We start from the raw sequence: 56568 nt of genomic DNA on the forward strand, positions 1-56568 counted from the left end.
GGAGTCGAGGTCTTCGCGAAGAACAGCTTCCCGAGCGACCGGGTGTACGGCTCCAAGGGCACGGCGGAACTGCGGGTGATCACCTGCGGCGGCGGTTTCTCGAAGCAGAACGGCTACGACGGGAACGTCGTCGTGTTCGCCCGCCTGGCCTCGGTCGCGTGAGCCGTCGCGACCGGGCCGGCGAGCGCCAGGTCACGACGGACGGCGACGCGGCACGGTGAGCTGATAGCCGGAGTCGAGCAGATAGGGCAGGTATTCGCGGATCGCGTGGACGCTCTGCGACCGGTCGCCCCCGGCGTCGTGGGAGAGCACCACGACACCGGGGGCGGCACCGCTCTCCACCCGGTCGACGATGGTGCCCGTGCCGGGCGTCTCCCAGTCGGTGGTGTCGACGCTCCAGGCCATCGGTTCCATGCCCATGTCGGCGCCCAGTTGGAAAGCCGCCCGGTTCCAGGCGCCGTAGGGTGCGCGGAACCACTGGGGGCGCTCCCCGTAGGCGTCCTCGATGACGTCGCTGGTCCGCTCCATCTCCGAGCGGATCGCCCGGCGGTCGAGGGTGGTCAGCAGCGGGTGCGTGTAGGTGTGGTTGCCGACGACGTGCCCCTCGTCGGCCATCCGGGCCAGCAGTTCCTTGTTGGTGACGACCATCTCCCCGCACACGAAGAACATCGCCCGCACGCCGTACTTGGCGAGGGTGTCGAGAATGTGCGGGGTGTAGCGGGCGTCGGGTCCGTCGTCGAAGGTCAGCATCATCTGCCGGCCGCGTCCGGAGATCTGCAGGATGGGCTCGTGGCGTTCCTTGAGCTTGCGTGGCGCGGTGCGCGGCGGGCCGTATCCGGTGAGCGGCTGGAGGCGGTAGGCGGAGGGCTTGAGCGCCTGCAGGGCCGGTGGGCCGGCGACCGGTGCGGCGATGCGGGCCACCTCGTCGTCGCCTTCCGTCATGACGATTCCGGCGGTGCCCGCGGCTCCCAGAGCGACGGCTGAGGAGAGAAGCATCCGGCGCCGTGTGAACAAATGATCCTTCTGCATGACTCATCACTCGCCCCGCAGGCCTCCGGCGCACCACAGCGACACCGTTGCGGCGGCGGGATTCCACTCGGTCGGCGCAGCACCGGGCGGACTTGTGAACCGCCGACCGGGTTTCTGATAATCGCTCAGTCCGTCTGAAGGTGACCGGTGTTGCAGATGGAGGTCGAGCCGGGTTGGTCGTGCACGGGGGAACGAGTGGAGTGGCCCGCAGGCGATTGGCGGTGGTGCTGCTGGGCGCCGCCCAGGTACTGGTCGTCTTCGACACGACGGCCTTCGCGATGGCGCTGCCGTGGATTTCGGCCCGCGCGCGGATGTCCGTCGACGGGCTGACGTGGCTGATCACCACGTACAGCGTGTGTTTCGCCGCGCTGCCGGTGCTCGCGGTGGCTCTCGGCGAGGCCTTCGGGCAGCGGCGGGTGCTGATGGGCGGGCTCGTGCTGTCGAGTGCCGCCGCCGCGGCGTCCGGGGTGACGCAGGACGCCGGGGTGCTGCTGACCTCGCGGGCGGTACAGGGGGTGGCCGCGGCGGCGATCACGGCCGGTGCGGTGGCGCTGATCGAATCCACGCATCCGGAGGGCCGCAGCCGTGACCGGGCGCTGAGCGTGCACTTCGTGGTGGTCGCGGCGGCCGGACCGGCGGTGGTGCTGCCGTCCACCATGCTGCTGTCCACGATGGACTCGGGTGCGGCGGTCTTCTGGGCCCAGGCCGTCGTCGGTGCACTGCTCCTGCTGCTGGTTCCGGTGGCGCTCACGGAGTCCGCACCCGGCCCCGAGGCCCGGTCCCGGGTGGGCCGCGCCGCGGCGGCCGTCCTCCCGCTGGGCTTCCTCGCCTGGCTCGCCGACTGGCTCGGGGACCACAGCGTGTCCCCGACCACGATCACCGCCGTCGCGGTGGCCGGTGCGCTGACGCCGTCCTCGCTGAGCTGGCTCGGCCGGCGCGGGGATGAGCCGTCCCTGTTCACCCGGCTGTACCGGGAGCGGGCCGCGCTCGGCGCGTACACCGTGATGGCGCTGCTGGCGGCTTGTCTGGCCGGTGCCTCGCTGGTCCTCACGATCGCCCTGCAGATCCTGGGCGGCCTCTCCCCCGAGTCCGTGGGATGGGCCCTGTTGCCCGCCGTCGCCGGTCTGGTGCTGGGCTGGCTGACCCTGCCCGTGCTCGCCGCACGCGTCGGCCTCGCCGCCACGGTCGCGGTGGCCTGCGGTATGGCGGCGGCAGGGTTCGTCCTGTTGAGCCTCGGGGGTCGCTCGTACCACTTGGCCGACGTGCTGCCGCCGCTGCTGCTGCTCGCCTACGGCTGCGGTGTGCTCGCCCTGCCGGTGAGCTTCACGCGGTCCGGGAGCGGCGCGCTGCCCCGGGGGCTGAACTCCTCCCGGCAGCTGGGCGCCGGCCTCGGCGCGTCACTGTTCGTCGGCGTCCTCACGGTCGTCGAGCAGGGGACGTCCATGTCGTACAACGATCACAAGACCTACCAGGCAGTCCTCTCCGGCGCATTCCGGGACTGCTTCGAACTCGGCGTGGCTCTCGCCCTGGCCGCCGCTGCGGTCGCGCTGCTGACCCTGCCCTGGCAGGGCCTGCGGACCACCGCCCCGGATCCGGGCGTCAGCGACGGCGCACCAGCGGGAACGGCAGGGTCTCCCGGATCGTCAGGCCGGTGAGGAACATGACGAGCCGGTCGACGCCGATGCCGAGCCCGCCGGTCGGTGGCATCGCGTACTCGAGGGCGTCGAGGAACTCCTCGTCCAGTTCCATGGCCTCGGGGTCGCCGCCCGCGGCCAGCAGGGACTGTGCGGTGAGCCGGCGGCGCTGTTCGACGGGGTCCGTCAGCTCGGAGTAGGCGGTGCCGAGTTCGGTACCGAAGGCGACGAGGTCCCAGCGTTCGGCGAGCCGCGGGTCGGCGCGGTGCTGCCGGGTGAGCGGTGAGACCTCGGTCGGGAAGTCCTTGTAGAAGGTGGGAAGCTGGGTGCGTTCCTCGAGCAGCCGCTCGTACATCTCCAGGACCACGTCACCGGGGCCGTCGTCGGCGGTGTACGGCACACCGGTCCGGTCGCACAGCCGGTGCAGTCTGAGCAGTTCGGTGCCGGGGCCGATCTCCTCGTCCAGCACCTCGGACAGCGCCCCGTACACGGTCTTCACCGGCCACGGTCCCGAGATGTCGTACTCCCGGCCGTCCTTCCGGGCGACCGGGGAGCCGAAGGCGGCAGTGGCGGCGCCCTGGATCAGCTCGCGGGTCAGGTGGAGCATCACGTCGTAGTCGGCGTGCGCCTGGTAGGCCTCCAGCATCGTGAACTCGGGGTTGTGCTTGTAGGAGACGCCCTCGTTGCGGAAGGTGCGGCCCAGCTCGAAGACCTTCTCCAGACCGCCGACGCACAGTCGCTTCAGGTACAGCTCGGGGGCGATGCGCAGGTACAGGTCGAGGTCGTAGGCGTTGATGTGGGTGGTGAAGGGGCGGGCGTTGGCGCCGCCGTGGATCTGCTGCAGCATCGGGGTCTCGACCTCGAGGAAGCCGCGGTCCAGCAGGCCCTGGCGCAGGGCCTGTACGGCGGTGGAGCGGGCACGGATCACCTGGCGGGCGTCGGGGCTGGTGACCAGGTCGAGGTAGCGCCGGCGGACCTTGGCCTCGGGGTCGGCGAGCCCGCGGCGCTTGTCGGGCAGCGGGCGCAGGCACTTGCCGGTCAGCTGCCAGGAGGTGACGAAGACGGTGGGCTCGCCCTTGTCGCTGCGGCCCGCGCGGCCGGTGGCGGTGATGTGGTCGCCGATGTCGGTGTCGGTCCGGAAACGGTCCAGGGCGGCTCCGGAGCGGTCGCGGGTGAGGGCGAGTTGGTGGTCCCCCGACCAGTCGCGCAGGACGACGAAGACGATGCCGCCGAAGTCGCGGACCAGCATGACGCGTCCGGCCACGGTGACGTCCTCGCCCTGCCGGACCTCGGCGAGGGAGTGGGTGGGGGCGGGCACGCCGACCGGGTACGGGTCGGTGCCGGTGGCGCGCAGGCGGTCGAGCGTGCGGTGCCGGACGCGGACCTGGTCGGGCAGGCCCGCGTCCGGGGCGGCGGGCCCGGCCTCGTCCCCTCCTTCGAGGCCGAGCATCGCCAGGGGCGGCAGGCCCTCGGTGGTGGCGGGTCGCTGCCCCGTCTTCGGGTGCCCCTTTCCCCAGAGTTTGCGCAGGGACGGTACGGAGACGAAACCCTCGGCGATGCCGGAGGCGAGACCGATCCGGGCGAGGGAGGCGGTCTCGCCGTAGCAGATGAAGCGCGGGTACCACTCCGGCTGGAACTTGGCGTTGGAGCGGTAGAGGGCCTCCAGCTGCCACCAGCGGGAGAAGAACAGCAGCAGCCGGCGCCAGAGTCTGAGGACGGGGCCGGCGCCGATGCGGGCGCCCTCCTCGAAGACGGACCGGAAGACGGCGAAGTTCAGCGAGATCCGGTGCACGCCGAGTTTCGGGGCGGCCGCGCACAGTTCGGCGACCATGAACTCCATGACCCCGTTGGGGGCGGCGCGGTCACGGCGCATCAGGTCCAGGGAGACGCCTTCGCGGCCCCAGGGCACGAAGGAGAGCAGCGCGAGGAGCCTGCCGTCGTCGCTGAGGGCCTCCGCGAGGAGGCAGTCGCCGTCGGCGGGGTCGCCCAGCCGGTCCAGGGCCATGGAGAAGCCGCGTTCGGTCTCGGTGTCCCGCCAGGCGTCGGCCTTGTCGACGATCTCCACCATCTCGTGGTCGGTGAGGGTGGCGTGGCGGCGGATGCGGCAGGAGGCGCCGGTGCGGCGGACGCGGTGCACGGCCTGGCGGGTGACGCGCATGTCCCGGCCGTCCAGATCGAATCCGGGCACGTGCAGGATGGCCTCGTCGCCGAGCTGGAGGGCGCCGAGTCCGGCCCGGGCGTAGGCGCGGGCGCCGTCCTCGGATGCGCCCATCACGGCGGGTGCCCAGGCGTGCCGGCGGGCCACGTCCAGCCACGCCTCGATGGCGTGCGGCCAGGCCTCCGGGTCGCCGACGGGGTCGCCGCTGGCGAGACACACGCCGGCTTCGACGCGGTAGGTGACGGCGGCCTTGCCACTGGAGGAGAAGACGACGGCCTTGTCACGGCGGGTGGCGAAGTAGCCGAGCGAGTCCTGGTCGCCGTAGGCCCCGAGCAGGGCGCGGATGCGGGCCTCCTCGTCGCCGTGCAGGGCCGCCTCCAGGCGCTGTGAACGGAACAGCGCGGCGGCCGCGTTCAGCAGGGCGAGCGCGCCGAACAGGCCGAGCAGGAAGGTGACCTTGCGGGGCGGGCGGCCGTCGAAGGCGCTGTTGGACACCAGTCCGCCGCACACCCGGTCGGCGGCCCAGGCCAGGTGCTGGCTCTGCGGGAGGGTGCCCGGGAAGAGCGCGACCAGGCCCCAGCCGGCCAGGATCGCCACGGCGAGGCCGGCCAGCAGTACGCCGAGGGCCCGCCACACGGCACCGCGGCGGGAGGCGGCGTAGAACTCCTTGCGTGCCGTCACCAGCAGGAGCAGCAGCAGGCCGCACAGCACGAGGGACGGCACCGACTCGGTGTACTGGCCGAGGGCCACGCCGAGGATGTCGCCGACCACGACCAGGCCCAGATAGACGACGACCAGCCACCAGGCGACCTTCTTGCGGGCGCCGGTGGCGGCGGCCAGCAGGAACAGGAAGACGGCGTAGGCGAGGTTGGCGCTGATCGGGACCAGGAACAGGTCGAGGGTGCGGACGACCGGGCGCAGCAGGCGGCGCAGCGGGGCGAAGATCGCGAGCAGGGCGCACAGCAGGCCGAGCGCGGCGAAGAGGGCGGCGAAGGCCTCGGGCACCCGGCCGAGGCGTCCGGCGGCGGGCGGGCGTACCGGGCCCTTGGCATCCCTCCGTGCGGCCGGCCCGGCGGTGGCAGTCATGGTTCCGACTGTAGGAAGGGGCGGCGCGGCGCGCCCGTCGAGCAGGGCCCGGCCTCGGCGGGAAGCACTGGTTCCGATAGCCTCGGGATGTGACGGAGCAGCACGAACAGCACGCGCACCAGTTCGAGCGGGGCACGGACGGGCCCAAGGTCATCGTGGTCGGGGTGGACGGCTCCGACTCCTCGATGCGGGCCGCGGCCTACGCGGGCGGTCTGGCCCGGCGGCAGCACGCGCTGCTGGCGGTGGTGTACGTGCAGCCGGTGCTCGCGGCGGGGGCGGCGCTCGGGGCTCCGGTGGCGGAGACGACCGACGAGATCGCCGAGGACCTGATCGCCCAGATCCGGGAGGCGACGGAGCGCGTCAAGGGGATATTCGACGTGCGCTGGGAGTTCCACACCTTCCGTGGCGACGCCTACAACGGCCTGGTGAAGGCGGCGGACGAGCTGAAGGCCGACGCGGTCGTGGTGGGCGCCTCCGAGCAGGCGGGGCACCGGATCATCGGCTCGGTGGCGGTCCGGCTGGTGAAGGCGGGACGGTGGCCGGTGACGGTCGTACCGTAGTCGTCTCCTTCCGGAGCAGCGGCAGGGTCGCGAGGAGCAGGACTCCCGCCAGGGCGATGGCGGTGCGCGGGCCGGTGAGGCTCGCCAGCAGGCCCCACAGGGCGGTCAGCGCGGCCGTGGTGGCCTTGCCGGTGATGGACCAGGCGGACAGGGTGCGGGCGACCCGGTCGTTCGGGGTGCATTCCAGGCGGCGGGTGGCGTACACGGGGTTGTAGACGCCCGAGCTGGTGATCACCCCGAACTCCACGGCCATCACCAGCAGCAGGCCGGGCAGGCCGGGCCCGACGAAGGCCAGCCCGAGGGGCCAGACGGCACGCAGGGTGCCCGCGGTGCGCAGTACCCGCCGCCGGCCGTAGCGGGCGACCAGCGGGCGGGCCAGCCGGGAGCCGAGGAGTCCGCCGAGGCAGGGCACGGCGAAGGCGAGGCCGTACTGCCAGGGGGCGAAGCCGAGCGGGCCGAGCATGAGGACGGCCAGCGGTGGTACGGCGACCATGATCAGGGCGTTGACCGCGAGGTTGTTGAAGAACAGCGGCCGCAGGGCCGCACTGGTGAGGATGTACCGCCAGCCGTCGAGCAGGTCGGCGGCCCGCAGGCGCTCCACGCCGGTGCGCTCGGGGCGGGGCTCGCCGCCGCCCACGGCCCGGATGCCCAGCGCCGACAGCAGAAAGCTGACCGCGTTCGCCACGACCGTCGCGACCGGGCCGAACAGGCCGATCGCGGCGCCGCCGAGGGGCGGTCCGAGGATCAGGGCGGTCCAGTTCGTGGACTCGAACCGGGAGTTCGCCGTGAGCAGCCGGCCGGCCGGGACGAGCGTCTTCAGAAAGGCGCCGGAGGCCGCGTTGAAGGTGATGTCGGCCGCCGCGACGATGATCGACACCAGCAGCAGCTGCCCCAGGCCCAGGCCGCCGAGCGCGTAGGCGGCGGGGACGGTGAGCAGTGCGGCGAACCTGGCCAGGTCCATCGCCATCATCACCGGCCGCTTGCGCCGGAACTCCACCCACGGCCCGAGCGGCACCGCCGCCACGGCGCCCACGGCGGGCCCGGTCGCGGCGAGCAGTGCCACCTCGGCCGGTCCGGCGTGCAGCGCGAGGACCGCGATCACCGAGAACGCGTCGAAGGCGAGATACGTGCCGATCGCACTCGCCGAGTACGCGGCCCACAGCCACCCGAACCGCCGTCCCATGAACAACCTCCCCGTTGACCCGGGACATGAAATCGGGCAGGTGGCCGCCGAAGCAAACAACCTCCGGATCAGGCATCACAACCATCGGTTGTACGGTGGTGAAGTGGACCTCAAGGCAGTGCGCACCTTCGTCACCGTGGCCGACTCGGGACAGTTCCAGGAGGCCGCCGCCGTGCTGGCGGTCACCCAGCAGGCCGTCTCCAAGCGGATCGCCGCGCTGGAGAAGGAGCTCGGCGTCCGGCTGTTCACCCGTACCGCCCGGGGTGCCGCCCTGACCGTCGACGGTCGGGCCTTCCTGCCGCACGCCCACGAGCTGCTGCTGGCCGAGGAGCGGGCCACCGCCGCCGTACGGCCCGGGCGGCGCGCTCTGCGGGTCGATGTGATCGGCCCGCGGCTCGCCCCCGCGGCGCTGCTGCGCGACTTCCACGAGGCGCACCCGGAGGTGGCCCTGGACGTCGTCACGCTCTTCGACGTGGACTCGGCGCTCACCGCCCTGCGCTCCGGGACGGTCGACGCGTCCTTCCGTGCCGTCGCCATGCCCGGACGGCCGCTGCCCAGGGGCGTCGAGGCCGCACGTGTCCACGACGAACCGATCCAGCTGCTCACCGGCCCGCGGCACGCCCTGGCCGGACTCCGCTCGGTCTCGCCCGGGGACCTGGCCGGGCACCGGATCTGGATGCCGGGCATCGTGGACGGCACCGAGTGGGCCGCCTACTACGCCTCCCTCGCGGCCGAGTTCGGGCTCACCATCGACTCCTCGGGCCCCAACTTCACCGGGGCGGTGCAGGACGCGGTCGCCGAAGACAGCACCCTGGCGACCCTCGTCAGTGAGCAGACCCGGCTGGTGTGGCCGGCCGGCCACGATCTGCGCCGGATCCCGCTGCTCGACCCGACACCCGTCTACCCGCACTCCCTGTTGTGGGTCACCGCCAACCCGCACCCGGCGCTCGCCGCCCTGCGCGCCCACCTCGCCGGCCGCCGCCCCGCCCGGCCGCAGGGCCGCACCTGGACACCGGACTGGACCGAGCCCTCCGCGCCCGTGCGTGGCGTCTTCCGTACGCGTCTGCCCTGAGCCATCATGATCCGCCGTCAGCCGTTTGCCATCGGTGAAGAGGTGAGGCACATGGCCAAGCTCCGTATGGGTGAGGGAATTCTCCGCCGCAAACCCATCGAGCACATCGAGGACACCGAGATCAGCGAGGGGCCCCAGCTGGAGCGGTCGCTCGGGCTGTGGCAGCTCACGGCGATCGGTGTCGGCGGCATCATCGGGGCGGGCATCTTCACGCTGGCCGGCACGGTGGCCCACGAGACGGCCGGGCCCGCGGTGCTGGTGTCGTTCCTCATCGCGGGCGCGGCGAGCGCCTGCGCAGCGCTGTCGTACGCCGAGTTCGCCGGGCTGATCCCGAAGGCGGGGTCGGCGTACACGTACGGCTACGCGGTGCTCGGCGAGTTCGCGGGCTGGTTCATCGGCTGGGACCTGCTGCTGGAGTACACGGCGATCGTGGCCGTCGTCGCCATCGGCATCTCCGGATACTTCGGCTTCCTGGTCGAGGAGATGGGCGCGAACCTGCCCGCCTGGATGCTGGGCGCGCCCGGCACCGGGCACGGGCACCGGGTCGACCTGTTCGCGGCCGCGCTGTGTCTGCTGATCGCCTGGCTGCTCAACCTGGGCATCCGTACCGCGGCCCGCTTCGAGACGTTCGTGGTCGCTCTGAAGGTGCTGGTGGTGCTGGTGGTGATCGCGGTGGGCGTGTTCCACATCAACAGCGCGAACTACCACCCGTTCTTCCCGTTCGGCATCAGCGGGGCGTTCACCGGTGCAGCGACCGTGTTCTTCGCGGTGTTCGGCTACGACGCCATGTCGACCGCGGCGGAGGAGTCGAAGGACGCGCAGCGGCACATGCCGAAGGCGATCATCTACTCGCTGGCGATCTCGATGGTGCTGTACGTGGCGGCATGCCTGGTGCTGACGGGCATGCAGAACTACACGGAGATCGACCCGGAGAGCGGCTTCTCGTCGGCGTTCAAGTCCGTGGGGCTGAACAAGCTCGCCGACGTGATCGCGGTGGGCGCGATCATCGGCATCCTCACGGTGATGTTCACGTTCATGCTGGGCGTGACCCGGGTGTGGTTCAGCATGAGCCGGGACGGGCTGCTGCCGATCTGGTTCGCCAAGACGCACCCGACGCGGCACGTGCCGACCCGTGTGACGTGGATCGTCGGGGCGGCCTCGGCCGTCATCGCCGGGTTCCTGCCGATCGGCGAGGCGGCCGAGCTGACCAACATCGGCATCCTGCTGGCGTTCGTGGTGGTGTGCGCAGCGGTGATCGTGCTGCGCTACCGGCAGCCGGAGCTGCCGCGCACCTTCCGGACCCCGTGGATGCCGTTCCTGCCCGCGCTGGGTGTCGTCTTCTCGATCTGGCTGATCACCTTCCTGCAGTGGCAGACCTGGGTGCGGTTCGCGGTGTGGTTCGTGATCGGCTGCGTGGTCTACTTCGGCTACTCCTACCGCCGTTCCGCGCTGGCCCGGCCGCAGTCCGCCGAGTGATCACTCCCCCATGACCAGCCCGTCGTCGGCGGCCCCGCGGCTGAGGACGACCTCCCTGATCCGGTCGCGCACCCCTTCCAGCTCGGCGCCGTCGGAGATCGCCTGGTTGAGGTCGCGGACCCGGCCGGAGTCGAGGTCGTACATCTGCGGGATGAACTCGGCCCTGGTGACCTGCCAGCGCTCGCCGGGACGGGCGGGCGGCGCGAAGGTGAAGCGGCCGAGGGTGGAGTCGTTGCCGCGCGAGTCCTGCACGCCCGTGTCGTTGTACATCTCGCCGGCGATCTGGTCGCCCAGGCCGTAGATCACCCAGGTGCCGTTGACCTTCTCGTACGCCTGCGGGACATGGGCGTGGGTGCCGAGGATCAGGTCGATGTCCGGGCGGCCGTTCGTCCTCGAGGCCGTCAGCTGCCGGGCGAGGGTGAGCTGCAGCCGGTCGGGGTCGTCCTGCCACTCGGTGCCCCAGTGCACGGAGACGACGACCACGTCGGCGCCCGCCCTCCGGGCGGCCCGGGCGTCGGCGATCATCCGGTTCCGGTCGATCAGGTCGACGGCCCAGGGCTGTCCGGACGGCAGCGGCCGGTCGTCGGTGCCGTAGGTGTACGACAGGTGCGCGACCCGGGCCCCGCCCGCCCGGAGCATCGTGACCGAGCGGGCCTCGCCCTGGGTACGGGCGGTTCCGGCGTGCCGGAGGCCGGCCCGGTCCATGGCGTCCAGGGTGCGCCGCATGCCGGGGGCGCCGTCGTCCAGGGCGTGCTCGGAGGCGGTGGAGCAGCCGTCGTAGCCGGTCGCGGCGAGACCCTGGGCGATCTGCGGCGGGGACTTGAAGACGGGGTAGCCGCTGTAGTCGCCGTCCGCGCCGTACACGGTCCCCATGTGACACAGCGCCAGATCGGCGCCGCTGACCACGGGCTCGACGCCGGACAGCATCGGGCGGAAGTCGTAGCCGTCGCCGCCGGCGTCGTAGCGCGCCCGCTCGATGACGGAGGTGTGCGGCAGCACGTCGCCGGAGGCGACGAGGGTGAAGCCGCGGTCGGCGGACGGCGCCGGGCGGCCCGTGACCGCGGACTCCTGCCGCTCGTGGTTCTGACAGGCGGCAGCGGCGGCGAGGAGGGCGGTCAGGGCCAGCGCCACCTGCTTTCTGCGTCCGATCATCAGCTCACCCCGGGATCGTTGTATCCACAGACGTCGTATTTACAGACAAGGCATTTACGGGCATATGGGTATGAATCCGACCCATCACGCAAACAGTCCGGGCGCCTGAATTAGCCCATCCGGCGCCGCCCCGCGCGCTCACGGACCACCTCTCGCCCTACCGTTCATCGACACGATCGACCGTCCGTCGCAGAGCCGTGTGCGCCCGCTGTCCCCCGGCGGCACCTTGCGCTGCCATACGGCCATGACGGCCGGAACCTCACTCACCCACGGGACGACGACCGCCGAGCACGAGCTCGCCGCACTCCAGCGCGAGCACGGCGGTCCCCTGTTCGCGCTGCTGCTCAGGCTGAGCGACGGGGACCGGCAGCGTGCCGAGGACCTCGTGCAGGAGACCCTGCTGCGCGCCTGGCAGCACCCCGAGGCCCTGCACGCCGAGGACTTCGACTCGGTGCGGCCCTGGCTGCTGACCGTCGCCCGGCGGCTGGCGATCGACGCGCGGCGGGCCCGGCAGGCGCGGCCGCCCGAGGTCGGCGACGAGGTGCCCGAGAACGCGCGGGTGACCGCCGACCACGCCGAGCGGGCCGCCACGATGCTCGACGTCCGGGAGGCTGTGAAGACACTCACGCCGGAGCACCGTGACGTCCTGATACTCGTGTACTTCCGCGGGGCCAGTGTGGCGGAAGCGGCGCAAACCCTGGGAATTCCACCCGGTACCGTGAAGTCTCGCGCGTATTACGCGCTGCGCGCCCTGCGCCGGGTCCTTCCGGGTTATGCGGCCGACCTGCGGTGAAACCGAAGGCTGGGTCAAACCTCGGTAAAGCGCCTTGCTGCGACCCCCGTTCGGGCAATCAGCTGTCCTCATCCGTGTTCCGGACGGGGACCGCCCGCACTGGGTCCAGGGTCTCGGGCGACACGCACGCACCGGAGGAAGGCAGGAAGGGATGCTGCACAGAGGGCACGAGAGCACGGACGGCACCGACGGCGGTGAACTGGCCGTTCCCATGGCCTGGTTGTACGCCGAGTACATCGCCGACGAGCTGCTGCGCACCGGCGACCTGATGCCGCCGACGTCCTTCGAGTTCCGGGCCGGCCGGGACGCGCTGGCGCTGACCGTCTTCCTCTCCGACACCGACGGCGAGCTGTCCGGGATCCGGGTGATCTCGCAGCTGGAGACCTGGCTGTCACTGACGGCGTACGACCAGCCGTGGCAGGAATGGGTGCGCGAGCGGATGGCCCAGCTGGCCGGCGAGGAGGCCGGGGCCGCCGCGCCGTCGCCGGACCTGGCGCTGGCGGCCGAGGCCTGGCGCTGGCTGGAGGAGACCGAGCTGCTCGCGCCCGACCTGGACGCGGTGCCGGGCGGCGGCGCGGTGTTCGGCGAGGACGACGGGCCGAAGGTGTGGACCCCGGCCTGGCGGCTCGGACTGCCCCTCGGACACCTGGCGATCCATCTTTTCTGAGCCGTCTCGAATTCAGACCAATCCGCGGGCCGGGCGGCTCCGAATCTCTTGGTCACGATTCGGTGTGTGTCTTGAGTGATTCGGTTGTCCGCTGCGTACGGATGGGAGCAAGGAGTAACCCCACCCACACCCATAGGCACGAGGATTCGGCATGAGGTCCCTGGAAAGGCATCGCGACGTCGGCGCGTACGCGCTCGGCGTGCTGGACGAGGCGGAGGCCTTCCGCTTCGAGGACCACCTCATGGAGTGCCCTCAGTGCGCGGCACAGGTGACCGAATTCGGTCCCACGGCACGGCAGTTGATGCTGTACCGCCGCTCCACGCCGCGCTTCGTGCACCCCATGGCCCAGCCCGGTCCCCGACTGCTCGACCGGCTGATGGGCGAACTGGCACACCGGCACCGGGCACGGCGCCGCCACTTCCTGTACGGTCTGGCCGCCTCGGTGGTGCTGGCCGTGGCCGGGCCGGGCCTCATGGTCTACGCCGGGCACGAGGAGCCCGCCGCCCGGGTCACCGCGGCGACCGACCCGAAAACGGGCGTGTGGGCGCAGGTGACCACCGAGGACGGATACTCCGGCAGCCGGATGCGGCTGGAGGTGAAGGACGGCTCCGGACCGCACTCCTGCCGGCTGGTCGTCATCGGCAACGACGGCTCGGAGCAGGTCGTCAGCGGCTGGAAAGTGGACGCCCACGACACCGGGACGACCACGACCACGGCGGGCTCCACCATGCATCCCGACGAGATCGCCCGCTACGAGGTGCGCACTGCGGACGGGCAGCCGCTGGTGTCGCTCGACGCCGGCTGAGTACCTCATTGAAGCGTCAATCACGTTGTCCGGCAACGGATTTGCCACCTCACGGGCATGGGCGGAGACTGAAAACGAAGACGCGGAGCCACCGACGGTCCGCTCTGCGCCGCCCCTAGGAGTTCGCACGAAGGGGCTGAGCCGGTGGAGAACCAAGTGCTGATCTGCCTCTCCGAAGAGGGGGCGGAAGCCGAGCGTGTGGAGCAGCTGACCGGCTATCTGCGTCAGGAACTGCTCTCGGCCGGCGCGGCGGACGATGTCCGTGCGGTCCCCGCGGAAGAGACACCCCCCGGCGCACGATGTGTGGACGTCGCCCTGGTCGGCTCCCTGCTGGTGGGCCTGGGTAATTCCCTCACCGGGCTGGGCCAGGTGATGAATGTGCTCCGTGACTGGCTGGGCCGGTTCGGGGACACCCGCCCGTCGCTGACCCTGACGCTGGACGGGGACACCCTGGAGATCTCGGCGGCGACGGACGAGCAGGTGGCCGATGCGGTGAAGATCTTCCTTGAGAAGCACTCCGCAGTGGGGACCTAGACATGGGCGAGTCCCGGCACGCGCTGATCATCGCCAACGACGCGTACGAGGATCAGGGCCTCAAGAAACTGAGAGCGCCCGGACACGATGCGGACGCCCTCTCCGGAGTGCTGCGCGATCCGGAGATCGGCGACTTCGAGGTGGATGTCCTGCGGAACGGGTCCGCGCAGGACATGCGCACGCGGATCGAGGACTTCTTCAAGAAGCGCCGCCGTGACGACACCCTGGTGGTGCACCTCTCCTGCCACGGGATCAAGGACGAGTCCGGCGAACTCTACTTCGCCGCCCGCGACACCCGGCTCGGGCTGCTGGAGGCCACGACGACCCCGGCCTACTTCGTCCACCGGTGTATGTCCCGCACGCTCGCGGGCTGCACCGTGCTGTTCCTCGACTGCTGTTACGCGGGGGCCTTCTCCCGCGGAGCGTCCATGAAGGCCTCCCGGGACATACACATCCTCGACGCCTTCCCGGGCGAGAGGCAGAGCGGTGGGCGGGGCTGGGCCGTCATCACGGCGTCGAACTCCATGGAGTACGCCTTCGAGGGCACGGAACTCACCGATGACAACGCCGCGGGCCCGTCGGTGTTCACGCACGCGGTGGTGGAGGGCCTGGAGACCGGTGACGCCGACATCGACGCCGATGGTGAGATCTCCCTCGACGACCTGTACAAGTACGTCCACCAGCACGTGACGGACCAGAACCCGAACCAGACCCCCAGCAAGACCGCCGAAATGCAGGGAAGCATGCAGGTGGCGCACAGTCGCCACCGGCGCATCAAGATCGAGGCCGAACCCATCCCGCGTCCCGTGCAGGAGGCCCTCCGCAGCAGGAACGACTTCACCCGCCGCGGGGCCGTCCGGGAGCTGCGTGCCCGCATGAAGAGCCAGAATCTCTGCATCGCCGAGGGGGCTCGCCAGACCCTGGAAACCGTGGCCCGCGACGACACCGTCCAGGTCGCCTACGAGGCGCAGCACGCCTTGGACGACGCCCGCCTCACGCCCTCTCCGGCCCGCCTGGACTTCGGCCGGGTGGAGCGGGGGGCCGCCGTGCCGCAGCAGTCCGTGACCCTGCAGGGTGTACCCCTGGCCCGCCGCTGTGTGGCTCACGCCACGGGCAAGTGGCTGCGGGTCGAGGAGTCCGCCGACGGTCTGGCCGTCGGTGTCGACACGTCCACCGAAGGGCGTCTGAGCGGCGACATCGCGCTGAAAGGGGTCGCCGACGATGCCGTGGTCCACGTCGAGGCCGAGGTGGTGCCGCCACCGCCCGAGAAGCCGCCCGACAAGAAGCCCACGGGCAGCGAGGTGAAGGAGCCGGGCCTCACTCACCGGCCCGAGTCCAGACTCCTGCTCGCACCCGCGTTGGCGGCGGCAGCCCTGGCCCTCGCCGTCACCTCGGTGATCACTTGGATCGTGGCAGTCGTGGCGACGGTGTACGCCGAGGAAGGCCTCAGGGTGGGACCGGAAGAGACGTTCGCACAGTCCGCCCGCCACCACGGAGTGATCCCGGCCCTCATCACCGCCCTGATCACCGCGACGGCGGCGCTCGTCCTCGGTGCGTTCGCCCGGCGCGATCTCAGCGCGCGGCGCAAGCGCTACACCCCAGGGGCGAAGAGTGCCACGCGTTCCATGGCCTCGGCGGCGAAGCACTGCGCGGTGCCGGTCTTGGTCCTGACCGTGCTCATGAGCATCGCCTACAACATCGTGACCAAACACCTGTGAACGCGCCGGCTACTTCAGCAGCCGCGACATCCTGCGGTCCGCCAATGACTTGCCCCCCGTCTGGCAGGTCGGGCAGTACTGCAGCGAGGAGTCGCTGAAGGAGACCTCGCGGACGGTGTCGCCGCAGACCGGGCAGGGCTCGCCGGTGCGGCCGTGCACACGCAGGCCGCTCTTCTTCTCCGCCTTCAGGCGTCCCGCGGCGAGGCCCCGTGAGCGTTCGACCGCCTCGGTCAGGGTGCTGCGCAGCGCCACGTAGAGCCGCTCGGTCTCCTCCGCGGTCAGGGACGCGGCAAGTTTGAACGGGGACATCTTCGCTGCATGGAGGATCTCGTCGCTGTAGGCGTTGCCCACCCCGGCGATCAGGCTCTGGTCGCGCAGGGCGCCCTTGATCTGGCGCCGCTCGTCCTTCAGCAGGGCGGCGAGGCGGTCCTCGTCGAAGTCGGCGGCGAGCGGGTCCGGGCCGAGTCGGGCCACACCGGGCACCTCCTGCGGGTCACGGACGATGTACACGGCGAGCTTCTTCTGGGTGCCGGCCTCGGTGAGGTCGAAGCCGGCACCGGTCTCCAGGGCGGCGCGCAGGGCGAGGGGGCCCTTCCCGGGGCGCGGCGGCCCGTCCGGGAGCCGGTCCTTCCACTGCAGCCAGCCCGCGCGGGCCAGATGGGTGACGAAGTGCAGACCGGCGCCGCCCTCGATGTCGAGGAACTTCCCGTGCCGGTGCACGGCGGTGACCTCGCTGCCCTCGAACGCGCCGACGGGAGGGTCGTACGTCTTCAGGACGCTGATCGCGACGGGCAGCACCCGTACGACCTCGTGGCCGACCAGGTTCTCGGTCAGGAAGTCCTTGAGGGCTTCCACCTCGGGGAGTTCCGGCATAGGTCCAGAGTGCCATCCGGGGCCCCTGTGGTCAGGTGCGCTCGTACACCAGGAACTCGCACCACACACACTTGCCGCCGCCGCGCGCCTCCACGCCCCACACGTCGGCGAGCCGGTCGACGAGGAGCAGTCCGCGCCCGGAGACCCCGTCCACCCCGGCGTCGCGGCGGCGCGGCAGGGCGCTGGAGGAGTCCTCGACCTCGACGCGCAGCCGACGGCCGCTGCCTTCGAGGGCCCGCAGGGTGACGATCGCGGAGCCCTCGGTGTGCATCAGGACGTTGGTGATGAGTTCGTCGGCGACCAGCTCGATCTCGTCGGCCCGGTCCCGGGCGCCCCAGGAGCGGACCGCGGCGCAGATCATGTGCCGGGCCTGGATGAGGGCCTCGGGGTCACCGGGTGCCACGTGCTGCTGGAGCCGGCCACCGGGCCGCGGGGCCTCCGGGACGCGGCGGCGCAGCAGGAGCAGGGCCACGTCGTCGTCGCCGCCCCGCTCCTCGGCCACCTCGATCAGCCGGGTGGCGAGGTCGCGTACCTCGTCCGGACCCTTGGCGATGAGGTTCGTGAGGGCCTCCAGCCCGTCGTCGAGGTCGGTGCCGGGCTGCTCGACCAGCCCGTCGGTGCACAGCAGCAGGGTGTGGCCGGGGTCGAGCTCGAGGGTGGAGACGGGGTACTCCAGGCGGCCGAACTCGGCGGAGAGGCCGAGCGGCAGCCCGCCCTCGACCGGGACCCGGTGGCAGCTGCCGTCGGCGTGCCGGACCAGCGGGTCGATGTGCCCGGCACGGACCACCTGGACGACCCCGGTGGACAGATCCGCTTCCGCGTACAGGCAGGTGGCGAAGCGGTCGGTGTCGAGTTCGTGCAGGAACACGGAGGCGCGGGCCATCACGGTGGCCGGGGTGTGCCCCTCGGCGGCGTAGGCGCGCAGCACGATCCTCAGCTGGCCCATCACGGCCGCCGCGTGCGTGTCGTGGCCCTGTACGTCGCCGATGACCGCGCCGACCCGGCCGCCGGGCAGCGGGATCAGGTCGTACCAGTCGCCGCCGATGTCCCGGCCCAGGGTGCCCCCGGCGGTGGCGGCGCGGTAGCGGACGGCTACGTCGGCGCCGCGGACGCTCGGGATGGTGCGGGGCAGCATCGCCTGCTGGAGGCCCTGGGCGAGGTCCTTCTCCTGTTCGTAGAGCATGGCCCGCTGCAGGCTCTGCGCGATGCTGCTGCCGAGGGCGACGAGGACGTTGCGCTCTTCGTCCGAGAAGCCGCTGCGGTCGTTGTAGAGCAGGCCCATCGCGCCGATCGGGCGGGCCTGGGCGATCAGCGGCAGATAGGCGGCGGAGGTGATGTGCATGTCCGTGATGTGCGGCCACAGGATGGGAAAGCGCTCGGAGAACTCCTCGGCCGACTCGATGAAGCACGGGCTGAGGGTCCGCACCGCCTCGCCCATCGGGTAGGGCTCGTCGATCCGGGTGATGCGGGTACCGGGCACGTAGGTGCCCACGGGGCCCTCGGCGACCAGCCGGATGCGGCCGGCCTCGACCAGGCCGAGGACCAGGCTGGTGGAGCCGAGCAGGGTCAGGCCCTGGGCGTCCGTGACGACGTCGATGACGTCCTGGACGGTGCGGGCGTGGGCGAGGGCCGCCGTGGCGATCTGGACAACGTTTGTCTGGTCGCGCCGGGCGGCCGCCTGCGCGACCGCGCCCTTGCGGAACACGCGTTCGCTCAGCTCGTCGGTGGCGTCCCGGACGATCCCGATGATCCGACGCGGGCGGCCCGTCTCGTCGCGCCGTATGTAGCCCTGGGTATGGGTCCAGCGCAGGGTGCCGTCGCGGCGCCGGACGCGGAAGTACGCGCCGTAGTTCTCCCGGCCGTCCTTGATGGCCTGGGCCACCAGGAGGTCGAGGCGGTGGCCCTCCGCGGCGGGTACCCGTACGGACAGGTGCTCGGGGTGGCCGTCGTACTCGTCGGGGCGCAGGTCGAAGATCTCGTGCGCCTGGGCGTCCATGCTGAACAGACCGGTGTCCAGGTCCCAGTCGAAGCTGCCCATACGGTTGAGCGCCAGAATCGGATCCGGGTGGGCGGGCCAGTCCTCCGGGAGTGACAGGGCACTCGCTGCCCGATCAGCCATGGGGCCACCTTGCCAGGATTTGTCCGATTCTTCGACCGCTGGGTGCCGCCTGCGGCGGTTACGCACACGAAGACGCGCGGTACCTGGAGTGACGAGCACCGCTGGGACACCGTCGTCGCGGCGGCCACAATGGAGGCAGGAGCACACCGCCGTGGACTGGTTCACCGCACCCGAGTACTGGCTGAGCCGGCTGGTCTTCCAGCGGGCCCTGGCCGGTCTGTACCTCGTCGCGTTCCTGGCGGCCGCCCTGCAGTTCCGGGCCCTGCTGGGCGAGCGCGGCATGCTGCCGATCCCGCACTACACGGCGCGGATCCCCTTCAGACGCGCCCCGAGCCTGTTCCACCTGCACTACTCGGACCGCTTCTTCGCGGCGTGTGCCTGGGCGGGCTGCGCGGTGTCGGCGGCCCTGCTGGCCGGCGCGGACTCGCTGCTGCCGCTGTGGAGCGGCATCCTGCTGTGGCTGGTGCCGTGGGCGCTCTATCTGTCGATCGTCAACGTGGGCCAGACGTGGTACGCGTTCGGCTGGGAGTCGCTGCTGCTCGAGGTCGGCTTCCTGGCCGCCTTCCTGGGCAACGACGAGGTCGCTCCGCCGATCGTCGTCCTGTTCCTGCTGCGCTGGATCCTGTTCCGGGTCGAGTTCGGCGCCGGGCTGATCAAGCTCCGGGGCGACGCGTGCTGGCGGAAGCTGACGTGCCTGTACTACCACCACGAGACGCAGCCGATGCCGGGTCCGCTGAGCTGGTTCTTCCACCACCTGCCGAAGCCGTTGCACCGGGTGGAGGTCGCCGCGAACCACTTCACCCAGCTGGTCGTGCCCGTTCTGCTGTTCACCCCCCAGCCGATCGCCTCGGCCGCCGCCGCCCTGATGATCGTCACCCAGCTGTGGCTGGTGCTGTCGGGCAACTTCTCCTGGCTGAACTGGATCACCATCGTCGTGGCCCTGTCCGCGCTGCGGCTGCCCGCCACGGCATCGTCCGTGCCCGCGGCACCGCTCTGGTACGAGGTCGTGGTGCTCGCGGTCGCCGCGCTGCTGGTCTTCCTGAGCTACCACCCGGTGACGAACATGATCTCCCGGCGCCAGGTCATGAATCGCTCCTTCGACCCGCTGCACCTGGTGAACACCTACGGCGCGTTCGGCAGCGTCAGCCGGATCCGTCACGAGGTGGTGGTCGAGGGCACGCTGGACGACATGCCGCGGGAGGACTCGGAGTGGCGGGAGTACGAGTTCAAGGGGAAGCCCGGCGATCCCCGGCACTGGCCACGCCAGTTCGCGCCCTACCATCTGCGCCTGGACTGGCTGATGTGGTTCGCCGCACTGTCCCCCGCCTACGCCGGCGAATGGTTCGGCGGGCTGGTGGAACGGCTGCTGGAGAACGACCGCGACACCCTGAAGCTCCTGCGCCGCTCCCCCTTCCCGCCGGACACCCCGCCCCGATTCGTCCGCGCCCGCCTCTTCCGCTACCGCTACACCACCTGGCAGGAGCTGCGGGAGACAGGAGCGTGCTGGGAGCGGGTCTACGTGCGGGACTGGCTGCCGCCCACACGGCTGGCCCGGATGGCTCAGAGGTCGTAGACCCGGCTGGCGGTGCCCTCGTACAGGGCGGTGCGCTCGGCCGCACTGAGACCTGCCGTCAACTCCCCTGCCGCGTCGTGGACTTGTGCATAGGTGGCCGCGAGCGTGCACACCGGCCAGTCGGAGCCGAACATGAGGCGCTCGGGGCCGAAGGCCTCCAGGGCGGTGTCCGCGTACGGGCGCAGGTCCTCGGTCGTCCAGGAGTCGGGGTCAGCCTCCGTGACCAGGCCGGAGAGTTTGGCGACGGTGTTGGGGAGGGCGGCCAGGACACGCAGCTCCGCGGCCCACGGTTCGCGTTCGCCCGAGGCGATGGGCGGCTTGCCCAGGTGGTCGAGGACGAAGGTGAGTCGAGGCAGGTCTGCGGCCGCCTTGGCACAGGCCGGGAGCTGGTGGGGCAGGACCACGAGGTCGTAGACCAGGCCCGCTTCGGCGACGGCGGCCAAGCCGCGCCGTACGTCGGGCCGCAGCAGCCACTGCGGGTCGGGCTCGCCCTGGACCTGATGGCGGATGCCCTTCAGATAGGAGCCGCCGGGGAGTTCGCGCAGGCGGGCCAGTTCGTCGGCGAGGTCGGCACGGGTGAGGTCGGTCCAGCCGACCACGCCCGCGACGAGGTCGTGTCCGGCCGCCAGGGCCAGGAACTCGGGGGTCTCCTCGGGGACGGTGATCGTCTGGACGAGGACGGTGCGGTCCACTCCGGCCGCCAGGGCCTCGGGTTCCAGGTCGGCGAGGGTGAAGTTCCTTCTCAGCGGCTGGAGTCCGGGGCCTTGGATCCAGTCCTGGTCGCGGACCGACAGGTCCCAGACGTGATGGTGGGCGTCGACGGTCACGGCAGCTCCCAGACGACCGGCAGCCGGGCGTCGGCGCCGCCCTGCGAGTAGTCGTGCACCACGTCGAGCAGCTCGGCCATCCGGGCCTGCCAGGCGACGTTGACCGGCAGCTCCTCGAGTGCGGCGAGGAGCCGGCCGTAGTCCTCGCACTCCAGGAGGTGGAAGAGGTCGGTGCCGCTGCGCCAGATGGTCCAGGAGGTGGTTCCGGCGGCGCGGATGGCCTCGGTGAGTTCCTTCGGGACCTCACGGTGGGCCGCTTCGTAGTCTGCGATGCGGTGGGCGCGGACCTTGGTGTGCAGGGCGACTCTCATGACGGCTCCTCGGACGGCAGCAGACCGGTGTCGCGCAGTTCCTGCCAGAAGGCGGGCGGGACGGGGATGGCGAACTGCTCGGCGCAGTCGTGCACTTCGGCTGCGGAGCGGGCTCCGGCCAGGACGCTGGCGACGGCCGGATGCGCGGCGCAGAAGGCCAGGGCGGCGGTGCGCAGGGTGATCCCGTGCCGGGCGGCGACCGCCTTCAGACGCAGGGCGCGGTCCAGCAACTCCTGTGGTGCGCGGGTGTAGTTGTACGTCGACTCGGGATTCGGATCCGCCAGTAGGCCCGAGTTGAAGGCGCCGCCGATGACGACCGACACCCCCCTCGACGCGGCCTCGGGCAGCAGCTCGGCCGCCGCGCTCTGGTCGAGCAGGGTGTACCGGCCCGCGCAGAGCACCACGTCCACGTCCGTGTCGCGGACGAACCGGGTGAGCATCTCCGCCTGGTTCATGCCCGCGCCGATCGCGCCCACGACACCCTCCGAGCGGAGCTTCTCCAGGGCGGGATAGCCCTCGCGGAAGGCCTGCTCGGCGTGGTCGTCGGGGTCGTGGAGGTAGACGACGTCCACCCGGTCGTGGCCGAGCCGGTCCAGGCTCGCCTCCAGGGTGCGGCGGATGCCGTCGGCGCTGAAGTCCCAGACGCGGCGGCGGTCGGCGGGGACGGCGAAGCCGTTCGCCAGGTCGTCTCCGGTGCCGTCGGCAGCGGGTTCCAGGCGGCGGCCGACCTTCGTGGAGAGCGTGTACGCGGCGCGGCCGTACGCCCGCAGGGCCGCGCCCAGGCGCCGTTCGGACCGGCCGAGGCCGTAGTGGGGTGCGGTGTCGAAGTAGCGGATGCCCCGCTCCCAGGCGGCCCGTACGGCCTCGTACGCCTGTTCGTCGTCCATCGGGGTGTACAGGTTGCCGATCCCGGCGGCGCCGAAGCCCAGCGGGCTGACCTCGACGCCACTGCGGCCCAGCCGGTTCACCGGCCCGCCGGGCGCAGCCTGAGGCCCTGCATACCGCCGTCGACGGCGAGGGCGGTGCCGGTGGTGGCACCGGAGAGGGGGCTGGCCAAGTAGGCGATGGCGCCCGCGACCTCGGCCGCCGAGACGAGCCGGCCGGTGGGCTGACGGGCCTCCAGAGCGGCCCGTTCGGCGGCGGGGTCGGTGGCCGCGTCCAGCAGCCGTCCGACCCACGGGGTGTCCGCCGTACCGGGGTTGACGCAGTTCACCCGGATGCCCTCACGGACGTGGTCGGCGGCCATGGCCAGGGTCAGGGAGTACACCGCGCCCTTGGTGGCGCTGTAGAGGGCGCGCTGCGGCAGCCCCGCGGTGGCGGCGATGGAGCAGGTGTTGACGATCGCCGCGTGCCGGGAGCGGCGCAGATGCGGGAGGACGGCGCGGGCGGCACGGACCATGCCGAGGACGTTGACGTCGAAGACGCGCCGCCACTCCTCGTCGTCGTTGTCCTCGACGGTGCCCTGGGCGCCGATGCCGGCGTTGTTGACCAGGACGTCGAGACCGCCGAGGGCCTCGGCGGCCTGCTCGACGGCGGTACGCACCGAGGTGGCGTCGCTGACGTCCGCCCGGTAGGCGAGGAGGGGCTTGTCCACCGGGGACGGGTCCAGGTCGAGCACGGCGACCTGGGCGCCGCGTTCGGCGAGGAGGTCGGCCGTGGCCCGGCCGATCCCGGAGGCGCCGCCGGTGACCAGGGCCCTGAGGCCCGCGAAGTCGCTCATGCCGCCTGTCCCTTCTGCGTGTCGGGGTCGGCGGCCCAGAAGGTGCCGCCGGGGTAGGTGTACCGCGCGATCGACTCGGGGCGCATGGCCGCCGAGAAGCCGGGCGTGGTGGGGGCCGTGTAGTGGCCGTCGCGGATCACCACGGGGGTGAGGAAGTGCTCGTGGAGGTGGTCGACGTACTCGATGACCCGGTCCTCGGTGGTGCCGGAGACCGCCAGGTAGTCGAACATCGACAGGTGCTGGACGAGTTCGCACAGGCCGACCCCGCCGGCGTGCGGACAGACGGGGACGCCGAACTTGGCGGCGAGCAGCAGGATGGCGAGGTTCTCGTTGACCCCGCCGACGCGGGCCGCGTCGATCTGCACGATGTCGAGGGCGCCGGCCTGGAGCATCTGCTTGAACACGATGCGGTTGTGGACGTGCTCGCCGGTGGCGACCTTGACAGGTGTCACCGCGCGGCGGATGGCCGCGTGGCCGAGGACGTCGTCGGGGCTGGTGGGTTCCTCGATCCAGTACGGGGCGAACTCGGCGAGCGCCTTGGTCCAGGCGATCGCCTCGTCCACGTTCCAGCGCTGGTTGGCGTCGACGGCGAGGCGGACGTCCGGTCCGACCACGGCGCGGGCGACCCGGCAGCGCCGTACGTCGTCCGCCAGGTCGGCGCCCACCTTGAGCTTGATCTGCCGGAAGCCGTCGGCGACGGCCTGGGCGGCGAGCCGGGTGAGTTTTTCGTCGTCGTAGCCGAGCCAGCCGGGAGAGGTCGTGTACGCGGGGAAGCCGCGCTCCAGCAGCCGGGCCCGGCGGTCCGCGGTGCCCTCGCTACCACGTCTGAGCAGGTCGAGGGCCTCCTCGGGGGTGAGGGCGTCGGTGATGTAGCGGAAGTCGATCTGGCTGACCAGCCACTCCGGTTCGGCGTCGGCGAGCAGCTGCCACAGCGGCTTGCCGGCCCGGCGGGCGGCGAGGTCCCAGACGGCGTTGACGACGGCCCCGATCGCCATGTGCATCACGCCCTTCTCGGGGCCGAGCCAGCGCAGCTGGCTGTCGGCGATCAGGTCCCGGAAGAGCGAGCCGGGGTCGGCGCAGACCTCTTCGACCGGGCGGCCGAGCACATGGCCCCGCAGCGCGACGATCGCTGCGACCTGGACGTCATTGCCCCGCCCGATGGTGAAGGTGAACCCGTGCCCCTCGTGCCCGTCGACGGCGTCCGTGCGCAGGACGACGTAGGCCGCCGAGTAGTCGGGGTCCGGGTTCATCGCGTCGGAGCCGTCCAGCTCGCGCGAGGTGGGGAAACGGATGTCGTGGGTGTCGACCGCGGTGATGCGGGCGGGGGCCTCGGACACTGAAGTCCTTTCGGTCAGGGGACAGTTGTGGCGGAGTCAGTCCTGGGCCCGGCCCGTCGTCACGCGGGCGATCATGAGGGCGACGAGGATGATCCCGCCGTAGATGGCCTGGATCCAGAACGACGGCACCTGCGCGAGGGTCAGCAGGTTCTGTACGACGCCCAGCAGGAGGACACCGGTGAGGGCGCCGACCATGGTGCCCTTGCCGCCGTCCAGGCTGATGCCGCCGATCACCGCCGCCGCGAACACGGTGAAGATCATGTTGTTGCCCTGGTTGGCGCTGATGGCGCCGACGTACCCGGTCTGCAGGAGGCCGCCGACGGAGGCGAGGACACCGGCGACGACGAACACCCCGAGCATCACGCGCTCGACCCGGATACCGGCCGCGCGGGCCGCGTCCGCGTTGCCGCCGATGGCGTAGAGGGCGCGGCCGACGCGGTGGTAGCGCAGGAGGAACCCGGTGACCGCGAAGGCGAACGCCGCCAGCCACACGGACATCGGGACGCGCAGGAAGGTCGTGGTGGCGAGGGTGAAGAACGCGTCGGGCATCCCGAACAGCGTCTTGCCCTTGGTGGCGCCGACCAGCAGCCCGCGCAGGATGATCAGCATCGCCAGGGTGACGATGAAGGCGTTGAGCCGGAACTTCACCACGAGGATGCCGTTGAGGGCGCCGATCGCCGCGCCGACGACGAGGATCGCGACCAGGGCGAGCGCGGTGGGCCACTCGGTGCCCCAGCCGGACTGGGCCGAGGGCAGGACGAGCAGGGCGCCCACGGCGGGGGCGATACCGACCACCGATTCGAGCGACAGGTCGAACTTGCCGGTGATCAGGACGAGCGACTCGGCGAGCACCACCATGGCGAGGGCCGCGGAGGCGCCGAGGATCGAGATGATGTTGCGCTCGGTCAGGAAGGAGCCGTTGACGAACGCGCCCAGCACCATCAGCAGCAACAGGGCGGGAACCAGGGCGAGTTCGCGGGCGCGGCGAAGCAGGACGGCCTTGGCCGAGCGGGGGCCCTGGACCTTGACGGGCGTGAGCGGCGGGGCCTTGGTGTCAGCCATGGTCCACTCCTTCAGCCATGGTCGATCCGTCAGCCATGGTCCACTCCTTCGATGGAGGCGATCAGCTCGTGGTCGTGCCAGCCCGCCGGGTGCTCGGCGACGATCCGGCCGTGGAAGAGGACGAGGACGCGGTCGCAGCGCCGCAGGTCGTCGAGTTCGTCGGAGACGACGAGCACGGCGGTGCCGTCCTCGCGGGCGCTGTCCATCCGGGCCAGCAGGGACTCCTTGGACTTCACGTCGACACCCGCGGTGGGGTTGATGAGGACGAGCAGCCGCGGGTCGGACGCCAGGGCGCGGGCCATGACGACCTTCTGTGCGTTGCCGCCGGACAGGTCCGAGACGGGCTGGTCGGGGCCCTCGGCGTGGATGTCGAGGCGTTCGATCAGATCGGTGGCGACACCGCGTCTGCGCCGGGTGCCGACGAAGCCGTACCGGCCCAGGCGGCCGAGGACGCTCAGGGTGGCGTTGTCGCCGATGCTCATCCCGGTCACGAGTCCCTGTTCGTGCCGGTCCCGGGGTACGCAGCCGACACCGGCCCCGAGCGCGGCCTGGACGTCGCCGAACGGGAGTCGTCTGCCGTCGAGCCGAGCCGTACCGCCGGTCGGGGTGTGCAGTCCGGCGAGGGACTCGGCCAGCTCGATCTTCCCGCTGCCGCTGGAGCCGGCGAGTCCGACGACCTCGCCGTGCCGGACGGTGAGGTCGATGTCCCGGTACGCCTCCGACGACAGCCCGTGTGCTTCCAGGGCGACCGGCGCGTCGTCGGCCACCGTGTCCCGCACGGTCACCGCCCGCTCGACGACGGCCTCCCCGGCCATGGCCTCCACCAGCGCCGCGCGCGGCAGTTCGGCGACCGGGGCGGTGGTGATCCAGCGGGCGTCGCGCAGGACGGTCACCGTCCGGCAGACCTCGTACACCTCCTGGAGGTGGTGCGAGATGAACAGGAAGGTGACCCCGGAGTCCTGCAGGGCCCGCATCCGGCTGAACAGCCGCTCGATCTCCCGGCTGTCGAGCTGGGCGGTCGGCTCGTCCAGGACGATGAACCGCGCGCCGAAGCTCAACGCCCGGGCGATCTCCACCATTTGACGGTCCTCGACCCTGAGGTCGGCGGTGCGGGCCTCGGGGTCCACGCGCACGTCCCAGGTGGCGAGCAGATCGGCGGCCTCACGCCTGAGCCGACGCCAGCTGATGAAGCCCCGCTGGAGCGGCTGCCGGTTGATGAACAGGTTCTCGGCGACCGTCAACTCCGTTACGACCGTGGGCTTCTGGTACACGCAGGCGACCTTGCGGCGCCAGGCGTCCCGGTCGGCGAGCGCGGGTGCGGGCTCGCCGTCGAAGCGTACGGTGCCCTCGTCCGGCGCCTGGAGCCCGGTGAGGACGTTGACCAGCGTGGACTTGCCGGCGCCGTTGCGGCCGACCAGTGCGTGGGACTCGCCGGGGTGGACGGTGAGCCGGCCGTCGGCGAGGGCGACCGTGGGGCCGTACCGCTTGACGATGCCCTCGGCTTCAACGAGAGGTGCGCTCATTTGACCGTGTTGCCCCAGAGCTTGGGGTCGTCGACGTTCTCCTTGGTGACCAGGGGCGCGGGCAGTTGGTCCTCGAGGATGCCACTGGGCAGCTTCACGATGGTCGAGCCGTGGTCGGTGGGACCGGGCTCGAACGTCTTCCCCGCCATCGCCGCCTTGATGTAGTACATGCCGTACCGGGCGTAGGCGTCGGCGGGCTGGGAGACGGTGGCGTCGATCTGGCCCTTGCGGATGGCGTCGAACTCCTGCGGGATGCCGTCGTTGGAGACGATGACGATGTGGCCCTTCCGGCCGGCCGTCTTCAGCATGCTCTTCGACTTCAGGGTCTGCAGGGTCGGCGCGAGGTACACGCCACCGGCCTGCAGGTAGATGCCCTTGATGTCGGGGTTGGCGTTGAGCAGCGTGTCCAGCTTGGCGGCCGCGGTGTCGGACTCCCACTTGGCCGGTATCTCCAGCACCTTGAGCTTCGGGTACTTCTTCTTCACGCAGGCCCGGAAGGCCTCGGAGCGGTCGCGGCCGTTGACCGAGGCGAGGTCGCCCATGATCTGCACGACCTTGCCGCTGGTGACGTGCTGTCCGAGGTAGTCGCAGGCCTTGTTGCCGTAGGCGACGTTGTCGGCGCGCACCACCATGGCGACCTTGCCCTTGTCGGGCGCGACGTCCACGGCGACGACCGGCACGCCCTTGCGTTCGGCCTGGTCGAGTCCGGCCTGGATGGCGGCGCTGTCCAGGGGCGCGACCACCAGGCCCTTCACATCCTGGTTCAGCTCGTTGTTGATGTCGGTGATCTGCTGCGAGGGATCGCTGTTGGAGTTGACCGTCTTCAGCGCGTCGACACCCTCGGACTTGGCCATCTTCGGTACGTAGTCGTTGTACGACTGCCAGAACGGCGAGGTCAGCAGGGGCAGGATCACCCCGACCTTCCCGGAGCCGCCTCCGCCTCCCGCGCTGGACGCGCCGGTGTCCTTGGTGCTGCCGCACGCGGTGAGCAGCAGCGAGGCGCAGGCGGCCAGGGCCGCCACGCCGGTGATCCGTGACCTGTTCTGCTTCCTCGCTGTTCTGACGGGCATCTCGCGGCTCCTCGTCGAGGGTGTTCGAGCAGATGCCTGGATACTTATCAGACCACTCAGGCGCCGGAACACCCTCTGACGCCAATTTTTCCGCTCCTCGATGCGTAGTGGTCGGACCACTCTGCTGGTTAGACTGCGACGCACCCAGCGACGGGAGGAGCGGCGTGGACGGCGTGGACGAGGCAGCCCCGCAGAAGGGCACGGTGACCCAGCGCGCCATCGAGCAGATCAAGGCGATGATCGCCGAGGGCCGCCTGGAGCCGGGCCAGCGCCTGCCCACCGAGCGCGACCTGGCGGCCCGACTGGGCATCTCCCGCAGCTCGATGCGCGAGGCGATCCGCGCGCTGACGGTCATGGGCGTCCTGGAGGCCCGGCACGGTTCCGGCATCTACGTCACCGCGCTGGAGGCCGGCGACCTGCTGGAGACCTTCGGCGTGGTCGCGGACCTGTCTCGGGGCCCACGGCTGGTGGAACTCCTGGAGGTGCGCCGCATCCTCGAATCCACGGCGACCGCACTCGCCGCGGCCCGCATCACCGACGACCAGCTCGCCGAGGTGGAGAAACACCTGGCGGCGATGAACGCCACCGACGACCCCGAGGAGATCCTCGCCCACGACCTCGCCTTCCACCGCGAGATCGCGGCCGCCGCAGGCAACGACACGATGGCCGCCATCCTGGAGGGCCTGTCCTCCCGCACCTTCCGCGCCCGCGTCTGGCGCGGCTATCAGGAGGAGGGCGCCTTCACCCGGACCCGCCGCGAACACGCCGCCATCCACCGCGCCCTGGCGGCCCGCGACCCGGAGGCGGCGCGCGCGGCGGCGGCCGCGCACGTCGGTGAGGTGGAGGAGTGGTTGCGGGCGCAGATCAGTATGTGACCGGGTCCCGGACGAGCCGCCGGACGTGGCCTGCCACCGCGGCGGTCCGCTCGGCCGCCTCCTCCACGGCACGCACCTGCCAGGGCCCGGCGATCGAGCCGTCCGGTTCCCCGCCGAACCGGCGCAGCCGCAGGCTCTCGTCCACCCGGCCGGAGGTGTGCAGCAACTGGACCGTCCGGGGCCGGGCGAGCGGGTAGCCGCAGTCGGCGGCCTGTCGGTACCAGGTCACGGCCTCGTCGACGCGGTCGAGGTCCGGGAGCATTCCAGCGCCCTTCCAGAGTCGTCGGCCGCGATGTCCTCGACGATCTCGTCCAGGGTCGGAGCACCCGCCGCCGGGTACACCCGGTGGAGCAGGTCCTTCAGGTCCCTCAGCGGGCCCGGCCCCACCTGTGCGCGTTCCAGCCGCCGAGGCCGCCTCCTGGGCGCGCCCTCCCCGTCGCCGCTCATCGCACCAAGCTCTCGCACCGGGTCGGCCGCGCGTGGCCGACCGGCGCGAATGCCGCGTCCCGTCGGCGCCCGTCGCAACTCGGAGTCCGAGCAAGGGTCGGCCTCAGGCTCGTTCACGACCGGTCGTTCCGAGCCGGCCCGCGAACGCCCCTCATGGAGGAACCATGTCCCGTAGCCGCATGTCAGACAGCGACAGGTCCCGTGACCGCGTGTCCGACGACCACGCGCCCCGCGAACGGGCCGCGCGTGCACAACGGCGTACATGGGCACGGGCCCTGCTCGTGGCGGCGGTCACCGGACTGACCCGGGCGGTCACCAGCTGGCTGCTCGATCTGATCCGCTCGTGACCGGGGCGGATCCACCGGGAGGGGCCCGGACCGGCGCCCCAGCCCGAACGGCGGCCGCGGCTCAGGCCCTGCGCAGCCGCAGCGTCATCAGCTGGAACGGCCGCAGCCGTACGGCGATTCGCTCGCCGTCCCGCACCGGCGGCTCCCCCTCCCCGCCCGGCCGTTCCAGCAGGTCCGTCACGGTGAGGCCGGTGAACGGGAAGGCGGCGGTCAGGGTTGCCCGGGCCCGGGCTCCGTGAGCCTCGTGGAAGCGGATCACCACGTCGCCGGTACCGTCGTCGGCCAGCTTCACGGCAGTGACGACGACCGCCTCGTTGTCCACGGTGACCAGCGGGGCGACCTCACCGGCACCGGTCGTGCGCCGCCCGGGCAGGTTGATCCGCCAGCCCTCGCGGACCGCGTCGGCGATCCGGGCTCCGGGGATCAGGGCGTGCCGGAAGCGGTGGACGCCCTGGTCGGTCTCGGGGTCGGGGAAGCGCGGGGCGCGCAGGAGGGACACCCGAAGCGTGGTGACCGTGGTGGTCGTACCGCGGTCGGCGTCGGTGCGCACCGTGCGGGTCACGTCGTGGCCGTACGTGGAATCGTTGACGACGGCGACGCCCCAGTCCGGCTCCGTCAGATGGACGAAGCGGTGGTTGCAGGCCTCGAACTTGGCCGCTTCCCAGGAGGTGTTGGTGTGGGTCGGTCGATGGAAGTGCCCGAACTGTGTTTCCGACGCGTACCGTTCTGCGTGCAGGTCGAACGGGAAGGCCAGTTTCAGGAACTTCTCCGTCTCGTGCCAGTCGACCTCGGTGTCCAGCACCAGGCGCCGCTCCCCCGGCGACAGCGTGAGCACCTGGGTGACGCGGGAGGTTCCGAAGGAGCGGACGATCCGCACCGATTCGCCGTCCTCGCCCGCCGTGACCGAGTCGGCGTCCGTGAGGTCGGTGACGGTGTTGCGGTAGAACTCGTCCACGTCCCAGGCGTCCCACATGTTCGGGAAGTCGGGGTGGAGCTGGAGGAGGTTCGCGGCGGTGCCGGGGGCGACGGTCTCGCGGTCGGCCTCGATGTCGTACGCGGAGACGACGAGGCCCTGGCCGTCGATCCCGATCCGCAGCAGGCCGTTGTCCAGGACGTGGCCGCCCTCCGGGCGCGGCGTGAGCGTCGTCGCGCCGTCCGTCCGTGGCGTCGCCGCGCCTCCCGCCGGGATGCCGGCGCGAGGGTGCGGAGCGGCGTTGAACTCCAGGGGCGTCTCCCCCTCGCCCGCGAGTACGCGCTGGGCGGCGTCGATGATGCCGTTCAGCTCCGTGGCGACCCGCTCGTACGTCGCCCGGGCCTCGCGGTGCACCCAGGCGATGGACGAGCCGGGCAGGATGTCGTGGAACTGGTGCAGCAGGACCGTCTTCCAGATCCGGTCCAACTCCTCGTAGGGGTAGGGGAACCCGGTGCGTACGGCTGCTGTGGCGGCCCAGAGTTCGGCCTCGCGCAGGAGGTGCTCGCTGCGGCGGTTGCCCTGCTTGGTCCTGGCCTGGCTGGTGAGGGTGGCGCGGTGCAGTTCGAGGTACAGCTCGCCGACCCAGACGGGGGGTTCGGGGTATTCGGCCTCGGCCTTCTCGAAGAACGCCCGGGGTGTCTCCCAGACGACGGTAGCGGAGCCTTCCAGGTCGCGGAGCCGGGCCGCCTTGGCGACCATCTCGCGGGTCGTGCCGCCGCCTCCGTCGCCCCAGCCGCTGGGCGCGAGCGAGTGCCGGGCCCTGCCCTTGTCCTTGAAGTTCCGTGCCGCGTGGGCGATCTCGCTGCCCCTCATCGAGCAGTTGTAGGTGTCGACGGGCGGGAAGTGGGTGAAGATCCGGGTGCCGTCGATGCCCTCCCACTGGAAGGTGTGGTGGGGGAACTTGTTCGTCTGCGACCAGGAGATCTTCTGGGTGAGCAGCCACTTGGAGCCGGCCGCCCTGATGATCTGCGGGAGCCCGGCTGCGAAGCCGAAGGTGTCGGGCAACCAGGCCTCCTCGTTCTCGATGCCGAACTCGTCGAGGAAGAACCGCTTGCCGTGCACGAACTGACGGGCCATCGCCTCCGAGCCGGGCATGTTGGTGTCCGACTCCACCCACATCCCGCCGGCCGGCACGAACCTCCCCTCCGCCACGGCCTTCTTCACCCGCGCCCACACCTCGGGCCGGTGCTCCTTCACCCACGCCCACTGCTGCGCCTGCGACATGGCGAAGACGAACTCCGGCTCGTCCTCGATGAGCGCGGTCATGTTGGACGTCGTGCGGGCCACCTTGCGCACGGTCTCGCGCAGCGGCCACAGCCAGGCCGAGTCGATGTGCGCGTGCCCGACCGCGCTGATCCGGTGCGCGGACGGCACGGCGGGGGCGGCCAGCACCTCGGCGAGCCGGGCACGGGCCTCGGCCGCCGTGCCGCCCACGTCCTGCAGGTCGACGGCGTCGAGGGCCCGGTCGACGGCGCGCAGGACGTCCCAGCGGCGCGCCGAGTCCACCGGCAGCTCGGCCATCAGCTCGCCCAGCACCTCGAGGTCCAGCACCAGCTGCCATACGGTCTCGTCGAGGACGGCGAGGTCCATGCGGGTGAGCGTGTACTGCGGCTCGTGCCCGGCGGTGTCCTTGTCGCCGAGCAGGGTGGGCCGGAAGGGGTGGTAGTCGAGGATGACCGGGTTGGAGGCGGCCTCGATGTGCAGGCGCACCTCCTCCCCGCCCTCGACGGGCGCGCCGATGCGCACCCACTGGTTGCGCGGGTTGAGGCCCTTCACCGGGGTGCCGTCGGGCCGGTAGACCAGGCCCTCGCACTGGAAGCCGGGCATGTTCTCGTCGAAGCCCAGGTCGAGCAGGGCCTCGACGGTCCGGCCTGCCCAGGCCTCGGGCACGGTCCCGGTCACCCGGAACCAGCTGGTCCCCCACGGAGCACCCCACCGGGCGCCCACCTCGATCGGCACGGGCTCGGCCGCCAGTCCCTCCGCGACCGGCACGGGCTCGCCCGGCGCGTGCCAGACCGCGACCTGCAGCGGCACGGACTCGGGGTACACGGCGGGACGGATGCGTTCGTCGAGGACGCGCCGGAGGCGGGCTTCGACCAGGTTGCGGTCGTCATGCATGCGGGGTGCTCCCTGCTGGGTTCCGGGTGATTACCAGGTGTGGGTGACGGTCACGGGAGTCGAGGCGTTGTACAGCTCCCCCACCGAGCGCAGTTCGAATCGTGCGGCCGTCTCTCCCGGTGCGGGTTGCAGGCCGGCGACGAAGTAGGCGCGCTGGCAGGTACCGCCGAGGAAGCGGCGGGTGCCGTCGGGCAGGACGCGGTGGAGTTCGTAGTGGCGTACGGGGGCGGGGGCGGGGGCGGGCGCGGCGCTCCAGGCGAAGCGCAGGTCGCCTCCGGAGGCCGCGGTGATCCGCAGGTCGGCGGGGGCGGCCGGGGTCGGGGCGGTGTCGCGTACGGCCACGCCGCCCAGCCGCCAGCGCACGGTGCCGCCGTCGGGTGCGGTGAGGCGGACGCCGAGGGAGTGGATCGTGCCGGACAGGCCGGTGAGCCGTACGGTCGAGGTCTGCCAGGTGTTGACCGAGTTCACAGCCCGGCTTCCCTCGGTGTCGACCGAGTTCACGGGCAGATAGGTGTACGGCGGTGTCGCACCGGCGCCGCTCGGTTCGGCGGTGGCGACGGCCAGTTCGACGTTCACACTGCCGGCGTCGGTCCGATACGTCAGCTCGACAGCCGTGTCCACACCGATCGCCAGCCGGGTCGCGTACAGATCCACCACCACTGGTTGATCCGGTTCGCCGGCGACCAGCACGCTGCTCCCGCCCCGCCACGCGTCCGCGAAGTCGAAGGACACCGCCGGCCGCCGCCCCGCCGTCCGCACGACCCACCGCCGCGACGGCAGCCGGTCCTGCAGCCCGAGGTGGTTCCAGGGCGCGTCCGAGGTGACGGCCCCCTCCTCGTACCACCGCAGCCCGTGCCCGGTGTTGAACACGCTCGCGAACGGCATCGCCGACACCGTCGACCGGTCCGCCACCGACACCGCGGGCGCCCGCCACGGATCCGTCCCGTCCGGCCGCGCCGGATCGAGCGAGCGCCCGGTCCAGAACCGGTCGTCCGCCGCGTGGAAGTCCTCCGGGGCGCGCTGTCCTGAAGGCAGGTGGTTGCGGGTCCACTCGGGCCGGTAGAAGCCGATCGAGGTGACGTGCGCCTTCCCGGTCGGCACGATGGCGTCCCAGTTCACCGACGAGTCGGACCCGTTCGACTCGACGTCGACGCCCGCCCACAACTCGTAGCGACTGCGCCCCAGCTGCACCGCCTTGGTCCCCGAGGAGGCCAAGGTCGCCGCGCTCCACCGGAAGTCGACGAACATGTCGTCGGCGGCCTGGAAGAAGGCCTGGTTCTGGCTGTTCAGCGCGCCCTGCCAGCTGACCGTCCCGTTCACAGTCATCGCGTCGTACCAGGTCACCCGCTGTCCCTTGGCCGCCGCCAGCGCCTTCAGCTGCTTCACGAACCCGAGCATGGCGGTGCCGAGCGCGGTGTTCCCGCCGCCTGTCTCGGCGTTCACGAACCAGCCGTCGAAGCCGTAGGCGGCCGCCACCGCGACGAGTTGCGCGGCGAGCGGGTAGTGCCCCGAGGAGTCCTTCTGGACCAGGTCGCGGGTCCACTGGAGCTGACCGCCGTAGGCGGTGGGCGGCAGGAAGATGTTGCCGAGGACGGGCACACCGTGCCGGTGGGCCGCGTCCACGATCGGCGCGTTCGGCGCCAGGATCAGCCCCTCGCCCGCCGAGCCGCCCCAGAACACCAGCTCGTCGAGGTAGGCCCAGTGGGTGAGGGCGTAGTAGTCGGCGGTGGCCGAACCCTGCGAAGGGTTGCTGGAGGTCGGTCCGAAGGAGACCAGGGACTGGATGCGGGCCTGGCCCGAGCGGGCGGTGGTGTTGGCCGGGGTCGGGGTGAAGCGGGCGGCGAGCGGCACGGACGCGGCGTTGAAGGCGAGGTCGGGATCGTCGGCCGCGCGCCAGGCCTTCAGGCTGCGCCAGGTGATACCGGCGCCGGGGCTGCCGGAGGGCAGGGAGTCCGGGTACCAGTACGAGGCGTACGGCGGGGTGGCGGCCGCCTTGGGACGCGGGACCGCAAGGGCGGGCGTGGGCGACAGAGCCGCGGCGGCCCCGGCGATCAGGACGGTGCGTCTGGTGGGGTTCACGAGCAAGTTCCTCCTTGTGGGGTGGGGAGTACCTGGTCGGGAGTGACGACTTCGGTGATGCCCCGGGCGGCGAGGTGTTCCTTGTCGTCCGCGCGGGTGTCCAGGACGGTGGTGGGGCGGGCGCCGTCGGCGACGAGCCGGAAGAAGGCGTCGAAGACGGGTCCGCCGGGGGCGCAGCGGGAGCGGTGGGCCGGGTCGGCGGGCACGACGAGGGCGGTACCGCGCACGGCGGGGGGCTCATGGTGGGCACGTGCCGCGTCGGCCAGTACGCGCGCGGTGTCCTTGGGTCGCCGGTCGTCGGTGAACAGCCCCAGCCCGTACTCGAGTTCGGGGAAGTCGGCCAGTTCGCGGGAGACGTCGTACGAGCACCACCAGGTGACGCCCCACAGGTCGGGGCAGTCCAGAACGTTCTCCACGGTCGCCTCGGTGAAGGCGGCCGCGTGCTCGGCGGGGACGAGGGGCGCCGGTGCGCCGACCTCCTGGAGCCACACGGGCCGGTGCGGCTCCTCGGCCCAGGCCTTGCTCAGCTCGACCAGGTAGGCCGCGTGGTGCTCGGCCGGTACGGAGGTACGGCCGTGGCGCTGGGCGGTGCCGTTGAACACCCAGGAGTGCACGGCGGTGACGGCGCCGAGGCGGGCCGAGTGGCCGGGGGTGAAGGGCTGGTCGTCCTGGTACCAGGCGGCGTCGTACGAGGCGTGCAGGTGCGGCCGGTCCGGGGCGCCCTCGGCGCAGGCGGCGAGCAGCCGGGTCAGCCAGCGCTCGGCGTCCTCGGCCGTGATCCGGTCGGGGTCGGGGTGGGGTCCGGCGGCGAACTGGTTGACCTCGTTGCCGATGGTCATGCCGATGAAGTGGGGCCGGTCGGCGAGGGCGGCGGCGAGGGTGCGCAGGTAGGCGGCCTGGCCGTCGACGACGTCCGGGTCGGTGAAGAGGTTGCGCCGGTGCCAGGTGCGGGTCCAGGCGGGCAGGAAGTCGAAGCTGCTCAAGTGCCCTTGCAGCCCGTCCACGTTGACGTCCAGCCCGCGTTCGCCGGCCGCGTCGACCAGTCGTACCAGGTCCTCCACGGCACGCGGGCGGATCAGGGTGCGGTTCGGCTGGAAGTAGGGCCACAGCGGGAAGACGCGGATGTGGTCGAGGCCGAGGGCGGCGATCGCGTCGAGGTCGGCACGTACGGAGTCGAGGTCGAAGTCGAGCCAGTGATGGAACCACCCTTCGCTGGGCGTGTAGTTGACGCCGAAGCGCACGGCAGGAGGCATGCGGTGTGTCCTTGGGGGGGGTACGGGACTCGGCAGGGATACGGGACTCGGCCGCGTACGGCGCTCAGCCCTTGACGGCGCCCTCGCCGACCCCGCGGAAGAAGTACCGCTGAAGGCAGGCGAAGAGGGCGATGAGCGGGGCCACGGCGATGACGGTGCCGGCGGCGACCAGGCGCTCGTCGTTGGCGAAGGTGCCGTGCAGATAGTTGAGGCCGATGGTCAGGGTGAACTTGTCGGGGTCGCTGAGCACGATCAGCGGCCACAGGAAGTCGTCCCAGGCGCCCATGAAGGCGAAGATCGCGACAACGGCGAGCGTGCCCTTCACCGACGGCAGCGCGATGCGCCAGAACCGCTGCCAGACATCTGCGCCGTCGACGTAGGCGGCCTCCTCGATCTCGTACGGCAGGTTCCGGAAGGCGTTGCGCATCAGCAGCACGTTCATCGCGCCGATCGAGCCGGGCAGCACGACCCCGATGAGCGTGTTGTTCAGGCCGAGCTCCCGCATGGTCGTGAACTGGGCGATGATGATGCCCTCCACGGGCACGAGCATCGCCAGCACGAAGACCAGGGTGGCCACGCCCCGGCCGCGGTAGCGCAGCCGGGCCAGGGCGTAACCGGCGAGTGCCGAGCCCACGCAGTTGGTCACCACGCTCGCGCTCGCGACCTTCAGCGAGTTCAGGGCGTAGTCCCACACGGGGATGGTGCGGGAGACCCGCTCGTAGTTGTGCAGGGTGGGACGGCCGGGCAGGAACTTCGGCGGCGAGCTGAAGATGTCCTCGGTGGGGCCCTTGAGGGACGTGGACAGCTGCCACAGGAACGGGCCGACGGTGAGCGCCAGCACGGCGAGCAGCAGCGCGTAGCGCAGGACCAGTTCCCACACCCGGATGCGGCGGCCGTGCTCGTCGGTGACGCGCGGCTCGCGGACGGCGGGCTCCTGGCGGGGCCGTACCTTCTCCAGGACGCTCATGTCTCCTCCTTCCGGTCGGCGCGCAGGACGAGCAGCATCAGGGCGACCGTGACGACGAACACGACGACGGAGAGGGCGGAGGCGTAGCCGACGCGACCGGTCAGGCCGGTGCCGGTGCGCTGGACGAGCATGACGAGGGTGGTGTCCTCGCCGGCCGGGCCACCGCTCGGGCCGGCCATCAGGTACACCTCGGAGAACACCTTGAACGCGGCGACCGAGGAGAGTGCGGCGACCAGCACCATGGTGGAGCGCACGGCGGGCACGGTGACCGTGAGGAAGCGGCGGACCGGTCCGGCGCCGTCCACGGCGGCGGCCTCGTGCAGCTCCCGCGGTACGTTCGCCAGCGCGGCCAGATAGATGATCATGTAGTAGCCGAGGCCCTTCCACACCGTCACGGCCATGGCGCTCAGCAGGAGCAGCCACTGGTCGCTGAGGAAGCCGACCCGCCCGATCCCCACCGTCTCCAGCAGGGAGTTGACCAGGCCGCGTTCGTCCAGCAGCCACACCCAGATCAGCCCGACGACCACGATGGAGGCGACGACCGGCGTGTAGAAGGCGGACCGGAAGAAGGTGATGCCGGGGATGTTCTTCTGCACCAGGAGCGCGAGCAGCAGCGGCAGGATCACCAGGGCCGGTACGACCCCGACGACGTACAGCGTGCTGTTGCGCAGGCCGGTCCAGAACATGTCGTCGTGGAGGAGCTCGCGGAAGTTGGCGAGTCCGACGAAGCGGCCCGGGATCAGGGTGCGGCGGTCGGTGAAGGAGTTCACCACGGTGGACACGAACGGGTACAGCACGAAGGCACCCGTGACGAGCAGTCCCGGAGCGGCGAACAGCCAGGGGCTGATGGGCAGTTGCCGCCGCACCCGGGACGACACGGTGGGAGTGGCCATGCCGGTTCAGCCCTGCTGCTTCAGGAGCTGGTCACAGTCCTTGACAGCGTTGTCAAGAGCCGTCTTGGGGCTCTCCTTGCCCTGCAGGGCCTTGGCGACCTCGTTGCGCAGCGCGGTCTTCATCTGCTCGCTGAACAGCACGGGCGTGTAATTGACCGCGCTCTTCAGGGACTTGGCGGCGGCGATGCGGACACGCGTCTCGTCGGTGCCGTCCTCCTTGGTGAAGTACGGGTCGTCGAGGGAGCCCGCGGTGCTCGGGAAGATGGCGACCTTCTTGGCGAAGGACATCTGGTTCTGCGCGTCGGTGACGAAGTGCGCGAAGGCGACCGCGGCCGGGGTGTGCTTGGTGCGGGAGTTGACCATCACACCCATCACGTACATGTTGACGTGCCCGGTGCTGGTGATCTGGTCGGTGATGCCTATGTTCTTGTACAGGTTCGGCGCCTGCTTCTTGAAGTTGCCGAGGTCGAGCGCGCTGCCGGGGTTCATGGCGACGGCCTCGGTGAGGAACTTCTTGCCGGAGGACTCCGGAGTGGCGGTCAGGGCCTGCGGGTCGAGGGCCTTGGCGTCGTACAGCTCCTTGTACTTGGTGAGGAGTGCGACTCCCTTGGCGTCGTTGAAGGCGAACCCGGTCCCCTCCTTGTTCATCAACTGCACGCCGTACCGGCCGAAGTCCTCGACGGTGGGCACGTTGGCGAGCGTGGCGACCTTGCCGTCGCTCTTCTTCGCCATCTGCAGCGCGTCGGCGAAGAGCTCGTCGTACGTCTTGGGCGGGGTGCTGGGGTCGAGTCCCGCCTTCTTGAACAGGGACTTGTTGTAGAAGAGCGGGCCGGTGTTCAGGTACCACGGGAAGGCGTACGTGCCGTTCAGGCCCGGGACCTGGTGGCTGGCCCAGGCCCCGTCCAGGTATTCGGACCTGTACTTGCCCGCGGCCTTGTCGAGGTCGAGGGCGAGGCCTGCCTGGGCGAGCGGGGCGACCAGGTCCGGGGAGACGTTGACGACGTCGGGCAGGGTGCCGCCGGCCGCGTCGGCGCTGATCTTGTCGGCGTAGCCCTCGGCGGGCTGGTCGATCCACTTCACGTGGGTGCCGGGGTACTTCTTCTCGAAGTCCGCGATCAGGCCCTCGAAGTACGGCTTGAAGTTGGCGCGCAGGTTCCAGGTCTGGAAGGTGATGTCGCCCTCGACCTTGCCCGAGGCGTCGGTCGAGCCGCCGCCGTCCCCGCCCGAGCCGCAGGCGCTCAGCGGCAGGACGAGGGCGACGGCAGCGGCGGCGAAGGTTCTGCGGGAGATGCGCACAGCGGCTGGGCTCCTTTGCGGTGGGATGCAGCGGGATGCGGGGGATGCACGGGGGGTGGGGGCCGAAGGTGCCGGGCCAGACTGTGCCCAGCGATTCCGCGACGAGTCAATGGATTCGACCCAGCTAAAGACATTAGTGACTCAAAACCCCTGCTCACAGCGGTGCGTTGAACCTATTGCCGCCGATCGCTAATGCGCTTTAGGGTAAGTGGGCTCAAGCGCATTAGCAGTTGGCCGGAGTGGACCGCACGGAATGGAGGGCCCAGCGTTGCCGGAGAAGCGATCACCCGCGCGCCGACCGACGATGAAGGACATCGCGCGCCGCGCCGGGGTCTCCGAGAGCGCGGTCTCCTTCGCCCTCAACGGCCGCCCCGGTGTCTCCGAGGTCACCCGCGCCCGGGTCCACCGGGTCGCCGAGCAGCTCGGCTGGCGCCCGAGCACGGCGGCCCGCGCCCTCTCCGGCGAGGGAGCGGCCACGGTCGGCTTCGTCCTGGCCCGCCCGGCGGACACGCTGGGCGTCGACTCCTTCTTCCTCCAACTCGTCTCCGGCATCCAGGAAGTGCTCGCCGAGCGCCATCTGGGCCTGCTCTTCCAGGTGGCTCAGGACGTGGCCGACGAGTGCGCGGTCTACCGGCGCTGGTGGGCGGAGCACCGGGTGGACGGCGTCCTGGTGGTCGATCCGCGCGCCGAGGACCCGCGCCCCGACCTGCTGGACGAACTGGGCCTGCCCGCCGTGGTCATCGGCGGCGCACCCGACGTGCGTCACCCCGGCCTGTCCACCGTGTGGGCGGACGACGCCGGCGCGATGGCGTCCGTGGTCGACGAGCTGACGGCGCTCGGCCACCGGCGGATCGTCCACATCGCGGGCCTCCCCACCCTGGCGCACACCCAGCGCCGTATCGCCACGCTGCGCGCGGAGGCGGGGCGCCGCGGCCTCACCGAGGTCCGCTCGGTGACCACCGACTACTCCGACACGGAGGGCGCCGCCGTGACCCGCCGGGTGCTCGGCGGCTCCCCTCCCCCGACCGCGCTGATCTACGACAACGACGTGATGGCCGTGGCCGGTCTCGCGGCGGCCGCCGACCTCGGTTTCCGCGTCCCGCAGGACGTGTCGGTCGTGTCCTGGGAGGACTCGGCACTGTGCCGCATGGTCACACCCCGGTTGTCCGCCCTGTCCCGGGACAGCGCCGAGTTCGGGCGCACGGCGGCACGCGAGCTGGTGGGGCTGCTGGACGGGGAGGTGGCACGGGCGGTGGGAGTGCCGGTGCCGCGGCTCACGGGGCGGGGCAGTACGGGGCGTGCGCGGACGGCATGAGAGGTCGGTGCTTCATTGTTCAACCGCCCGGTTTCCTACGGTATCTAACTATTCGACACTTGCGGAACTCCGCGTTCGGAAAGATGCTGGAGATATCCAGGCCGGGCATTCCCCCAGGAACCGTAGCACCGTGGTGACGATCGGAGTCTTGCCGCCGACCTCCTTCTCCGCCCGGCCGCCGGCCGACGGCTGGGTGCGCGTTCGCCCTCGCGGTGACAGACACCCGCATGAAGGGGAGCCGTCATGAACGCGCCGTCCGCGAGCGGGACGATCACGCCCCGCTACTGCACCCAACCGCCCCAGACCCAGCCCGTGTTGCGCCCGGACCTCAGCCCGGGCCGGTCGAGGGCGATACTGCTGGTCCGCGCCAAGTGGGTCAACGGCACGGTCCTGCACTACGCCTTCCTCGACCAGGGCGGTGACATCGGAGGCCCGGAGCAACTGGAGGAGGTCCGGCACGCCTTCCGGGCCTGGAAGAACCTCGGGATCGGGCTGGAGTTCAAGGAAGTGACCGATCCCACCGAGTCCGAGATCCGCATCGCGTTCCGGGAGCGCGACGGCTCCGCGTCGTACGTCGGCCGGGACAATCTGCTCATCGGCACGAACGAAGCCACCATGACCTTCGGCTGGGACCTGACCACCCCGTACGGCAAGGCCACCGCGCTGCACGAGACCGGGCACGCGATCGGCTTCGCCCACGAGCACCAGAACCCGTTCGCGGGCATCGAGTGGAACGAGGCGAAGGTCTACGAGGACCTCGGCGGACCGCCCAACAACTGGCCCCACGAGGTCACGTTCGAGAACATCCTGCGCAAGCTGTCGAAGGACGAGGTCACGGGCTCCGAATGGGATGTCCACTCCATCATGGAGTACAGCTTCGGGCCCGGACTGATCGTGCGCCCGGAGGCCTACCGCAACGGCATCCCCGAGACACTGGGCCTGTCCGCGTCGGACAAGGAGCGCGTCCTGCAGTGGTACCCGCCGCTCGTCGCCCAGCCGGCCCGGCTCGAGGCGTTCCGGTCGACCCCGCTGCAGCTCGCCACCGGGGAGCAGGCCGACTTCGAGATCGCTCCACCGGAGACCCGGAGCTACGAGATCGGCACGTTCGGCAACAGCGACGTCGTCCTGGCCCTGTTCGAGCGCGTCGACGGCGAACTTCGGTTCGTCACCGCCGACGACGACAGCGGACAGGACCGCAACGGACGCCTCACGGTCAAACTCGTCAAGGACCACAGCTATGTGACCCGAGCCCGTCTGTACTCCACCTGGGGCAGCGGCTCGATCGCACTCATGTACTGGTGAGCGGCGACTCCCTCAGGGAGCGGCAGCCGGCGCTTGCGCTCTGTGTGGCGGTAGCGGATTGTCGACCAGCGCCGGCTGCGCGTGGAGTCCACAGCGCCGCTGATGCCCAGCACCAGCGCGCGGGCCCGTGGCGGTCAGCTGTCCGGCGAAGAAGGCCACCCGCCGCTCGATCTCGTGCCGTGCCTCGCAGGACGGGCTGACCTGGAGGTCCCGGGCGATCTCCTGCTGCACGGACGGGGACATGGGTGCCGGGCAGGGGGCGGCAGGTCAGGGCGTGTGGATCGCGGTCGGCAGCGGTGGCGTGCCGGTGACCGACATGACGAGGGAGTAGAGGGCGGTGTCGGCGGCGATGAACATGCGGTTCCGCTTGGCGCCGCCGAAGCGGATGTTGGCGACGACGTCGGGGACCAGCAGGCGGCCGAGCAGCGTGCCGTCCGGGTCGTAGCAGTGCACACCGCCGTCCATGGCGGCGGCCCAGAGCCGGCCCGCGTCGTCGAAGCGGATGTTGTCGAAGGTGCCGATCCTGCACTCGGCGAAGACCTCGCCCCCGGTGAGGGTGCCGTCGTCCTGGACGTCGAGGACGCGGATGTGGTTGGCCCTGCTGTCCGAGACGTACAGTCGGCGCTCGTCCGGCGAGAAGACGAGGCCGTTGGGGCCGCGGAAGCCGTCGGCGACCAGCCGTACCTCACCGCTGCCCGGGTCCACGCGGTAGACGTTGCAGGCGCCGATCTCGCTCTCGGCGCGGTGGCCCTCGTAGTCGCTGGTGATCCCGAAGTCGGGGTCGGAGAACCAGATCGAGCCGTCGGACCGCACGGCGGCGTCGTTCGGGCTGTTCAGCCTCCTGCCCTGGAAGCGGTCGGCGATCACGGTGACCGATCCGTCGTGCTCAGTGCGGGTGACGCGGCGGTTGCCCTGCTCACAGGTGATCAGGCGACCCTCGTTGTCCAAGGTGTTGCCGTTGGGGTGGCCGGCGGGTGAGCGGAAGACGCCGACCTTGCCGGTGGTCTCGTCCCAGCGCAGCAGGCGGTCGTTGGGGATGTCGCTCCACACCAGGTACCGCCCGGCCGGGACGTAGACGGGACCCTCGGCCCAGCGGCAGCCCTCGAAGAGGGTCTCCAGCTTCGAGTCGCCCGCCTGGCACCTGCCCGTGCGGAACCGGTCATCGAGGGTCTCGTACAACTGCGGTCGCTCGCCGGGCATGCCGTCATCCTCACCATCGGTCCGAATGTTGATCTGCAGAATCAGAACTATGCAGAATAAGATTCGGCAGATCAAGTTCTTCACCGAAGGAGATACCGTGGACGACGTCGATCGGCAGTTGCTCGTCCTCCTCCAGGAGGACGCCTCCAGGCCCTATGCGGCGCTGGGCGAGGCCGTCGGACTGTCCGCGGGGGCCACCCATGAACGCGTGCGCAAGCTCCGGGAGCGAGGGGTCATCCGCCGGACGGCTGCCGAGGTCGATCCCGCGGCGATCGGACGGAACGTGCTCGCCTTCGTCATGGTGGACTCGACCCGGTGGGTGGGCGACTCCGGCGACCGGTTCGCCGCCATTCCGGAGATAGAGGAAGCACATGTGATCGCCGGAAGCGCCTCGGTCCTGGTCAAGGTCAGGACCTCCACCACGCAGCAACTCCAGGACGTGCTGCGTCGTATCTACGAGATCGAGGGAGTCAGCGGCACACAGGCCACCGTGGTCCTCGAGACCTTCTTCGAGCGCCCGGTCACCCCGTGACGCGCCACTCCACCTTGAAGACCCACACGTACCGGCCCGCCTTCCGCGCCGCCTCCGGCACGTCGACGACCAGGGAGCCGCCCCTGACGGTCCAGGTCAGGGGGTGGTCGTGACCGAGCATGGTCACCTTGTCCCCGGCCCGCACGGGCACCGGCGCCGCCACGATCAGCTTGGCTCCCGGCTCTGCCAGGGAGTGGATGTAGAACGCCTCGTCCGGGCGGACCGTGAAGCGCAGGTCGTCCCCGAGCTGGGCCATCCGTGACCAGTACGTGGTGTCGTACACCGCCTCCCCGTTGACCCTCAGCCAGTCGCCCGTCTCGCGCAGCCGGGTCTGCATGATCTCCGGGATCGTGCCGTCGGCGCGCGGGCCGATGTCGAGCAGGAAGTTGCCGTTCTTCGAGACGATGTCGACGAGGCTGTGCACGACCTCCTCGGCGGTCATGTAGGCGGAGTCGGGCGTCGCCCGGTTGTAGCCGTAACTGAAGGGGTCGAGGCCCCGGCTGGACTCCCACTTGGCGACGACCGTGTTGTCGTACGTCGTGTACTCGGGGGTCGTGAAGTCGTGGACGTCGATGCCAGAGCGGTTGTTGACGGCGACGTCGATCGGGCGGGCGCGGTTCTTCGCATGGTTGAAGTACTCGGCGAGGACATGGAGGCTGTCGTTCGCGCCGCCGATGTCGCACCAGATGATCTCGGGGTCGTAGCCGTGGATCAGTTCGAGCATCTGCGGTGCCTGGTAGTCGTGGATGTAGTCCTTGCCGGCCGTGTAGCCGGTGTACGGGACCGGTTGGCCGGTGTACGGATTGCGCGGGGCGTGGCCCATCCACGGGTTGTCCGGGTTGAACCACTCGGGCATGGAGAAGTAGAGGCCGCGGTGGAGTTCGGGGGCGTGGCGTCGCGACGCCTCGAAGAGTTCCCCGACCAGGTCCCGCCTGGGCCCCATCTTCACCGCGTTGCGCTCCGAGACCTCGGTGTCCCACAGGGCGAAGCCCTCGTGGTGCTTGGAGGTCAGCACGTGGTACTGCGCGCCGGCGTCCCGGAACAGCTCCACCCAGGCCCGCGGGTCGAACTTCTCGGCGGTGAAGCGGGGGATGAAGTCGTCGTAGGCGAAGTCCTCGCCGTAGGTGTCCCGGTGGTAGGCGTACACCGCGTTGGCCGGGTCCTGCATGTGGTTCCAGTACCACTCCGCGTACTGCTTGCCGACCGGCGACCAGGCGGGCACCGAGTAGACGCCCCAGTGGATGAAGATGCCGAACTTGGCCGCCTGGAACCAGTACGGCGCCTGGTGGGCGGAGAGGGAGGTGCCGGTGGGTGCGTAGTCGGCGGTGCCGAGGGTCAGCGCCGCCTCGCCCTCGGCCGCCCGGGCGCCCCGGCCGGTGACCGTCACCGTGCCGTCCCGGCGGGTGCCCGGCGGTGTGCCCGGGCGGTTGCGGATGCCGATGCGGACGCGGGCCTGCTCACCGGGGTCGAGACGGCGGACGCGGGCGGGCTGGACCGTGCGGGCGCCCGGGACGTCGACCGCCACCGACACACCGTCCGCGGCCAGGACGGCCACGGTGCCGGCGTTGACGACGGTGGCCTCCACACTCTGCGCGCCGGACGGGTCGAGCAGGGAGGGCGTGGAGTGCGGGGCACGCAGGGCCAGTGCCCGTCCGGCGGCCACCGGCTGGAGGGTGAGGGCGAAGACGTGCAGGGAGGCCTTGTTCGCCTCGGCCGGGTTGGTGACGGGGAGGGTGACGGCCACCGCCTCCCGGCGCGGGTCGAGCCACACCTCCGCGACGCCGATGCCGACGCCGTGCTCGTCCCTGCCGCCGTCGGGCCGGTGGCGGTACGGCGCCGAGAGCGGACCGCCCGCCGCGTACCAGTCGGAACCTCCGAGGCCGGCGGTGGTGGTCGTGCCGTCGGCGTAGTGGACGGTGGCCCGGCCGGAGGCGTTGCCGTAGCTGGCGGCGGTGAGGAAGAAGGCCGACAGATAGCGCCCCTGGGGAAGGTCGAGGCGCTGACCGAGGGCGACGAGGTTGTTGCGGGCACCGGCGGTCGAGGCGGGGAAGAGGAAGGGCACGCCGTCGACCACGACGCGGCCGGCGGGCAGTTCCTCGCCGGGGAAGGTGTAGCCGGAGCCGTCGAAGTCGCCGCCGCGCGCGGAGGCGGTGTCTATGCCGTCGTTGTCGTAGAGGGCGTCCAGCGGGACGGGCACGGGGTCGGGGACGGCGGCCCACGGCTCCCGGCGTTCGGCGGCCCCTGCGGATGTGGCCATGGTGAGCGGAAGGGCGGCCGCGGCGGTCACGCCGGCCGCCGCGCCCAGGATTCGACGTCTGGGATACGTGCTCATGAGCGGCTCCCATACACTTCGATTCATCGGATGTCTGATGATTGTGCTGGGGTAGCGAACGTGTCAACGGGCCTGCGAACCCTATGACTTGACCCATTGATCGGATGACCACTCCGATGGCGGACTTCGCCCCCTCGACGCGCAGCCCCCGACCGTGCACAGTTCTCCGTACACACCCTGATCGATCCACGCACGCTGATCGATCCACGCACGCTGATTGATACCGACGAGTAGCCGAGGAGTGCCCGTGAGCAGCTGGGCCGGCCGGACCGCCGCCGAGATCGCCGCCGCCGTACGCGCGAAGGAGGTCACGCCACGGGAGGTGGTGGCGGAGCACCTCGCGCGAATCGAGCGACTGGACGGCCGGATCGGGGCGTTCCGGAAGGTACGGGCCGAGGCGGCGCTCGCGGAGGCGGACGCGCTGGCCTCCCGTGCCGATCTGGCCGAACTGCCGCTCGCCGGTGTGCCGGTGGCGGTGAAGGACAACCTGGCGGTGCGCGGCGAGTCCCACCGCGACGGCTCGGCCGCGACCCCGGACGACCCGGCCGCCGAGGACCATGTGACGGTGGCCCGGCTGCGGGCGGCCGGTGCGGTGGTCGTGGGTGTGACGAACGTGCCCGAGCTGTGCGTCTTCGCCACCACGGAGGGCGTGTTCGGCACCGCCCGCAATCCGTGGGACACCTCCCGCAACGCGGGCGGCTCGTCCGGCGGCAGCGCGGCCGCGGTGGCGGCGAGCCTGGTGCCGATCGCGCTCGGCAACGACGGGATGGGCTCGCTGCGCATCCCGGCGGCCAACTGCGGGCTGGTCACACTGAAGCCGGGGCACGGGGTGGTGCCGGCCGGGATCGGCAACGGCGACTGGTTCGGGATGTCGGAGAACGGTCCGCTGGCCACGACGGTCGAGGACGTGCGGCTGATGCTGTCGGTCCTCGCGGACGCCGAGTTCGTCAGGCGCGAGGAGCGGACGCCGCTCAGGATCGCCGTCGCCCTGCGCAGCCCGATCGCCGGCGTGAGCGTGAGCAAGCCGTATACGACCGCGGTCCGGCAGGCGGCCGGGGTGCTGGCCAAGGCCGGGCACCGGGTCCGGCGGGCCGAACCGCCCTACCCGCTCTCCCTCGGCATCACTTCGCTCCAGCACTGGACAGCGGGCACGGCGGTGGACGCGGAGGGCCTCGACCCGGCGCGGCTGGCCCGGCGCACCCGGGTGCACGCGGCCGTGGGCCGCCGTTTCCTCGCCTCGGTCCGCACCGGCGACCAGCGCGAACGCCTCCGCGCCCGGCTGACCCCGTTCTTCACCGAGCACGACGTCCTGCTCACCCCGGCCCTCGCCCGCCGCTCCCCCAAGGCCGCCCCCTGGCACAAGCGCGGCTGGCTGCGCAACATCGCGGCCGACTCCGCCTACTCCCCCTTCACCCCGCCCTGGAACCTGACGGGCTGGCCCGCGATGTCGATCCCCCTCGGCACCCTCCCCTCCGGCGCCCCCTGCGCCGTCCAACTGGTGGGCCGCCCGGGCACGGAGGCGGACCTCCTGGCTCTGGCGGAGCAGCTGGAGAGCCTGCATCCGTGGCAGCGGACGGCACACCTGGCGGATCAGGCGTAGCGAACCTCACGTCCGTCGCGCCGGTCCCGGAGGGTGACACCACCCGGCCCGGGCGGCTCGTCGCAGTAGGGGCCGTGCAGGTCGAGGCCGCCCGCATCGGTGGTGATCACCGCTCCGGGAGCGAAGTACGCGGGGTCGAGCGTGAAGGAGACTCTCGTACCCGCCCCTGCGGGCGGCTCGAAACTCCCGGGTTCCTCGGCCGGACGGATCCCCTCGAGTTCCTGACGGAGGCCGTGGCCGTCCCGCCACACCTCGACGACGGTCCGCGTGCTGAGCGCGGCTGCGGCGGCGCTGAACCAGCGGTCCGGACCGAGCAGCGCTCCGTAGTACCCGAGGCGGGGCCGGTCCGTGCCGCCGTCCAGGGCGTCGGGCACGTCGTCCGTGACGGCGAAGGCCAGGTCTCCATGGATCTCGGCCGTGATCCGCAGGGTGTGGTCCGGGGCGAGGCGGGCCGCCGGATGCAGCCCTGCCGCCAGGACACGGCACAGTACCCGGGTGGCCAGGCCGGGGTGATCACGGGAGACTTCGAAGGACATGGCGGGGTTGCGCCGTACGTGCTCGTCGAACTCGACGATCTTGATGTCGGCCGCGGTGTACTGCTCCGTCGTCACGATCGCCTACCCCGGCCGGTCGAGCGCCTTGTACATGATGTGCAGCCCCACCCTGCCCCGGCGGGGATGGTCGAAGGCCTGCGGGACCGTGGCGAGGACGGTGAAGCCGAGGGACTGCCACAACCCGACCGCGGGGTTCGTCTCGACCACGGCGTTGAAGACCATCGCGTGGTAGCCGTGGGCCGTCGCCTCGGTCAGGATGTGTTCGGCGAGGGCTCGGCCGATGCCCTGCCCGGTGTGGTCGGGGTCGACCATGAAGCCCGCGTTGGCGACGCCCGCTGCGGGGCCGCCGTAGTTCGGGGCGAGGTAGGCCGAGCCGACCACGGTGCCGGTGGGGTCCTCGGCCACGTAGACGCGCTTGGCCGGGCTCATCCACAGGGCGCGGGCCGCCTGCTCGGAGGTGTCGGGGTCCCAGGCGTAGGTCTCGGCGGCGGCGACGATCCGGTGCCAGAAAGGCCAGATGTGCGGCCAGTCCTCGGCCGCGGCTTCTCTGATCAGCATGGGCGTGAGTCTGCCACGCCCATGCGTGCGGCGATCGCGACGAACCGGCCCGGAGGGTCAGTCGACGCTGGGCAGGATGTGCGGCTCGGCGAGGTCGTCCTCGTAACCCGCGAGGCGGATCGGGGCGGAGCGGGCCCACACGTCGAGGCTGCCCAGTTCTCCGGGCCGCCGGCGGCCGCGCTCCGTGCGTTCCTTGGGGCGTTCGTCGCGATTCGTCTTCTCCGGTGTCACCGCGCACTCCTTATGTGTCGGGTCACCCTCGGGGCATACCGGACAGCTTGCGCTCCGGTGCTCGTCGCCCGCTCGGGTCTGGATGGAAGGCCAGTCGGACGCGGTGGCGCCGGTTCGGACGAGGGGTGTGGGTGGGACCCCGTACTGCTGTCCATGCCCTCCAGATTAACCAAATGAGCGGAGGTCCGCTCGATAGGGAGTGCAAACAAGGTGTAACTATCGGAAGTCGATTGCCCTCCAATGCCCCTCAATATGCCGCTATTTGTCACATCGCGCATCACCCGCCCGCCAGGGGGATTCACCCACTCGGCGTACATGCGGCGCAGTTCAGGTGCCGTTGGCCGGGTCGCAAGCTCGCCATGATCTGCTGGCGGAGGGCAACAGCCGTCTCCCGGAAGGACTGACGCATGGAGCTGCGCAGCGTCGAGGAGCTGATGGATCTGCTGTACGCCGGCCGGCACCAGCACGCGCTGCGAACCGCCGCGCTGCTGCGCCGCAGCCGCCCCGCCGACAAGGAGCTCCAGGTGGCGGGACTGGTCCACGGCATCGGACCGGCGCCGGGCCCGGGCGACGAGGCCGGGCGGGCCCGCAGCGCGGCCGCCGCGGTGCGCCCACTGCTCGGCGAGCGGGTGTTCCGGCTGGTGCGCGGGTACTCCCACCCCACCGGTCCCGCCGACGACGATCTGCTGCGGCTGCGCCAGGCCGCCGAGGAGGGCCGCACCGCGGGCTTCGACGCCGGGGTACTGGAGGACTGGCGCACCGTACTGGAGCTGGTCGCGGCCCGGCACTCGCGGCTCGGCGCGTAACCGCTCCGCCACAGGGGCCACGATGGGCCGTCGGCCGTCCGCCGCGTCGTCGTGACCGGTCGCGCCCACGCGGCGGGGCCGCACATCGACACAGCCCCGCCCCTTCGGGCGCGCACCCCTGGTTTTCTGACGGTGCGTCATGAGACGGTACGGTGATGACCACATCGTCCGGGCTCAGGGGCAGGGCGGCAGTCGTCACCGGTGGGACGCGTGGGATCGGGCGGGCCGTCGCCGAGGCGCTCGCCGCGGCCGGTGCGCTGGTCTGCGTGACCGCGCGGGACGCGGGCGAGGTGCGGCGCACGGCCGCCGAGCTGGGCGGGATCGGGCTGGCCGGGAGCGTGGCCGATGCCGGACATCCCGAGGAGCTGACGGATCTCGTGCTGCGCGAGTTCGGGCGGCTGGACGTCCTCGTCAACAACGCGGCGACCAACCGGCCGTACGGGCCGCTGATGGAGGCCGGCGCCGAGGCCTGGCGGGAGGCGTTCGCGGTCAACGTCGAGGCGCCGCTGCGGCTGGTGCAGTGCGCCTGGCGGGGGTGGATGCGGGACCACGGCGGAGCCGTCGTCAACGTGTGCACGGAGGGTGCCGGGCATGCGGGGCCGCACGTCGGCGCCTACGGCACCACCAAGGCCGCCCTGCTGCATCTCACCCGGCAGCTCGCGGGCGAACTCGCGCCGCGGGTACGGGTCAACTCGGTCTCCCCCGGGCTCGTCCGCACCGAGATGGCGCGGTTCGTGTGGGAGCCGGGCGAGGCGGAGGTGGCCGCGGGGCTGCCGCTCGGGCGGATCGGGGAGCCGCAGGACGTGGCACGGGCCGTGATGTGGCTGGTCTCGGACGCGGCCGAGTGGATCACCGGCGCCGATCTGCTGGTGGACGGCGGGACGCGGGTGCGGGCCGCTTCCGGGGCCGGGGCGTACGCCGTGCACGAGCGTCTGCGCCAGGTGCCCGAGGTCTAGGCGGCGGCGCGAGCCGGCCCCCGAAGGGCCGCAGTCCCACTGGGGTCTGCAAGAGGAGTTCAACCACGAAGAACGCGTCGCCTGCGCACCGGGCACCCCGGCACGACCCTTGGAGGGTAGATCACCGGCGGCCCGTCGGGCCACCGGTTTTCCGCCCCCGGTTCACCACTTGCCGGGCACGTAGTCCTTCAGGAAGACGCCGTACACGTCCTCGCCCTGCTCGCCGCGCACGACAGGGTCGTAGACGCGGGCCGCGCCGTCCACCAGGTCGAGCGGCGCGTGGAAACCGGCCTCCGCCAGGCGCAGCTTGTCGTAGTGGGGACGCTCGTCGGTGATCCAGCCGGTGTCGACGGAGGTCATGAGGATGCCGTCGGTGTCGAACATCTCCTGGGCGCTGGTCCGCGTGACCATGTTCATGGCGGCCTTCGCCGCGTTGGTGTTCGGGTGTCCGGCGCCCTTGTAGCCGCGGCCGAAGACGCCCTCCATCGCGGAGACGTTGACGACGTAGGAACGGCCACTGGCGGCCTTCTTCGCGGCGTCCGCCATCACCGGGCGCAGGGCGCTGATCAGGATGAACGGCGACGTGTAGTTGCACAGCTGGGTCTCCAGCAGTTCGACCGGCGAGATCTGGTCGATGGTCTGCACCCAGGTGTTGGTGTCGACGACGTCGGGCACGAGACCGCCCGCGTCGATGGCGGTGCCGTCGAGGTGCCGGGCGACACTGGCGTTGCCCGCGACGAGCGCGAGGTCGGCGACCTTCTGCGCGTCCAGACCGCTGGTGCCGACGGGCAGCGCGGCGATGCCGTCCACGGCGCCGGAGTTGAAGGCGCCGATGACGTGGTGGGCGGGGAGTTCACCGGCGGGCAGCGGGGCGCTCTCGCCCTCGACCAGGGCGGCGTACGCGGTGGGCAGGCGGCGTACGGTCTGCGTCGCGTTGTTGATCAGGATGTCGAGCGGACCCGCCTCGGCGACCCGCTCGGCCAGGGCCACGGCCTGCGCCGGGTCGCGCAGGTCGATGCCGACGACCTCCAGCCGGTGCATCCAGTCCGCCGAGTCCTCCATCGCCTTGAACCGGCGGATGGCGTCCTTGGGGAAGCGCGTGGTGACGGTCGTGTGCGCGCCGTCGCGCAGCAGGCGCAGCGCGATGTACATGCCGATCTTGGCGCGGCCGCCGGTGAGCAGGGCGCGCTTGCCGGTCAGGTCGGCGCGGGCGTCGCGCTTGGCCCGGTTCAGACCCGCGCAGTCCGGACAGAGCTGGTGGTAGAAGTAGTCGACTTCCACGTACCGCGTCTTGCAGGTGTAGCAGGAGCGCGGGCGCTGGAGTATCCCGGCGATCTTCCCGGCCTCGGTGACCGACGACGGCAGGATGCCCTCGGTCTCGTCGTCGATGCGCTGGGCGGAGCCGGTCGCGGTGGCCTCGGTGACCGCCTTGTCGTGGGCGGTCTTGGCGGCGCGGCGCTCCTGGCGGCGGCGCTGCTTGACCGTGCGGTAGATGCCGGCCGTGGCCCGGCGCACCGTGATGGCGTCGGGGTGGTCGACCTCCAGCTCGTCGAGCTCCTCGAGCACGCTGAGGCAGACGGCCAGGCGCTCGGGGTCGATGCCGGGGCCGTACACGACCTCGTCCGTGGCCGCAAAACCGTCCTCTGTCACCGTCATCGCGCTGCCGCTTCCCTGATCACCCGCGCAGCGCTCCGACTCGCGCCCGCTTTCGAACGGGGGATTTTACGGAGCACGGGGCCCACCCGCCAAACCGCTTCCGCACACTGGGCTCCACCGAGGCCGACGCCAGCACCACAGCGGCCCCATCCGCCACATCCGCCACAGCGGCTCCGGACCTGCCGGCCGCCCCGCCACGGACCTGCCGGCCGCGGACCGCGCATCCGCCCCACCGGGGGCACCCGCCACCCGGCGACCAAGGCCGCACGGGTGGTGCGGGTCGGAATCCGGACCCGGCCGAAGGCCGGGTCCGGTGGTCAGGTCTCGCAGACCGACAGCAGCATCTCCACCTCGTCCGACACCGCCCGCGCGAACACATCGAGGTCCGGCACGGCCCGCGCATCGGCGACAAGCCCGTAGTGCACGTGCCCGCGATACGTGGAGATCGCGACCGCCAGGGACTGACCGGGGGCGAGCGGGGCGAAGGGGAAGACCTCGACGAGCTGGTTCCCGCCGAGCTTCAGCCCGAGTCCGGGCAGCGGCACGCTGGTGACGAGGATGTCGAACCAGAGCCGCGCGGCCTGGCCGACCAGCGGCCCGCCGAGCCGGTGGCCGAGCGCCGGCACGTGGTCGGCGAGCAGGGCGACGGCCCCGGCGCCCCGGTTGGGGCCCGCGTCCTTGTTGCGGACCATCGCCGTACGCACGGTGTCGAGCCGGCGGAGCGGATCGGGGTCGTCCACCGGAAGCCGTATCAGGTACCCGGAGAGCCGGTTGCCCTGTGGGTGGGCGGCGCGCGGGCGGCGCCGGGAGACGGGGATGAGGGCGCGGGGCGCGACGCCCTCGCTGCCGTCGCCGCGCTCGTCCAGCCAGCGGCGCAGCGCGCCGGCGACGACGGCGATGAGGACGTCGTTGACGGTGCCGCCGACGCTCTTGCGGACCCGGTGGACGTCGTCGATGTCCAGGACGACCCCGGCCGTGCGGCGGGTACCGCTGGGCGCGGAGGTCAGCGCGGACGAGGGGCGCATCCCGAGGGTGGAGCGGGCCAGGGAAGCGCCGATGTCGAGGGCCCGGCCCATGTCGGAGAGAGTGCCCTTGACCAGCTCGGGGACGCGTCCGGGCAGCCGGCGCACGTCGGAGAGCAGGCTGCGCGGCGGCTCGATGGCGCGGGGGCCCCGCTCGGGCAGGTCGAGCGGGTCCAGGACGCCGGCGGCGAGCTTGAGCGCGCGCAGTCCGTCGGCGAGGGCGTGGTGGAACTTGAACAGCACGGCGAAGGACACGCCGTCCTCACCGGGCAGGACGTGCGCCTCCCACGGCGGCCGGCCGCGCTCCAGCGGGCGTTCCATCAGTCGCCCCGCGACCTCCTGGAAGTCGGTGGTCGGGGCGTGCAGCCGCACGTGGTTGAGCGGGTCGAAGTCCGGATCTGTCTCGCGGGCGGCGCCGCCGAAGGCGAGGGGCTGCCAGATGTCCCGGATTCGCATGCGCAGACCGGGCACGGCGGCGGCGCGCGCGGCGAGCAGGTCGGCGGCGTGGGCCCCGGCGGTGGGCGAGTGCGCGGTGAACACGCCGAGTGCGCCGAGGTGCATCGGGTGCCGTTCGGACTCCATGTTCCAGAAGGCCAGGTCGAGGGGAGCGAGCAGGTCGGAATTCAAGGGGTTGCCTCGCGTCGACGACGGGTGGAGGTGCAGGGAAACAGTCAAAGCGCGTCAGCCGATTACGGTCAAGTACGATCAGGCTACGCTCAGTTAACAGCAGATTAAGTCCCGCCCCGGTGAGAGGGGCGGGACTCAGGAGACTCCTGAGGTCACCTCAGCACCGGTGGTACCGCCTGGGGTGACGTACCCCACTCGGACGGGCGCGGGCCGACCGTGAACGCGAGGGAGCGCGTGGAGCGCAGCGCGTCCGTCGTCAGATAGGTCCGCGTGTGCGGTGTCCCGTCGGTGCGGACGGCCTGGACGTAGCGGTCGCTCGCCGAGGTGCCGGGCGCGGTGACCGTCAGTCGGCCGCCGGGCCAGAAGCGGCGGTCCAGGGTGAGGTCGACACGGTCGAAGACCGGGGTGGACAGGCCCCAGGTGTCGTAGCCGGGCTGGATCGGGAAGAGCCCGATCGAGGACAGCACGTTCCAGGCGGACATGGTGCCGAGGTCGTCGTTGCCGGTCATGCCGGTGGGTCCGTCGGTGAAGAGGGTCAGCGCGGCGTGGACGACGTCCGTGGTCTTCCAGGGCTGGCCGGTGGCCAGGTAGGTGTAGGGCGCGATGAGGTCGGGCTCGTTCATCGGGTTGTACTTGTCGGCGTTGTAGTAGTTGTACGCGTCCCCGTGCACCCACACCTCGCGGGCGGTCTTCCCGGGGTCGGCCAGCAGCCGGTCGTAGGCGAAGAAGGAGTCCAGGCGGTCGTTGGCCGCGCGCTCGCCGCCGATCAGGCCGATCATGCCGGGCAGGTCCTGCGGGACGAGCCACTGGTACTGCCAGGCGGTGCCCTCGTGGAAGCCGATCCCGCGGGCCGGGTCGGCCGAGCCGGTGAAGGCGCCGGAGGCGTCCCGGGCGCGGAAGAAGCCGATGGAGGGGTCGAAGACGGCCCGGTAGTTCTGCGCCCGGGCGGCGTAGCGGGCCGCGTCGTCGGTGTGGCCGAGGCCGCGGGCCATCTGGGCGAGCACGGCGTCGGCGAGGGCGTACTCCAGGGTGACGGAGGCGCCGTGGTGGTAGTCGGAGTCGCCCATCTTGGCGAGCGGGCGGCTCTTGTCGTAGGGCGCGAAGCCGTGCGCGATGTACTCGGCATTGGCCTCCCGGCCGACGCCCGGGTAGCCGGCGGGTGGCACCCCGTCCGCGTTCTTCCGCAGCGCCCGGTAGGCGCGTTCCTCGAACCCCTTGAGCAGGCCCATCTGGTAGGCGGTGGTCAGGAACGGGGTGACGGGGTCACCGCTCATGGTGTTCGTCTCGACCGGGCCGTAGCCCCACTTGGGCAGCCAGCCGCCGTCCTCGTCGACCTTCACCACCGACAGGGCCATGTCGCGCGCCTCGCGGGGCGCGAGCAGGGCGAGGAGCTGGGCCTGGGTGCGATAGGTGTCCCACAGGGACCAGTTCTGGTAGTACGTGAACCGTTCCGTTCGGTGGACTCGACGGTCCCAGCCGGTGTAGCGGCCGTCCGCGTCGCTGCCGATGTTGGGCGCGAGGAACGAGCGGTACAGCGACGAGTAGAAGGTGCGGCGCAGGGTCGGGTCGCCGCCGTCGACACGGACCGTGGCCAGCCGCCGCTCCCACTGCTCGCGGGCCCGGTCCCGTACGGCGTCGAAGGACCGGCCGCCCTCGGCGCGCAGGTTGACGGCGGCGCCGCGCGCGTCGACGTACGACAGGGCGGTGGTCGCCTCGACGGTACGGTCCTTCGTCGCGTCGAAGCGGACGTAGGCGCCGCCGCCTCCGGTGCGGGCGCCCGGGGTGATCGTGGCGCCGTCCCAGGTGCCGTACGCGGTGAAGGGACGGCTGAAACGGGTGATCGTGTAGACGGTGTAGGGGCCGGTGTCACGGCAGAAGCCGTGGCCGGTGATCTCGGTGCGCACGGTGTGGTCGTCGAGGATCTCGACCGCGCTGCCGACCGGCTTGTGCAGCGACTGCGCCGCGTTCAGCAGGACGTTGGCCTTGTCGGTGGCCGGGAAGGTGAAGCGCTGCACTCCGGTGCGCCGGCTCGCGGTCAGCTCGGCGCGGATGCCGGAGTCGAGGCCGACGCGGTAGTAGCCGGGGCTCGCCTCCTCGTCGGCGTGCGAGAAGCCCGCCGCGTACTTGGCGTAGTCCGTCTGTGTGACCTCGCCCGTGGTGGGCAGCACGGGCAGGTCGCCGCCGATCCGGCAGCCGACGCCCGAGAGATGGACCAGCGAGAAGCCGCGGACGGTGTTCTGCGTGTAGTCGTAGCCGGTGCTGTGCCCGGTGTCCGGGGAGAGCTGCACCATGCCGAAGGGCACGGCCGCGCCGGGGAAGGTGTTGCCCTCGTCCTGGCTCCCGATGA

Annotated in this window: 49 protein-coding genes and 1 pseudogene (2 of these 50 only partly in view); 19 read left to right on the forward strand and 31 right to left on the reverse strand. The window is 71.4% G+C overall.

Annotated elements, in window-relative coordinates; genetic code table 11:
• Positions 1-162: the 3' portion of a class F sortase gene (locus ACIF83_RS07320; RefSeq protein ID WP_393471331.1), read on the forward strand. The gene continues 513 nt to the left of window position 1, outside the view; only the last 162 of its 675 coding nucleotides appear in the window; its start codon lies beyond the left edge, outside the window; its stop codon occupies positions 160-162.
• Positions 163-192: 30 nt separating this feature from the next.
• Here the strand turns inward: ACIF83_RS07320 and ACIF83_RS07325 are convergent, their stop codons facing one another.
• Entirely contained in the window at positions 193-1029 is an 837-nt protein-coding gene (locus ACIF83_RS07325; protein ID WP_398137937.1) for a polysaccharide deacetylase family protein, read from the reverse strand.
• A gap of 200 nt (positions 1030-1229) precedes the next feature.
• Here ACIF83_RS07325 and ACIF83_RS07330 point away from each other — a divergent pair, with 200 nt between their 5' ends.
• Positions 1230-2684: an MFS transporter gene (locus ACIF83_RS07330; protein ID WP_393471015.1), complete on the forward strand. Its 1455-nt coding sequence runs from the start codon at positions 1230-1232 to the stop codon at positions 2682-2684.
• Here ACIF83_RS07330 and lysX read toward each other — a convergent pair.
• Positions 2629-5907, reverse strand: a complete 3279-nt coding sequence (gene lysX, locus ACIF83_RS07335) for a bifunctional lysylphosphatidylglycerol synthetase/lysine--tRNA ligase LysX (protein ID WP_399724259.1) — start codon at positions 5905-5907, stop codon at positions 2629-2631. The two genes, ACIF83_RS07330 and lysX, sit on opposite strands and share 56 nt — an antisense overlap.
• Before the next feature lie 89 nt (positions 5908-5996).
• Between lysX and ACIF83_RS07340 the strand changes: the two genes are divergently transcribed.
• A complete protein-coding gene (locus tag ACIF83_RS07340) occupies positions 5997-6467 on the forward strand; it encodes a universal stress protein (protein ID WP_398137934.1) in 471 nt (156 codons plus the stop codon).
• On the opposite strand, the gene ACIF83_RS07345 is transcribed toward ACIF83_RS07340, so the two are convergent.
• Positions 6403-7650 (reverse strand): MFS transporter, encoded by a 1248-nt coding sequence (locus tag ACIF83_RS07345; protein WP_393471006.1) that lies wholly within the window; start codon positions 7648-7650, stop codon positions 6403-6405. The genes ACIF83_RS07340 and ACIF83_RS07345 overlap by 65 nt on opposite strands.
• Before the next feature lie 103 nt (positions 7651-7753).
• Between ACIF83_RS07345 and ACIF83_RS07350 the strand changes: the two genes are divergently transcribed.
• Both ACIF83_RS07350 and ACIF83_RS07355 read left to right on the forward strand, forming a co-directional pair.
• Positions 7754-8722 (forward strand): LysR family transcriptional regulator, encoded by a 969-nt coding sequence (locus ACIF83_RS07350; protein WP_399724264.1) that lies wholly within the window; start codon positions 7754-7756, stop codon positions 8720-8722.
• 51 nt (positions 8723-8773) lie between these two features.
• Positions 8774-10198 (forward strand): amino acid permease, encoded by a 1425-nt coding sequence (locus ACIF83_RS07355; protein ID WP_393471001.1) that lies wholly within the window; start codon positions 8774-8776, stop codon positions 10196-10198.
• Here ACIF83_RS07355 and ACIF83_RS07360 read toward each other — a convergent pair whose 3' ends face one another.
• Positions 10199-11350, reverse strand: a complete 1152-nt coding sequence (locus ACIF83_RS07360; RefSeq protein WP_399724267.1) for a CapA family protein — start codon at positions 11348-11350, stop codon at positions 10199-10201. It lies immediately after the preceding gene.
• Between the two features lie 244 nt (positions 11351-11594).
• Here ACIF83_RS07360 and ACIF83_RS07365 point away from each other — a divergent pair, with 244 nt between their 5' ends.
• The 5 genes from ACIF83_RS07365 to ACIF83_RS07385 all read left to right on the forward strand — a co-directional run bounded on the left by ACIF83_RS07365 (position 11595) and on the right by ACIF83_RS07385 (position 15867).
• Entirely contained in the window at positions 11595-12143 is a 549-nt protein-coding gene (locus ACIF83_RS07365) for a sigma-70 family RNA polymerase sigma factor (RefSeq protein ID WP_398137932.1), read from the forward strand.
• 151 nt (positions 12144-12294) lie between these two features.
• On the forward strand, positions 12295-12810 hold the full coding sequence (locus tag ACIF83_RS07370) for a hypothetical protein (protein WP_398137931.1): 516 nt from the start codon (positions 12295-12297) through the stop codon (positions 12808-12810).
• A gap of 151 nt (positions 12811-12961) precedes the next feature.
• Complete coding sequence (locus ACIF83_RS07375; protein ID WP_399724270.1) at positions 12962-13615, forward strand: zf-HC2 domain-containing protein; 654 nt, start codon at positions 12962-12964, stop codon at positions 13613-13615.
• Between the two features lie 144 nt (positions 13616-13759).
• The gene (locus ACIF83_RS07380) at positions 13760-14149 is read left to right on the forward strand and encodes a hypothetical protein (RefSeq protein ID WP_393470986.1); all 390 of its coding nucleotides are present in this window, start codon (positions 13760-13762) and stop codon (positions 14147-14149) included.
• 2 nt (positions 14150-14151) lie between these two features.
• Entirely contained in the window at positions 14152-15867 is a 1716-nt protein-coding gene (locus ACIF83_RS07385) for a caspase domain-containing protein (RefSeq protein ID WP_399724273.1), read from the forward strand.
• A 9-nt stretch (positions 15868-15876) separates the two neighbouring features.
• Here ACIF83_RS07385 and ACIF83_RS07390 read toward each other — a convergent pair whose 3' ends face one another.
• Positions 15877-16740, reverse strand: coding sequence for an Fpg/Nei family DNA glycosylase (locus ACIF83_RS07390; RefSeq protein ID WP_399724276.1), 864 nt, complete (start codon positions 16738-16740; stop codon positions 15877-15879).
• 31 nt (positions 16741-16771) lie between these two features.
• Positions 16772-18859 carry a SpoIIE family protein phosphatase gene (locus ACIF83_RS07395; RefSeq protein ID WP_393470977.1) on the reverse strand — a complete coding sequence of 696 codons (2088 nt, stop codon included), beginning with the start codon at positions 18857-18859 and terminating at the stop codon, positions 16772-16774.
• A 151-nt stretch (positions 18860-19010) separates the two neighbouring features.
• Here ACIF83_RS07395 and ACIF83_RS07400 point away from each other — a divergent pair, with 151 nt between their 5' ends.
• Positions 19011-20432, forward strand: a complete 1422-nt coding sequence (locus ACIF83_RS07400; protein ID WP_399724280.1) for a lipase maturation factor family protein — start codon at positions 19011-19013, stop codon at positions 20430-20432.
• Here the strand turns inward: ACIF83_RS07400 and ACIF83_RS07405 are convergent.
• From ACIF83_RS07405 to ACIF83_RS07440, 8 genes are read right to left on the reverse strand one after another with little or no spacing between them, the layout of a single operon-like run.
• Complete coding sequence (locus ACIF83_RS07405; protein WP_399724283.1) at positions 20420-21259, reverse strand: amidohydrolase family protein; 840 nt, start codon at positions 21257-21259, stop codon at positions 20420-20422. The genes ACIF83_RS07400 and ACIF83_RS07405 overlap by 13 nt on opposite strands.
• A complete protein-coding gene (locus ACIF83_RS07410; RefSeq protein WP_398137927.1) occupies positions 21256-21570 on the reverse strand; it encodes an L-rhamnose mutarotase in 315 nt (104 codons plus the stop codon). Before ACIF83_RS07410 ends, ACIF83_RS07405 begins: the two co-directional genes overlap by 4 nt.
• Entirely contained in the window at positions 21567-22538 is a 972-nt protein-coding gene (locus ACIF83_RS07415) for an aldo/keto reductase (RefSeq protein WP_399724286.1), read from the reverse strand. The genes ACIF83_RS07410 and ACIF83_RS07415 overlap by 4 nt, the downstream gene beginning before the upstream one ends.
• Entirely contained in the window at positions 22535-23290 is a 756-nt protein-coding gene (locus ACIF83_RS07420; RefSeq protein ID WP_399724289.1) for an SDR family NAD(P)-dependent oxidoreductase, read from the reverse strand. Before ACIF83_RS07420 ends, ACIF83_RS07415 begins: the two co-directional genes overlap by 4 nt.
• Positions 23287-24627: an L-fuconate dehydratase gene (locus ACIF83_RS07425; protein WP_399724292.1), complete on the reverse strand. Its 1341-nt coding sequence runs from the start codon at positions 24625-24627 to the stop codon at positions 23287-23289. The genes ACIF83_RS07420 and ACIF83_RS07425 overlap by 4 nt, the downstream gene beginning before the upstream one ends.
• A 36-nt stretch (positions 24628-24663) precedes the next feature.
• On the reverse strand, positions 24664-25689 hold the full coding sequence (locus tag ACIF83_RS07430) for an ABC transporter permease (protein WP_399724295.1): 1026 nt from the start codon (positions 25687-25689) through the stop codon (positions 24664-24666).
• Positions 25690-25718: 29 nt separating this feature from the next.
• Positions 25719-27212 (reverse strand): sugar ABC transporter ATP-binding protein, encoded by a 1494-nt coding sequence (locus tag ACIF83_RS07435; RefSeq protein WP_399724298.1) that lies wholly within the window; start codon positions 27210-27212, stop codon positions 25719-25721.
• Positions 27209-28282, reverse strand: coding sequence for a sugar ABC transporter substrate-binding protein (locus ACIF83_RS07440; protein ID WP_398137922.1), 1074 nt, complete (start codon positions 28280-28282; stop codon positions 27209-27211). Before ACIF83_RS07440 ends, ACIF83_RS07435 begins: the two co-directional genes overlap by 4 nt.
• A gap of 173 nt (positions 28283-28455) precedes the next feature.
• On the opposite strand from ACIF83_RS07440, the gene ACIF83_RS07445 reads away from it, so the two are divergent.
• On the forward strand, positions 28456-29157 hold the full coding sequence (locus tag ACIF83_RS07445) for a FadR/GntR family transcriptional regulator (protein WP_393471328.1): 702 nt from the start codon (positions 28456-28458) through the stop codon (positions 29155-29157).
• Here ACIF83_RS07445 and ACIF83_RS07450 read toward each other — a convergent pair.
• Positions 29147-29419: a hypothetical protein gene (locus ACIF83_RS07450; protein ID WP_399724301.1), complete on the reverse strand. Its 273-nt coding sequence runs from the start codon at positions 29417-29419 to the stop codon at positions 29147-29149. The two genes, ACIF83_RS07445 and ACIF83_RS07450, sit on opposite strands and share 11 nt — an antisense overlap.
• On the reverse strand, positions 29383-29604 hold the full coding sequence (locus ACIF83_RS07455) for a hypothetical protein (protein WP_399724304.1): 222 nt from the start codon (positions 29602-29604) through the stop codon (positions 29383-29385). Before ACIF83_RS07455 ends, ACIF83_RS07450 begins: the two co-directional genes overlap by 37 nt.
• A 179-nt stretch (positions 29605-29783) precedes the next feature.
• Between ACIF83_RS07455 and ACIF83_RS07460 the strand changes: the two genes are divergently transcribed.
• The gene (locus ACIF83_RS07460; protein WP_393470946.1) at positions 29784-29951 is read left to right on the forward strand and encodes a hypothetical protein; all 168 of its coding nucleotides are present in this window, start codon (positions 29784-29786) and stop codon (positions 29949-29951) included.
• Between the two features lie 61 nt (positions 29952-30012).
• Here the strand turns inward: ACIF83_RS07460 and ACIF83_RS07465 are convergent, their stop codons facing one another.
• The 6 genes from ACIF83_RS07465 to ACIF83_RS07490 form a co-directional block, all read right to left on the reverse strand.
• Entirely contained in the window at positions 30013-33042 is a 3030-nt protein-coding gene (locus ACIF83_RS07465) for an alpha-mannosidase (RefSeq protein ID WP_399724307.1), read from the reverse strand.
• A gap of 30 nt (positions 33043-33072) precedes the next feature.
• Positions 33073-35121, reverse strand: coding sequence for an endo-beta-N-acetylglucosaminidase (locus tag ACIF83_RS07470; RefSeq protein ID WP_399724310.1), 2049 nt, complete (start codon positions 35119-35121; stop codon positions 33073-33075).
• A complete protein-coding gene (locus tag ACIF83_RS07475) occupies positions 35118-36374 on the reverse strand; it encodes a glycosyl hydrolase (protein WP_398137916.1) in 1257 nt (418 codons plus the stop codon). Before ACIF83_RS07475 ends, ACIF83_RS07470 begins: the two co-directional genes overlap by 4 nt.
• 64 nt (positions 36375-36438) lie before the next feature.
• The gene (locus ACIF83_RS07480; RefSeq protein ID WP_393470937.1) at positions 36439-37341 is read right to left on the reverse strand and encodes a carbohydrate ABC transporter permease; all 903 of its coding nucleotides are present in this window, start codon (positions 37339-37341) and stop codon (positions 36439-36441) included.
• Positions 37338-38234, reverse strand: coding sequence for a carbohydrate ABC transporter permease (locus tag ACIF83_RS07485; RefSeq protein WP_393470934.1), 897 nt, complete (start codon positions 38232-38234; stop codon positions 37338-37340). The genes ACIF83_RS07480 and ACIF83_RS07485 overlap by 4 nt, the downstream gene beginning before the upstream one ends.
• A 6-nt stretch (positions 38235-38240) precedes the next feature.
• Positions 38241-39530 carry an ABC transporter substrate-binding protein gene (locus tag ACIF83_RS07490; protein WP_399724315.1) on the reverse strand — a complete coding sequence of 430 codons (1290 nt, stop codon included), beginning with the start codon at positions 39528-39530 and terminating at the stop codon, positions 38241-38243.
• A 268-nt stretch (positions 39531-39798) separates the two neighbouring features.
• Here ACIF83_RS07490 and ACIF83_RS07495 point away from each other — a divergent pair, with 268 nt between their 5' ends.
• Both ACIF83_RS07495 and ACIF83_RS07500 read left to right on the forward strand, forming a co-directional pair.
• Complete coding sequence (locus tag ACIF83_RS07495) at positions 39799-40845, forward strand: LacI family DNA-binding transcriptional regulator (RefSeq protein WP_399724318.1); 1047 nt, start codon at positions 39799-39801, stop codon at positions 40843-40845.
• Between the two features lie 243 nt (positions 40846-41088).
• Positions 41089-42147: a M12 family metallopeptidase gene (locus ACIF83_RS07500; protein ID WP_393470926.1), complete on the forward strand. Its 1059-nt coding sequence runs from the start codon at positions 41089-41091 to the stop codon at positions 42145-42147.
• Positions 42148-42220: 73 nt separating this feature from the next.
• Here ACIF83_RS07500 and ACIF83_RS07505 read toward each other — a convergent pair.
• Both ACIF83_RS07505 and ACIF83_RS07510 read right to left on the reverse strand, forming a co-directional pair.
• Positions 42221-42390, reverse strand: a pseudogene (locus ACIF83_RS07505) (NAD(+) synthase); the annotation flags it as partial.
• 24 nt (positions 42391-42414) lie between these two features.
• Positions 42415-43347: an SMP-30/gluconolactonase/LRE family protein gene (locus ACIF83_RS07510; protein WP_399724322.1), complete on the reverse strand. Its 933-nt coding sequence runs from the start codon at positions 43345-43347 to the stop codon at positions 42415-42417.
• A gap of 97 nt (positions 43348-43444) precedes the next feature.
• Between ACIF83_RS07510 and ACIF83_RS07515 the strand changes: the two genes are divergently transcribed.
• Positions 43445-43879 (forward strand): Lrp/AsnC family transcriptional regulator, encoded by a 435-nt coding sequence (locus ACIF83_RS07515; RefSeq protein ID WP_393470920.1) that lies wholly within the window; start codon positions 43445-43447, stop codon positions 43877-43879.
• Here the strand turns inward: ACIF83_RS07515 and ACIF83_RS07520 are convergent.
• A complete protein-coding gene (locus ACIF83_RS07520; RefSeq protein WP_393470917.1) occupies positions 43869-46211 on the reverse strand; it encodes an alpha-L-fucosidase in 2343 nt (780 codons plus the stop codon). The two genes, ACIF83_RS07515 and ACIF83_RS07520, sit on opposite strands and share 11 nt — an antisense overlap.
• A gap of 247 nt (positions 46212-46458) precedes the next feature.
• On the opposite strand from ACIF83_RS07520, the gene ACIF83_RS07525 reads away from it, so the two are divergent.
• Positions 46459-47811 carry an amidase gene (locus ACIF83_RS07525; RefSeq protein ID WP_399724326.1) on the forward strand — a complete coding sequence of 451 codons (1353 nt, stop codon included), beginning with the start codon at positions 46459-46461 and terminating at the stop codon, positions 47809-47811.
• Here the strand turns inward: ACIF83_RS07525 and ACIF83_RS07530 are convergent.
• The 3 genes from ACIF83_RS07530 to ACIF83_RS07540 are packed head-to-tail and all read right to left on the reverse strand — an operon-like array spanning position 47802 to position 49154.
• On the reverse strand, positions 47802-48422 hold the full coding sequence (locus ACIF83_RS07530; protein WP_393470911.1) for a hypothetical protein: 621 nt from the start codon (positions 48420-48422) through the stop codon (positions 47802-47804). The two genes, ACIF83_RS07525 and ACIF83_RS07530, sit on opposite strands and share 10 nt — an antisense overlap.
• Positions 48423-48428: 6 nt before the next feature.
• Complete coding sequence (locus ACIF83_RS07535) at positions 48429-48923, reverse strand: GNAT family N-acetyltransferase (RefSeq protein WP_393470908.1); 495 nt, start codon at positions 48921-48923, stop codon at positions 48429-48431.
• 57 nt (positions 48924-48980) lie between these two features.
• Complete coding sequence (locus ACIF83_RS07540; protein WP_107407368.1) at positions 48981-49154, reverse strand: hypothetical protein; 174 nt, start codon at positions 49152-49154, stop codon at positions 48981-48983.
• A 407-nt stretch (positions 49155-49561) separates the two neighbouring features.
• On the opposite strand from ACIF83_RS07540, the gene ACIF83_RS07545 reads away from it, so the two are divergent.
• Together ACIF83_RS07545 and ACIF83_RS07550 are read left to right on the forward strand one after the other, a co-directional pair.
• Positions 49562-49960, forward strand: coding sequence for a hypothetical protein (locus ACIF83_RS07545; RefSeq protein WP_393470905.1), 399 nt, complete (start codon positions 49562-49564; stop codon positions 49958-49960).
• Positions 49961-50115: 155 nt separating this feature from the next.
• A complete protein-coding gene (locus ACIF83_RS07550; protein ID WP_393470903.1) occupies positions 50116-50916 on the forward strand; it encodes an SDR family oxidoreductase in 801 nt (266 codons plus the stop codon).
• Between the two features lie 162 nt (positions 50917-51078).
• On the opposite strand, the gene ACIF83_RS07555 is transcribed toward ACIF83_RS07550, so the two are convergent.
• From ACIF83_RS07555 to ACIF83_RS07565, 3 genes are all read right to left on the reverse strand, one after another.
• On the reverse strand, positions 51079-52572 hold the full coding sequence (locus ACIF83_RS07555) for an SDR family NAD(P)-dependent oxidoreductase (protein WP_393470900.1): 1494 nt from the start codon (positions 52570-52572) through the stop codon (positions 51079-51081).
• Between the two features lie 317 nt (positions 52573-52889).
• Positions 52890-54221, reverse strand: coding sequence for a wax ester/triacylglycerol synthase family O-acyltransferase (locus ACIF83_RS07560; protein ID WP_399724333.1), 1332 nt, complete (start codon positions 54219-54221; stop codon positions 52890-52892).
• Between the two features lie 152 nt (positions 54222-54373).
• Positions 54374-56568 carry the 3' portion of a GH92 family glycosyl hydrolase gene (locus ACIF83_RS07565; protein ID WP_398137905.1) on the reverse strand. Its footprint extends 127 nt past the window's final position, so the window shows 2195 of its 2322 coding nt (coding positions 128-2322); its start codon lies off the right edge, out of view; it ends in the stop codon at positions 54374-54376.

The organism is Streptomyces sp. NPDC085866 (assembly GCF_044541035.1).
Lineage (GTDB): Bacteria > Actinomycetota > Actinomycetes > Streptomycetales > Streptomycetaceae > Streptomyces.

Coding starts and splice junctions, on each gene's coding strand:
- ACIF83_RS07325 (WP_398137937.1), bottom strand. CDS start 1,029: ATGCAGAAGGATCATTTGTTCACACGGCGCCGGATGCTTCTCTCCTCA.
- lysX (WP_399724259.1), bottom strand. CDS start 5,907: ATGACTGCCACCGCCGGGCCGGCCGCACGGAGGGATGCCAAGGGCCCG.
- ACIF83_RS07345 (WP_393471006.1), bottom strand. CDS start 7,650: ATGGGACGGCGGTTCGGGTGGCTGTGGGCCGCGTACTCGGCGAGTGCG.
- ACIF83_RS07355 (WP_393471001.1), top strand. CDS start 8,774: ATGGCCAAGCTCCGTATGGGTGAGGGAATTCTCCGCCGCAAACCCATC.
- ACIF83_RS07360 (WP_399724267.1), bottom strand. CDS start 11,350: ATGATCGGACGCAGAAAGCAGGTGGCGCTGGCCCTGACCGCCCTCCTC.
- ACIF83_RS07365 (WP_398137932.1), top strand. CDS start 11,595: ATGACGGCCGGAACCTCACTCACCCACGGGACGACGACCGCCGAGCAC.
- ACIF83_RS07370 (WP_398137931.1), top strand. CDS start 12,295: ATGCTGCACAGAGGGCACGAGAGCACGGACGGCACCGACGGCGGTGAA.
- ACIF83_RS07375 (WP_399724270.1), top strand. CDS start 12,962: ATGAGGTCCCTGGAAAGGCATCGCGACGTCGGCGCGTACGCGCTCGGC.
- ACIF83_RS07385 (WP_399724273.1), top strand. CDS start 14,152: ATGGGCGAGTCCCGGCACGCGCTGATCATCGCCAACGACGCGTACGAG.
- ACIF83_RS07390 (WP_399724276.1), bottom strand. CDS start 16,740: ATGCCGGAACTCCCCGAGGTGGAAGCCCTCAAGGACTTCCTGACCGAG.
- ACIF83_RS07395 (WP_393470977.1), bottom strand. CDS start 18,859: ATGGCTGATCGGGCAGCGAGTGCCCTGTCACTCCCGGAGGACTGGCCC.
- ACIF83_RS07410 (WP_398137927.1), bottom strand. CDS start 21,570: ATGAGAGTCGCCCTGCACACCAAGGTCCGCGCCCACCGCATCGCAGAC.
- ACIF83_RS07420 (WP_399724289.1), bottom strand. CDS start 23,290: ATGAGCGACTTCGCGGGCCTCAGGGCCCTGGTCACCGGCGGCGCCTCC.
- ACIF83_RS07430 (WP_399724295.1), bottom strand. CDS start 25,689: ATGGCTGACACCAAGGCCCCGCCGCTCACGCCCGTCAAGGTCCAGGGC.
- ACIF83_RS07435 (WP_399724298.1), bottom strand. CDS start 27,212: ATGAGCGCACCTCTCGTTGAAGCCGAGGGCATCGTCAAGCGGTACGGC.
- ACIF83_RS07440 (WP_398137922.1), bottom strand. CDS start 28,282: ATGCCCGTCAGAACAGCGAGGAAGCAGAACAGGTCACGGATCACCGGC.
- ACIF83_RS07450 (WP_399724301.1), bottom strand. CDS start 29,419: ATGCTCCCGGACCTCGACCGCGTCGACGAGGCCGTGACCTGGTACCGA.
- ACIF83_RS07455 (WP_399724304.1), bottom strand. CDS start 29,604: ATGAGCGGCGACGGGGAGGGCGCGCCCAGGAGGCGGCCTCGGCGGCTG.
- ACIF83_RS07460 (WP_393470946.1), top strand. CDS start 29,784: ATGTCAGACAGCGACAGGTCCCGTGACCGCGTGTCCGACGACCACGCG.
- ACIF83_RS07465 (WP_399724307.1), bottom strand. CDS start 33,042: ATGCATGACGACCGCAACCTGGTCGAAGCCCGCCTCCGGCGCGTCCTC.
- ACIF83_RS07475 (WP_398137916.1), bottom strand. CDS start 36,374: ATGCCTCCTGCCGTGCGCTTCGGCGTCAACTACACGCCCAGCGAAGGG.
- ACIF83_RS07480 (WP_393470937.1), bottom strand. CDS start 37,341: ATGAGCGTCCTGGAGAAGGTACGGCCCCGCCAGGAGCCCGCCGTCCGC.
- ACIF83_RS07485 (WP_393470934.1), bottom strand. CDS start 38,234: ATGGCCACTCCCACCGTGTCGTCCCGGGTGCGGCGGCAACTGCCCATC.
- ACIF83_RS07500 (WP_393470926.1), top strand. CDS start 41,089: ATGAACGCGCCGTCCGCGAGCGGGACGATCACGCCCCGCTACTGCACC.
- ACIF83_RS07510 (WP_399724322.1), bottom strand. CDS start 43,347: ATGCCCGGCGAGCGACCGCAGTTGTACGAGACCCTCGATGACCGGTTC.
- ACIF83_RS07520 (WP_393470917.1), bottom strand. CDS start 46,211: ATGAGCACGTATCCCAGACGTCGAATCCTGGGCGCGGCGGCCGGCGTG.
- ACIF83_RS07535 (WP_393470908.1), bottom strand. CDS start 48,923: ATGCTGATCAGAGAAGCCGCGGCCGAGGACTGGCCGCACATCTGGCCT.
- ACIF83_RS07545 (WP_393470905.1), top strand. CDS start 49,562: ATGGAGCTGCGCAGCGTCGAGGAGCTGATGGATCTGCTGTACGCCGGC.
- ACIF83_RS07550 (WP_393470903.1), top strand. CDS start 50,116: ATGACCACATCGTCCGGGCTCAGGGGCAGGGCGGCAGTCGTCACCGGT.
- ACIF83_RS07555 (WP_393470900.1), bottom strand. CDS start 52,572: ATGACGGTGACAGAGGACGGTTTTGCGGCCACGGACGAGGTCGTGTAC.